Origin of the sequence: Pseudomonas sivasensis (assembly GCF_013778505.1) — a bacterium.
In the GTDB taxonomy this organism is placed as follows: domain Bacteria; phylum Pseudomonadota; class Gammaproteobacteria; order Pseudomonadales; family Pseudomonadaceae; genus Aquipseudomonas; species Aquipseudomonas sivasensis.
This window is the reverse complement of sequence record NZ_JAAOWU010000029.1, coordinates 1-41,617: the sequence shown is the minus strand read 5'-3', so window position 1 is coordinate 41,617 and position 41,617 is coordinate 1. Positions and strand designations below refer to the sequence as shown.

Below are 41,617 nucleotides of genomic sequence, written 5' to 3'. Positions count from 1 at the left end.
ATTCGCCAGTGTCGGGAACAGTTTTATCCACACTCCGGTTACCACCAGCGTACCGATTCCGCCCATGACCACGGCGGGCACGGTGCCGAACCAGTGCGCAGTGATACCGGACTCGAACTCGCCTAACTGGTTGGACGCGCCGATAAACAGCCCGTTGACCGCACTGACCCGGCCGCGCATTTCATCCGGCGTCTCCAACTGCACGAAGGAGGCGCGAATGACCATGCTGATCATGTCCGCCGCGCCCAGCACCACCAGCACTGCCAGGGAAAACCAGAACGAGGTGGACAGGCCGAAAGCAATGGTCGCCACGCCGAACACGCCGACAGCGGTGAACATTACCCTGCCAACTTTGCGGTCCACCGAAAAGCGCGCCAGCCACAACGACATCAACAGTGCGCCCACCGCCGGTGCCGAACGCAACAGGCCCAGGCCCCAGGCGCCGGTCAGCAGGATGTCCTTGGCGAACACCGGCAGCAACGCGGTGGCGCCGCCCAGCAGCACGGCGAACAGGTCCAGGGAAATAGCGCCGAGGATGTCCGGGCGGCTGCGGATAAAACGGATGCCGGCCAGCAGCGAATCCAGGGTGGCCTTGCCTTTGTTCAGCGGGGTCTGGCGGGCGGGCAGGTTGAGGGTCAGCACGCAGGCGATGATGTACAGCACCACCGTGGGGCCATACACCCAGACGCTGCCGAACGCATAAAGCAAACCGCCGAGCGCCGGGGCGACGATGGTGGCCAGTTGCTGGGCCGACTGTGAAGACGCCACCGCACGCGGGAACAGCGCACTGGGCACGATGCTCGGCAGCAGCGCCTGGGTGGTGGGCAATTCAAACGAGCGCGCGGCACCGAGCAGGAAGGCGAGGATAAAAATCATCTCGCGGGTCACGTTGCCGGTCAGGCCGCCGATGGCCAGGGACAGGGCAATCAGCGCCTGTACGGTCTGGCAGATGGCTGCGACTTTGCGCCGCTCGTAGCGGTCGGCCACGTGTCCGGTGTGCAGCATGAACAGCACCCGTGGCACGAACTCCACCAACCCGACCAGACCCAAGTCCAGCACATTGCCGGTCAGTTGGTACAGGTTCCAGCCGATGGCCACGGTGAGCATCTGGAAGCCGCTGGCAGTGAAAATCCGTGCCAGCCAGAACGCGATGAAAGGGCGGTGATGACGCAACAGCAACACGGGTTCACTAGGCATCGGGAATTCGGGTCGAGGCGAGAGGGAGCCGCGAGATTAGCATTAAGTTGTAACAGATAGTTGCTAGAGCTGGGCTGAGGCAGTCTGTCACGCGGCAAAAGACCACATAACTGGACACAGAAAATGGGACTACTCTTTCAGTAATGCTTGATCCAGATCAAAACCTCCGTGGGGATTGATCTGGCGGCCGCAAGGCCAGAATCCCTACGTGGCTGGTAAAAAAAGAAACGAATTGAAATTCGCCACACTCCATATCCGTGGGGGCAGTGGGTGCAGGCTTCCGCCAGCAGCCGGTATTACCTGACAGAGGAAGACTTATGTTCGGTTTGGAGGCGCTAGATCTCGCCCGAATTCAATTCGCGTTCACCATCTCGTTCCACATCCTGTTCCCGGCGATCACCATCGGCCTGGCCAGTTACCTCGCGGTGCTGGAAGGCTTGTGGCTCAAGACCCACAACGACACCTACCGCGACCTCTACCATTTCTGGTCGAAGATCTTTGCGGTCAACTTCGGCATGGGCGTGGTCTCGGGCCTGGTCATGGCGTATCAGTTCGGCACCAACTGGAGTCGCTTCTCGGACTTTGCCGGCGCCGTCACCGGGCCGCTTCTTACCTACGAAGTGCTCACCGCCTTCTTCCTTGAGGCCGGTTTCCTTGGGGTGATGTTGTTCGGCTGGAACAAGGTCGGGCGCAAGCTGCACTTCTTCTCCACCGTGATGGTGGCCGTGGGCACGTTGATCTCAACCTTCTGGATTCTGTCGTCCAACAGCTGGATGCAGACGCCACAAGGCTTTGAAATCATCGATGGCCGGGTGATTCCAACCGACTGGTTCGCCGTTGTCTTCAACCCATCGTTCCCTTACCGCTTGGCGCACATGGCCACAGCGGCCTTTGTTGCCACGGCCTTCTTTGTCGGTTCCTCGGCAGCGTGGCACTTGCTGCGCGGCAAGGACAACCCGGCGATCCGCACAATGCTCTCGATGGCGATGTGGATGGCGCTGATCGTGGCGCCTATCCAGGCGGTGATCGGTGACTTCCACGGCCTCAACACCCTGAAGCATCAGCCGGCAAAAATCGCGGCGATTGAGGGCCACTGGGAAAACAAAGGCAATGAGCCGACCCCGCTGATTCTGTTTGGCTGGCCCGACATGAAGGCCGAAAAAACCAAATACGCGGTGGAAATTCCTTACCTGGGCAGCCTGATCCTGACCCACTCCCTGGACAAACAAGTGCCAGCGCTCAAGGAGTTTCCGCCTGAAGACCGTCCCAATTCGACCATCGTGTTCTGGTCGTTCCGGGTCATGGTCGGCCTGGGTTTCCTGATGATCTTCACCGGTCTGTTCAGCCTGTGGCTGCGTCGCGGCGACAAGATGTACACGTCCAAGCCGTTCCTGTACCTGGCGCTGTGGATGGGCCCGTCCGGCCTGATCGCGATTCTTGCCGGTTGGTTCACCACCGAAATCGGCCGCCAGCCGTGGGTGGTCTACGGGTTGATGCGCACGGCGGATGCTTCATCCGGGCATAGCCTGGCGCAGATGACGATTACCCTGGTGTTGTTCGTGGTGGTGTACTTCGCGCTGTTCGGCGCCGGGTTGGGCTACATGATGCGCCTGGTACGCAAAGGCCCTGTGACCCACGAAAGTACTGAACCGACCCACGGTGGCCCTGGCCAGAAACGCACACCGGCCCGTCCGTTGTCGGCTGCCGATGACGGCAACGATGACGACCACGTCGACATCCAGCACAAGGGGCATTGAGATGGGTATTGATCTTCCGCTGATCTGGGCCGTGATCATCATCTTCGGCATCATGATGTACGTCGTGATGGACGGCTTCGACCTCGGCATTGGCATCCTCTTCCCGTTTATTCCGGGCAAAGTCGACCGCGACGTGATGATGAACACCGTCGCCCCGGTTTGGGACGGTAACGAGACCTGGCTGGTACTCGGTGGCGCAGCGTTGTTTGGCGCCTTCCCGCTGGCCTATTCGGTGGTGTTGTCGGCGCTGTACCTGCCGCTGATCCTGATGCTGATCGGGCTGATCTTCCGTGGCGTGGCCTTCGAGTTCCGTTTCAAGGCCAAGGACCACAAGCGCCACCTGTGGGACAAGGCGTTTATCGGCGGTTCGCTGACGGCCACGTTCTTCCAGGGCGTAGCGTTGGGGGCGTTTATCGACGGGATTCCGGTGGTGGACCGCCAGTTTGCCGGTGGCTCACTGGACTGGCTCACACCGTTCACGATGTTCTGCGGCGTGGCGCTGATCGTGGCCTATGCCTTGCTCGGCTGCACCTGGTTGATCATGAAAACCGAAGGCCCGTTGCAGGAGAAGATGCACAACCTGGCGCGGCCCTTGGCATTCGTTGTGTTGGCGGTGATTGGCATCGTCAGTATCTGGACGCCGCTGGCGCACCCGGAAATCGCGACGCGCTGGTTCACCCTGCCGAACCTGTTCTGGTTCCTGCCGGTGCCGATCCTGGTGCTGGTGACCATGTACGGGTTGATCCGCGCGGTCGCGCGTAATGCCCACTACACGCCGTTCCTGTTGACGCTGGTGTTGATTTTCCTCGGCTACAGCGGCCTTGGGATCAGCCTGTGGCCGAACATCATTCCGCCTTCCGTATCGATCTGGGACGCGGCCGCACCGCCGCAAAGCCAGGGTTTCATGCTGGTGGGTACGCTGTTCATCATCCCGTTCATCCTGGGCTACACCTTCTGGAGCTACTACGTGTTCCGCGGCAAGGTCACCCACGAAGACGGCTATCACTAGGAGGGTTGTGGCATGTCCGGCAAACCTACGTTGCACGAAATTGAAGAGGGCGAGAAACAGCCGTTGTGGCGGCGTCTGGGGTGGCTGGCGATGATCTGGACCGGCAGTGTGCTGGCGCTGTTCGTCGTGGCCAGCCTGATGCGCATGTTCATGAATGCGGCCGGCCTGACCACCCACTGACATCCCGATCCGGGCTTTGCGGCCCGGTTTTCAAGCCCTGCTTTTTCGTTTGGAGAGGCAGGGCTTTTTTTATTTGCGCGCTTTGAGGATGACGAATTTCGGCGTGGCGGCCACTTGCTCGACACCGCGGAACAGTCGCGCCAATTTGCTGTGATAACCCAGGTGGCGGTTTCCGACTATATAAAGCGCGCCGCCCACCACCAGCGCTTCCCGCGCTTGCTGGAACATGCGCCAGGCGAGGAAGTCGCCGACCACTTGTTGTTGGTGGAACGGTGGGTTGCACAGCACCACATCCAGAGAGTCCGAGGCCTGGCCGGCCAGGCCATCGGCAGCACGCACGGTCACCTCCCGTTCGCCGAGGGCGGCTTGCCAGTTCTCAAGGGCTGATTGCACGGCCATGTACGACTCGTCGAGCAAGGTGTAATGGGCGTCCGGGTTTTGCAGCGCGCTGGCAATCGCCAGCACGCCGTTGCCGCAGCCCAGGTCCGCGACGCGCGCACTGCCCAGGCCTTTGGGCAGGTGCGGCAGGAAGGCGCGGGTGCCGATGTCCAGGCCTTCACGGCAGAACACGTTGGCGTGGTTGAGCAGTTCGATAGCGGGTGTTTCAAGCTGATAGCGCGTTGGGTAGGGCGAGACTGCCGCGGGGCGATCTTCCAGAGTGGCAATCAGCAACCGTGCCTTCTTTACCGCAAGGGAGGCGTGCATCGGCCCGATGTAACGCTCCAGCAACTCACCGGCCGCACGGGGCAGGTGCTTGACCATCGCCCCGGCGATGACCTCTGCGCCCGGTGCCAGTTGGCCTTGCAGGCGGATCAGCTGTTCTTCCAGCAGTGCCAGGGTTTTGGGTACGCGGATCAGAACTCGGTCAAAGGGGCCGGTCGGCACTTGGTGGGCAGGCACGAAAGTCACGCCATCAAACGCCTTGCCATTGCGTACCAGGTTTTTCTCCAGGCCCTGGGCGGCGAGAAACGAGTCGCCGCTGGAGGTGACCTGCATCTGGCCTTCAAGACTGGCCGCCAAGGCACCGAAACTATCATTGAGTACCAGCACGCGTGTCGCTGCACTCGGCTGTTGTCCGGCCAGGTGGCTGAGCAGGTATTCGTCGGCCGCATCGAAGGCTTGCAGCGGATCGTTATGTTGCTCTGGCTGGCGGATCAGATCGAGCTGGGCGAAGGGGCTGTCGAGCAGGGGCATGGCGGGGGAGGCTCTGGGTAATCGATGGGCGGCGGCAGTGACCTGCGCAACCGTCTGAGTGAACTACAGGCGGGCCCCCAAGGGGCCCTGCACTCAGAATTGGGCGTAAATGTTACTTTTTTTCTACGGGGATTACATGCGGTGTTTCAAGGGCGGTTAAAACAGCCCTGCTTTCGAGGCACAGAGCACGGCGGCGATCTTGTTGTTGACCCCCAGCTTTTTGAAGCAACTGCAGATGTGAAAGCCCACGGTACGTTCGGAAAGGCACAGGATGGTGGCAATGTCTGCGGCAGTTTTGCCCATGGCTGACCATTTGAGGATTTCGGTCTCGCGCGAGGTCAATTTTTTCGCAGGGTTGATACTGGGGCTGGCCGCGTAAGTCTGCGCCACGGCCGCATGCATCGCATGGCAAAGCCACAGGACCTGGCCAGCTTTTTCGTAGAGCTCTTCCGGAGTCACGGCACCTTTACTGCGACCCAGGGTAAGCATGCTGAACACACCCTGGAAATCATGCACTGCTTGGGTCCAACCCAAATGCACACCAAACGACTGAGCCAAAGACCATAAGTTGGGTGAGTCTTTAAACGTTTTTTCCTCCCAGGCGATGGGTAATACAGAGCGTTTGCAATGTGTTACCACAGGATCCACTTCAAAGAAGTGCGCTTGGTTGTAAAGATTGTTCCACTCATCTGGATAGTTATTGAAGCGAACGGGCTTCGTTCGATTGTTGGGTAGGTGTGAACTCATCGTAAAGGAACAGTATTGAAAGCCGAGTGCGAAGGTGTGGTTGAGGGCTATCTCGAAAAGAGTGGTGGCCTCGCTTTCACCTTCCAGTTTGGGAAGACGTGTATTACGCCAGTTAACCATTGGTAACTCTCCATGTGGGGTCTGCATGACATGGGATACCTCCTGAACTCCCAAATGCACGGGAATGAGTGTAGGACATTACTTACGGTGCAAGAGGAAAATTTCGCTCTTGAACGCAGGGGGTTTAAGAAGATTTTTTAAGGACGGCAAAAGGTGTGTAACGGCGCTTAGTTGGTTTTTTTCGATTTTTTAGTGAGTTGAATGATCAACTTAGAGTGGGCTTGTAGCTAGAGCAGAGGGACTAATAGCCAATGGGTTGGACTGCCACTAAATTGCCACTAATTAGGGGCTGCGCGATGCCACTACAAACCACCGGTGTTTCCGTGCGCGACTTTGAGGGACACTAGGGCACCTGTAGAACGGAGCCCCCCATGACGGCCAGTGCTGAGAAATTTACCCGCCAGACCTTGCTCGATGTGCAATCGCTGACCCCCAGCCTGTTTACGCTGCGAACCACTCGCGACCCTGGGTTCCGTTTTACTGCGGGTCAGTTCGTGCGTCTGGGCGTGACCAAGGCGGACGGCACTACGGTGTGGCGCGCTTACTCGATAGTTTCCTCGCCGTTTGATGAGCACTTGGACTTCTTCTCGATTGTGGTCCCTGGAGGCGAGTTCACCAGCGAGCTGAGCCGCCTGCGCGTGGGCGATACCTTGATGGTGGAACGCCAGGCTACGGGGTTCCTGACCTTGAACCGGTTCGTCGATGGCCGTGACTTGTGGATGTTGGCGACAGGGACCGGAGTCGCGCCGTTTTTGTCGATCCTGCAGGACTTCGAAGTCTGGGAGAAATTCGAGCGGATCGTGCTGGTGTACAGCGCGCGGGAAGCCAAGGAACTGGCCTATCAGTCGCTGATCAAGGAACTGGGTGAGCGTGAGTACCTTGCCGAGTACGCGCACAAACTGACTTACATTCCACTCGTTACCCGCGAGCACCATCCAGGCGCATTGAGCGGGCGCATTACTACCTCGATTGAAAACGGTGAGCTGGAGCGCGCAGCGGGCGTAGAGCTGAGCCCGGAGCATTCCCGCGTGCTGATTTGCGGCAACCCGCAGATGGTTGATGACACCCGCCAGTTGCTCAAGCAGCGTGACATGCAACTGAGCCTGAGCCGCAGGCCTGGGCAGGTGGCGGTGGAAAACTACTGGTAATAAAAAAGGCGCCTCAAGCAGGCGCCTTTTTTTAAGCCGATCCGGGTTAAAGCGGCTTGTCGTTCTGTGCCTTGAGCAGATCGCGGATCTCCCCCAGCAGCAGTTCTTCCTTGGTCGGCGTCGGCGGCAGGCTAGGTGCTACGGCCTCTTCGCGCTTGAGGCGGTTGATGGCCTTCACGCCCATGAAGATCGCAAAGGCGACGATGACAAAATCGATCACGCTCTGGATGAACTTGCCGTAGGCCAGCACGACGGCGGGAACATCGCCTTGGGCCGCCTTGAGGGTGACCGCCAGGTCACCAAAGTCCACACCACCGATCAACAGACCAATGGGCGGCATCACCACGTCGCCGACAAACGAGGAAACAATTTTGCCGAAGGCTGCGCCGATGATGATACCGACGGCCATGTCGACCACATTACCTTTGACCGCGAAGGCCTTGAACTCACTGATCACGCTCATAGGTTATTCCTTGTTACAGATGAGAAGGGTGAAGCACAGTGTAAGTCAGTCGTATAGGGCTTGTGCGACACAACTGTTAATACTGTTAATTTTAATCGACACATTAAAACGCAAATAGTTTGCAAAGTGCCACCAATCGCGCGCGAAATACTCGCTGTTTCAGTGGGTTACCACATTAATTTCTTAATCGCCCTGGTGGGGTTTTTCTATTTATCTTCTGACTCCCAGGTCACTAGCCTCTGGCAAGCACAACTGAATGTGCACTAAAAAAACCAGAGGAAACCTCGATGAACAACCCAATGAGCCGCAGTCCAGTGCTGGCGCGACATGCGCTGTTGCTGGCGACTGCCAGTCTGCTTTCTCTTTCGGTGCAAGCCGCCAACCTGACGCGAGATAACGGCGCGGCCGTCGGCGACAACCAGAATTCGCAAACCGCAGGCGCCAATGGCCCGGTGCTGCTGCAAGACGTGCAGCTCATTCAGAAGTTGCAGCGCTTCGACCGCGAACGCATTCCGGAGCGCGTGGTGCACGCCCGGGGTACCGGCGCCCACGGCACGTTTACGGTGACAGATAACCTTAGCGACCTGACCAAGGCCAAAGTTTTCGCCGCTGGCGAAGCCACCCCGGTATTTGTGCGATTCTCGGCTGTCGTTCACGGCAACCACTCCCCGGAAACCCTGCGTGACCCGCGCGGTTTTGCCACCAAGTTCTACACCGCTGACGGTAACTGGGACTTGGTCGGCAATAACTTCCCAACTTTCTTTATTCGTGACGCCATCAAGTTCCCGGACATGGTGCATGCGTTCAAGCCGGATCCGCGCACGAACTTGGATGACGACTCCCGTCGCTTTGACTTCTTCTCACATGTACCCGAGGCCACGCGCACGCTGACCGAGTTGTATTCGGACTCTGGCACGCCCGCCAGTTATCGGGAAATGGACGGTAATGGCGTACATGCCTACAAATTGATTAATACCAAAGGCGAAGTCCATTACGTCAAGTTCCACTGGAAGAGCCTGCAAGGCATTAAGAACCTTGATCCAAAGCAAGTCACCGAAGTGCAAGGTCGTGATTACAGCCATATGACTAACGACTTGGTCACCCATATCAACAAAGGCGACTTCCCCAAGTGGGACTTGTATGTGCAAGTGCTCAAGCCCGAAGACTTGGCCAAGTTTGAGTTCGATCCGTTGGACGCCACCAAGATCTGGCCGAACGTGCCTGAGCGCAAAGTTGGGCAGATGGTGCTGAACCGCAATCCGGCGAACGTGTTCCAGGAAACCGAGCAAGTCGCCATGGCCCCGGCCAACCTTGTGCCCGGCATCGAGCCGTCGGAAGACCGCCTGCTGCAAGGCCGGGTGTTTTCCTACGCCGACACCCAAATGTACCGCCTGGGTGCCAATGCACTGCAACTGCCGATCAATGCCCCACGGGTCACCGTCAACAACGGTAACCAGGACGGCGCGATGAACTTCGGCAAGACCACCAGCGGCGTGAACTACCAGCCAAGCCGCCTGGAAAACCGCGAAGAGCCGCAAACCGCGCGCTACAGCCAGACGGCACTGTCTGGTAGCACCCAGCAGGCGAAGATTCAGCGCGAGCAGAACTTCAAGCAGGCCGGTGATCTGTATCGCTCATACACCAAAAAAGAGCAGCAGGACTTGATCGACAACTTCGGCGGCTCACTGGCCACCACGGATGACGAGAGCAAGCACATCATCCTCTCGTTCCTCTACAAAGCGGACCCGGCATACGGCACCGGCGTGGCCAAGGTCGCGAAGGGTGACCTGGCCCGCGTCAAGGCGCTGGCTGAAAAATTGACTGACTGACATTGGTGACGGTCGACGCGCCGGTTGGGGCGTCGACCCATGGCAGGAGAAACCCATGCGTATTTCTATCGGTTTGCTGATGGCCATGCTGGCCTTTGTCGCCCATGCCGAATCCCCCGAACCGGCAGCACTCAAGGCACAGTTGCAGGATTATTACTTCGACGCCGCCCGCCGTGGCGACCTCGATATGCTCAACACCTTTATTGAGTCTGGCTACAGCCTCAACACCCAGGACGAAAAGGGCTACACCGCGTTGATCCTCGCCGCCTATCACGGCCAGGGCCGGTTTGTGGAGCGTTTGCTCAGTGCCGGTGCCGACCCCTGTGTACAGGACAAACGTGGCAACACCGCGCTGATGGGCGCGATCTTCAAAGGCGAGCTGAACATTGCCCAGCGCCTGCTGGCCACCGATTGCAACCCCGACCAACGCAACGGCGCCGGGCAGACGGCCGCGATGTATGCAGGCCTGTTCAAGCGCGTCGAATTGCTTGATGAATTGAAAGCCAAAGGCGCTGACCTCAACGCCGAAGACCCGATCGGCAACAGTGCTTCGCGATTGGCCAGCGGTGAAATCCGGACCCCGGCGCCGCGCTGAGCTATCATCGCGGTTTTTCGGTTGGAGGTTCTCAAATGGCAAAGGCCAAGCGCATGTACGGCTGCATGGAGTGCGGCGCGACCTTTCCCAAGTGGGCCGGCCAGTGCGGCGAATGCGGTGCGTGGAACACCCTGACCGAAACCATGATCGAAAGCGGCGGCGCTGCGGCGCCCACGGGCCGCGCCGGCTGGACCGGGCAGCAGGCGCAGATCAAGACCCTGGCCGAAGTCAGCGTCGAAGAAATCCCGCGTTTCTCCACCGCCTCAGGTGAACTGGACCGTGTGCTGGGCGGCGGCCTGGTGGACGGCTCGGTGGTGCTGATCGGCGGCGACCCTGGCATCGGTAAATCGACCATCCTCCTGCAAACCCTGTGCAGCATCGCCAGCCGCATGCCGGCGTTATATGTGACCGGTGAAGAATCCCAGCAACAAGTGGCCATGCGCGCACGCCGTCTTGGCTTGCCTCAGGATCAGTTGCGGGTCATGACCGAGACTTGCATCGAAAGCATCATCGCCACGGCCCGTATCGAAAAGCCAAAGGTGATGGTGATCGACTCGATCCAGACGATTTTCACCGAGCAGTTGCAATCGGCGCCGGGTGGTGTGTCCCAGGTGCGCGAAAGTGCAGCGCTACTGGTGCGGTATGCCAAGCAGAGCGGCACGGCGATCTTCCTGGTCGGCCACGTGACCAAAGAAGGCGCGCTGGCCGGGCCGCGAGTGTTGGAGCATATGGTCGACACCGTGCTGTATTTCGAAGGCGAGTCCGATGGTCGACTGCGCTTGCTGCGGGCGGTGAAAAACCGTTTCGGCGCAGTGAACGAACTGGGTGTATTCGCCATGACTGACCGGGGACTGAAAGAAGTCTCCAACCCTTCGGCGATTTTTCTGACCCGTGCCCAGGAAGAAGTCCCAGGTAGTGTGGTGATGGCGACGTGGGAAGGCACCCGACCGATGTTGGTGGAAGTCCAGGCATTGGTGGATGACAGCCATTTGGCCAACCCGCGCCGGGTCACGCTGGGGCTGGATCAGAACCGCCTGGCGATGTTGCTGGCGGTGTTACACCGTCATGGCGGCATTCCGACCCACGATCAGGATGTGTTCCTCAACGTGGTGGGTGGGGTCAAGGTGCTGGAGACCGCATCCGACCTGGCCTTGATGGCGGCGGTGATGTCCAGCTTGCGTAACCGGCCTCTGCCGCACGACCTCTTGGTATTTGGGGAGGTCGGCCTGTCCGGCGAAGTGCGTCCGGTGCCGAGCGGTCAGGAGCGCTTGAAGGAAGCGGCCAAGCACGGCTTCAAACGCGCGATTGTGCCCAAGGGCAACGCGCCGAAGGAAATGCCGCCAGGATTGCAGGTGATTGGGGTCACGCGCCTGGAACAGGCACTGGATGCACTTTTCGAATAATTCAGGGATGGACGCGATGCAACGATCGAATCACTGGGGTGTAGTCGCCCTGTTTATCGCCTTGGCCAGCTTGCCCGCCATGGCCTGGGCGGAGCTGCCAACGGGCTATCGCCTGGCGCAAACGCTGGCGACGCCAGACGGCAGTGTGCTGCAGGTGCTCGAAGACCAGCGCATCAGCCCCCAACTGCACAAGGACAGTTGGGGCAGTGGGCTGGATGAAGACTCGTTCGACGAGCCCGGCGATTTGGTCGACAACCCGCTGCTCGAAGCCCAGGTGCGGTGGGTATCGGCCTCTGGCGAGGTGATAGCTCACGAAGACCTCGGCTACCCCTTGGCCGAGGTCAAGAAAGCCCCGCTCAAAGGGCTGCCCGAGCCTGTGTATTTTTTGACCATCGATCAGACCGCCCCCATGGGTAGCTACAGCGGGCCTGCCACGCAGTTGCTGCTGCCCGGCAAGCAGCAACTCAAGCCGTTGAGTTACCAGGGCGCGGACGGCAAAGTCCAGGCGCTGACCCTGGCTCATACCGGCAAGGCTGCGTGGATGATCGCAACGCCAGCCAACGGCGGCGCGGATGAACTGCTGCAGGTGTCATCATTTATGGACGGCGACGGTGAGGATGACTTTGCCACCCGTTATCAGACCTATCGGTTTGTCGACGGGCAGTGGCACGGGGCCTCAAGTCAGAAGAAAGGTTACTGGGACATGGAAAGTGATTTTCCCGCACGTAGTGCGTTCCCCTGAGCCATCACACTTCCAGCAGCGCGCCCAGCTCTCGCTCCAGCTCCTCCTGATCGCCCAGGTTCAACTCGATCAGCCGCCGCAAGTGGCTGATCGAGTCCAGGTCGATGTCTGTGCACACAAACCCCAGTTGACCCGCTGCTTCGTGGGTTAGCCGTACTTGCATCTTTATATGCGCCTTGGGATCCAGGCGTATGTCGACCGCGAACGGCAGCGCCTTATTTCCCTTCCACTCTTCAGGCCGTTGCACCAACAGGCCCTTAAGCGATAAATCCACCAATTGCACTGGCCATTCGTTGCCGTTTTGCCGAAGTTCGGTCTTGGCATCAAAGGCAATCCGGCGAAAACGGCGACGATCAGACGCTTGCTCGGTCATGGTGAAACCCTCTGTGGATAAAAGGATTGTAGCCCTGCGCCATCATTGGGCCGTTTTTTCTGGTTTTTTCTTCGTTGCAAGGCTCTAGACCAACGTAGGGGGGTGGCCTTTAAGGCCAACAGCGCTAAACTCCGAACGGCTGTCCTTTCTGTCCACCCTGGCTGGAATATAAAAATGAAAAATAATAATAGCCTGCTACGCCATCTACCCTGGCTGGTGCTGGCAATCGTAGGAGCGTGCGCCCTGGGCGTAGTGGCCTTGCGCCGAGGCGAGGCGATCAACGCCTTGTGGATTGTGGTCGCTGCAGTGGCCATCTACCTGGTTGCTTATCGCTACTACAGCCTGTTCATCGCTAACAACGTGATGCAACTCGATCCACGGCGGGCTACCCCCGCAGTGATCAACAACGACGGTCTGGACTATGTGCCGACCAACAAACACATCCTTTTCGGTCACCACTTTGCGGCCATTGCCGGTGCGGGCCCGCTGGTCGGTCCGGTACTGGCGGCGCAAATGGGCTACTTGCCCGGCACGCTCTGGCTGATTGCCGGCGTGGTGCTGGCCGGCGCGGTCCAGGACTTCATGGTTCTGTTCCTGTCGACCCGTCGCAACGGCCGTTCCCTGGGGGACATGGTTCGTGAAGAGATGGGCCGTATTCCGGGGACCATCGCGCTGTTCGGCTGCTTCCTGATCATGATCATCATCCTCGCGGTGCTGGCGCTGATCGTGGTCAAGGCCCTGGCCGAGAGCCCATGGGGCATCTTCACGGTGATGGCGACCATCCCGATCGCGATGTTCATGGGCATCTACATGCGCTACATCCGCCCGGGCCGCATTGGTGAAATTTCGATCATCGGCGTGTTGTTGCTGCTCGGCTCGATCTGGCTGGGCGGGCAAATTGCCGCTGATCCGGTCTGGGCCAAGGCTTTCACGTTCACTGGGATCCAGATCACCTGGATGCTGATCGGTTATGGTTTTGTCGCGGCGGTACTGCCGGTGTGGCTGATCCTGGCGCCGCGTGACTACCTCTCAACCTTCCTGAAAATCGGCACCATCATCGCCTTGGCAATCGGCATCCTGGTCACCATGCCAGACCTGAAAATGCCGGCCCTGACCCAGTTCATCGACGGCACCGGCCCAGTGTGGAAGGGCGGCCTGTTCCCGTTCCTGTTCATCACCATCGCCTGTGGCGCGGTCTCGGGTTTCCATGCGCTGATCTCCTCGGGCACCACGCCCAAGTTGCTGGCCAATGAAAGCCACGCCCGCTACATCGGTTACGGCGGCATGTTGATGGAGTCGTTCGTCGCCATCATGGCCATGGTTGCCGCTTCGGTGATCGAGCCTGGCGTCTACTTCGCTATGAACAGCCCAGCCGCCGTAGTCGGCAGCGATGTGGTTACCGTGGCACAAACCGTCAGCAGCTGGGGTTTTGCAATTACCCCTGAGGCACTGTCGGCCGTGGCCCATGACATCGGTGAAACCACCATCCTGGCCCGCGCCGGCGGTGCACCGACGTTGGCGGTAGGTATCGCGCAGATCCTGCACAGCGTACTGCCGGGTGAAAACACCATGGCGTTCTGGTACCACTTTGCGATCCTGTTCGAAGCGCTGTTCATTCTGACGGCTGTTGACGCAGGTACCCGAGCTGGTCGCTTCATGCTGCAAGACTTGCTTGGCTCCTTCGTGCCGGCGCTCAAACGCACCGAATCCTGGACCGCCAACCTGATCGCGACCGCCGGTTGCGTGGCGATGTGGGGTTATCTGCTGTACCAAGGCGTGATCGACCCACTGGGCGGTATCAACACCTTGTGGCCGCTGTTCGGTATCTCCAACCAGATGCTGGCCGGTATCGCGCTGATGCTCGCCACCGTCGTGCTGATCAAAATGAAACGCCAGCGCTACATCTGGGTGACCATGCTGCCGGCGGTATGGCTGCTGATCTGCACCACCACCGCAGGCTTCATCAAGCTGTTCGACGCCAACCCGGCGATTGGCTTCCTGTCGCTGGCCAAGAAGTACAGTGACGCGCTGGCTAACGGTCAGATCCTGGCCCCGGCCAAGAGCATCGACCAGATGCAGCACGTGATCTGGAACGCCTACACCAACGCAACGCTGACGGCGCTGTTTCTGTTCGTGGTGTTCAGCATCCTGTTCTATGCGCTCAAGGTTGGCGTCGCCGCCTGGGGCAACAAAGAGCGTACGGATAAAGAAGCCCCGTTCCAGGCAGTACCCGACGCATAACCGAGGATTGCAAACATGTTCAATGACATCAGTCGCCTCGGTAAATACCTCGGTCAGGCCGCGCGTTTGATGGTCGGCATGCCCGACTACGACACGTACGTCGAGCATATGCAAACCAAGCACCCAGACAAGCCGATGATGGACTACAAGGCGTTCTTCCGGGAACGTCAGGAGGCCCGATACGGCGGCAAGGGTGGGCCCAAGTGCTGCTGACCCGTTAGTTCGGGCTGGTGGTGATCTACTGTGGGAGGGGGCTTGCCCCCGATACTGGTGTGTCAGTGACAGATAAGTGCCTGACACACTGCTATCGGGGGCAAGCCCCCTCCCACATTTGTTTCAGTGTTCCTTCAAGGAGAATTTTTTGTCCTCTCCCATTCCAGTGACCGTACTCAGCGGCTTTCTGGGCGCCGGCAAGACCACCTTGCTGCGCCATCTGCTCAAGGCCGAACACGGCTTGAAAATCGCCGTGATCGAAAACGAATTCAGCGATGCCGGTATCGACACCCAGTTGTTGGGCGAAGAACCGGTGCAAGTCATGACCCTGTCCAACGGCTGCGTGTGCTGCACCATCCACACCGACCTCACCAAGGCTCTCTATCTGCTGCTTGAGCGCCTGGACAGCGGCGAGATCGCCTTCGATCGCCTGGTGATCGAGTGCACCGGCCTGGCCGATCCGGCGCCGGTGGCCCAAACCTTTTTCATCGATGAAGAACTGCGCGAGCGCTACATCCTCGACGGCATCATCACCCTGGTGGACGCGGCCCACGCCGAGCACCACCTGACCCAGACCATCGCCCAGGCCCAGATCGGTTTTGCCGATCGCCTGCTGGTGAGCAAGCGTGATCTGGTGGACGACGCCACCTTCGAGGCGCTGAGTGATCGCCTCACCCGCATCAACCGCCGCGCGCCGATTCGTGTGGTCGAGCACGGCAAGATTGATTTGGCTGAACTGCTCGATGTCCGCGGCTTCAACCTAAACGCCGGCATGAGCCTGCGCCCGGTGAGCAAGTCGCCGTCCATCGACCGTATTTCCAGCCTGGTGCTGCGCACCGACCAGCCGCTGGATATCGACCGCCTCAGCGAGTTTATGAATGAGCTGTTGGAAGACCACGGCAAGCAACTGCTGCGCTACAAGGGCGTGCTGAACATTGCCGGCGAAGACCGCCGCATGGTGTTTCAGGGCGTGCTGAAGCTCTACGGGTTCGATTGGGACACCGAATGGGCCGAGGGGGAAGCGCGGGAGAGTGTGATCGTGTTTATTGCCGATGAATTGCCGGAAGACAAAATCCGCGAAGGCTTTGCCAAAGTCTACCAACCCTGATGTGTAATGCAGTCAACTGTGGGAGGGGGCTTGCTCCCGATGACGGTGGATCAGTAAACCCATATGTGACCGATACACTGCCATCGGGAGCAAGCCCCCTCCCACACTTGATCTCATTTCAAGTTGGACACCAGGCATAAAAAAGCCCGGCTTAAGAGCCGGGCTTTTTATTCAAGCAACTGCAATCAAGCGCCGTATACCGGCAGTTTTTTGCAGATGGCCTTGACCTTCTCACGGACCGCGTCGATCACGGCTTCGTTGTTCAGGTCTGCCAGGATGTCGCAGATCCAGCCGGCCAGTTCCTTGCACTCTGCTTCTTTAAAGCCACGAGTGGTCACAGCCGGGGTGCCGAAGCGCAGGCCCGAGGTGACGAACGGAGAGCGTGGGTCGTTCGGTACCGAGTTCTTGTTCACGGTGATGAAGGCTTTGCCCAGGGCAGCGTCAGCATCTTTGCCGGAAATGTCCTGCTTGATCAGCGACAGCAGGAACAGGTGGTTTTCAGTACCGCCGGACACTACGTCAAAGCCGCGCTCGATAAACACGCTGGCCATGGTCTGGGCGTTCTTGACCACTTGTTGCTGGTAGGTCTTGAACTCAGGCTGCAGTGCTTCCTTGAAGCAGATCGCTTTGGCGGCGATCACGTGCTCCAGCGGGCCACCCTGGGCGCCTGGGAATACAGCGGAGTTCAGCTTCTTCTCGATCTCGGCGTTGGCGCGAGCCAGGATCAGGCCGCCACGTGGACCGCGCAGGGTCTTGTGGGTGGTGGTGGTTACCACATCAGCGAATGGAACCGGGTTCGGGTAGACGCCCGCGGCGACCAGACCGGCCACGTGAGCCATGTCCACGAACAGGTAGGCGCCAACCTTGTCGGCGATTTCACGGAAGCGTGGGAAGTCCAGGATCTGCGAGTAGGCAGAGAAACCGGCCACGATCATTTTTGGCTTGTGTTCAACCGCCAGGCGCTCAACTTCGTCGTAGTCGATCAGGCCGTTGGCATCGATACCGTATTGAACGGCGTTGTACAGCTTGCCGGAGGAGGAAACGCTGGCGCCGTGGGTCAGGTGACCGCCGTGTGCCAGGCTCATGCCCAGAATGGTGTCGCCGCCTTGCAGCAGGGCCAGGTACACGGCGCTGTTGGCTTGGGAGCCGGCGTGTGGCTGGACGTTGGCGTAATCGGCGCCGAACAGTTCTTTTGCACGGTCGATGGCCAGTTGCTCAACCACGTCGACGTACTCGCAACCGCCGTAGTAGCGCTTGCCTGGGTAGCCTTCGGCGTACTTGTTGGTCAGAACCGAACCTTGAGCCTCCATGACCGCAGGGCTGGTGTAGTTTTCCGAAGCGATCAGCTCGATGTGCTCTTCCTGGCGCACGGCTTCTTGCTCCATGGCGGCGAAGAGATCGGCGTCGTACTTGGCAATGGTCAAATCACGGCTGAACATGGCGGTCCTCAAGGATCGGGGGCAGAAAAGGAGGGCATTCTAACCCAATGGGTTTTAGATGGCATATGAAAGGACATCAAGTCGCGGACAAGTGGGATTCACTTAGGGATGAGCGGTGTCATTGCCGGCCTAATCGGGGGTAAGTCCCCCCACATTTGAAACGCATTCCCCTGTGGGAGGGGCTTGCCCCCGATGAGGCCAGTGGCTTCACCACAAACCATCAGTCGAACATGAAGAGGGCATCATTGCTGAACTGCGCCTCGAACCGATTCGCCGGCATCGGTCGTCCGAACAGATAACCCTGCACCTCATCGCAGCCATGCTCGCGCAGGAAATCCAACTGCTCATGGGTTTCCACGCCCTCGGCGATTACCGCCAGGTTGAGGCTGTGGGCCATGGCAATAATCGCCCGGGCGATCTGCGCGTCCTGTTCGCCGGACGGCAGGCCATCGACGAAGGTGCGGTCGATTTTCAACACATCGATGGGGAACTGCTTGAGGTAGTTGAGCGATGAATAGCCCGTGCCAAAATCGTCCACCGCAATGCTCAGGCCCAGGTTTTTCAGGCTGTCGAGGATGTGCAGGGCTTCGTTGACTTCGCGCATCAGGATACTTTCGGTCAGCTCCAGCTCCAGGCACGCCGGCGGCAGGCCTGTGTCTTTGAGGATGGTGGCAATGCGGGTGCCCAGTTGGCCGTCGGAGAACTGCCGCGCCGAGATGTTCACCGAGACTTTCGGCACGCGCACCTTGTTTTGATGCCAGGTCTTGAGCTGGCGGCAGGCTTCGCTGATCACCCAGTCGCCCACGTCCACCACCAGGCCCAACTCTTCCAGCACCGGAATAAAGTCCCCCGGCGGCACCAGCCCGCGACGCGGATGGCGCCAGCGCAGCAGGGCTTCGGCGCCGGTCAGGCGTTTGCCATCACCGCTGAACTGCGGCTGCTAATAAAGCACGAATTCGTTCTGCTCCAGGGCGTGGCGCAGGTCGCTTTCCAGCTCCAGGCGTTCCAGGGCGCTGGCGTTCATGTCGGCCTGGTAGAACTGGAAGTTGTTCTTGCCGCGTTCCTTGGCGTGATACATGGCGGTGTCGGCGTTTTTCATCAGTTGGCTCAGCTCGTTGCCGTCCTGAGGGCTTAGGGCGATGCCGATACTGGCGGTCACAAAGAACTCGCGGCCTTCCAGCACAAAGGGTTTCACCAGGCTGGCGAGGATCTGTTCGGCCACGTGAATCGCGCGGTTCAGCGCCATTTCACGGCTGACCCGTGGTTGCAGGAGCAAGGTGAATTCGTCACCGCCCATGCGCGCGACAGTGTCGTCTTCGGCCACGCAGCCGAGCAGGCGAGTGGCCATTTCCTTGAGCATGCGGTCGCCGGCGGCGTGGCCAAGGGAGTCGTTGATCGGCTTGAAGCGGTCAAGGTCGAGGAACATCAGCACCACCCACGACTTCTGCCGCTCGGCAGACTGCAACGCGGTGTGAAGGCGGTCTTGGAACAGTGTGCGGTTGGGCAGGTGGGTCAGGGCGTCGTAATACGCCAGGCGGTGAATACGCTGCTCGCTGGCCTTGCGCTCGCTGATATCACTGAAGAAGCATACGTAACTGGCGAGGTCGCCTTCGTCGTCGAACACGGCGGTGATGCCGACCCACGCCGGGTAGTGCTCGCCGTTGCGGCGCTTGAGCCACACTTCGCCTTCCCAGGTGCTGTGCTGGTGCAATTGCTTGAGTACGTAGCGCAGGTGGGCTTCCTGCTGTTCATCCACGGTCAGCATGTTCGGCAACTGGTCGAGTACGTCCGCCACTTCGTAGCCGCTGACTCGGCTGAATGCCTCGTTGGCCTGCACGATATAGCCCGCCGGGTCAGTGATCAGGATCGCCGAGGTGGAATGCTCAAATACCGTGGCCGCCATGCGCAGGTCTTTCTCGGCGCGGCGTTGTTGGCTGATATCGCGGCCGACGCCCAGAATGCCCTCGAAGGCGCCATGCTCGTCCCACACCAGTACTAGGCGCAGTTCGATCGGCACTTTACGCCCGTCGGCGCGGAGGCAGTCAAACAGGAACAGCTGGGTCTGCACTTCATCGCGCAGCTTATTGAGCGCATCGGTGTCGCCCAGCGCACGGCTGACCTGTTCCATCAGGCTGTAAATACCCGCCAATTGCGCTGGGTTGGCGATGATCGACTGCCAGCCATTCTTGAACACCCAGTCCACTTCATACCCCAGCACCGCACTGACCGACGGGCTGATGTAGTTGAGGGCCAGTTTGCTGTCGGTGGAGCAGATCACGTCACTGATGCTTTCGGCGAGCATGCGATAGCGCTGTTCGCTGTCGCGCAGGGATTCGCTGGCTTCGATCTGGTCGGTGATGTCCTTGGCGACGCCAATGATGCGGGTGACTTGGCTCGTTTTATCACGGGCCAGGGCCTGCTCACGAATATCAAAGCGCCGCCATTGGTTATTGCGATGGCGGAAGCGCAACTGGCAGTGCAACTGCGTCGCGTAGCCAGCCTGACGCTGTTGCTGGCGCAAATCGTGGTAATACTCGGCGTCTTCAGGGTGAAGCAGGATTTCCCAGAAGTACTCGCCCATTTGCTGCAGTTCGGCCTTTACGTAGCCGAGGGTTTGCCCCAAATGGTGGTTGCTGAAAATCATGCGCTGGCTGACCACGTCCTGCACATACAGGTGATCAGGCACGGTGCGCACCACGTCCGACCAGAAACTCTCACGCTCCACCAGCGACAGTTCGATCAGCTTGCGGCTGGTGATGTCGCTGATGCTGAGGATCACCGCCTTGAAATCGTCCTGCTGCTCCGGCAGGCGCATCACCAGCCACAGGTATTGCTCGTTGCCGAGCACATCCTTGAGCTGGATCTCCAGTTCAAGCTGGCTCTGCTGGGTCAGGACCGCTTCGAGTATTTGATGGCCGATGGACGTGCTGTTGCGTGGGCAATCATCGATCAGCCGCTCCCAAGCCTTCTCGCACGAGTCCACGTTGAGCAGGCGCACCGCCACTTGGTTGATCTCGGTGATGCGCAGCTCGGCGAGCAGTTGCCTGCATTCTTCAGGTTTGTTTTGCAGCCAGGCGTGAAGGTGTTCGCGGGTCTGCAAGTGCGCCTTGGCAAAAAACGCATTCAGGCCTGACAGGTCCAGGACGCACAGGGCGACGCCGGTACCTTCGAAAATATCCTGATAACGCCGCCGGCCTTCATGCACCTGGCGCTGGCGGCGACGCATATTCAGCAGCACGATTACGGGGATCAGCGAGAAGGCCAGGCCCAACAGGCATTTGCCGATAAACGCCGGCAGCAGTTGTTCCAGCACGGCTGCGCGGTCGAACATGCCGCGCAACTGCCAGTCGCTTTTGCTCAGGGGGGTGACCAGCACGCTTTTATTCAAGTCATCCGGGGTCAGGGCACTGGACCATTGCGCCGGCATGCCACTGTCACGGCTGACGACGCGGTGGTTCAGGCTGTTCTCGATGGCCCACATGGGGCGCTGGCCCTGACTGTCCTGGCGGGTCAGGTTGACCAAGTAGTTAGGTGCCAGGCGCAGCGCCCAGTACATTCTTGAGCCGCCGCTGGGCTGGTGCAGCAGCAGATAGATGATGGTGCCGTCTTCGTTATTGCTCAGGTAATACGGTTGGCCGTGGCTGCGCTGCACCAGTTCTTCCAGCCAGGCGCTGTCCTGGCTGTCGTTGGCGCTGTCACTGATCATCGCGCCGCTGGGCGCGAGCAGGGCGATACTGCGCAGTTCCGGCAGCGAGCGCTGCAGCGTGCGCGTCAGGGCCTGTTGCTGTTCAATGTCGCGCGGCGGCTCGACCATCGGTAGCAGGTTCAAGGCGATTTTTGCGCTCAGGGCCATGTTCAGGCTGATCTGCTCAGCCAGGTCGGCGCTGTAGTCGATGGTGTATTGCTGCTGGTTTTTCTGGTTTTGCTGCAGTTGGTCCAGCAGTTGCCAGAACAATAAGGCGAGCAGCATGAGGACGAGCGTCGCCAATGCGCCTTTGAGGGTGCCGTGCAGGGGAGCTCCCGGCGCTATATGAGCGGCGCGCAAGGGAGTTGGCGGCGTGACTTTGGACAAGCTGTGATCCTGCGGTTTGGCTGGACTGGCGCGCGACGTGCACTATAAGCCGGACGCCCGGAGGGCGGCTAGCATGCCTTGACTTGTGGCAAAGTGCCAGCCCTGCTTGGCTGGACTGACCAAGCGCATTGAGGTAGCTTTGCCGGTTACGCGGGGGCGTTCCAGCCCCAGATACTCAGGCTTTTTTCGCTCGCTGGCATTGATGATAGTCAACGGCCCGCGCGGCGCATGGCTTGGCACGGGCTTCGCCCGCTTAATTCATCAGTCACTGACGCTAGGTTCACCATGGCTCAATACGTCTTCACCATGCATCGGCTGGGAAAAGTTGTTCCGCCGAAGCGGGAAATCCTGAAAAATATTTCGCTGTCCTTCTTCCCCGGCGCCAAAATCGGCGTGCTCGGCCTCAACGGTTCGGGTAAGTCCACGCTGCTGAAAATCATGGCCGGCGTCGACACCGAGTTCGAGGGCGAAGCCCGCCCGATGCCGGAACTGAACATCGGTTACCTGCCGCAGGAACCAATCCTGGACCCAACCAAGACCGTGCGTGAAGTGGTTGAGGAAGCGGTCAGCGTGATCAAAAACGCCCAGGCGCGCCTGGACGAAGTCTACGCCGCCTACGCCGAGCCGGATGCCGACTTCGACAAGCTGGCCGCCGAACAGGCCAAGCTCGAAGCCATTCTGCAGGCCAGTGACGGTCATAACCTGGAACGCCAACTGGAAGTCGCCGCCGATGCGCTGCGCTTGCCGGCTTGGGATGCCAAGGTCGAATTCTTGTCCGGTGGTGAAAAGCGTCGTGTGGCCCTGTGCCGTCTGCTGCTGTCGGCCCCCGACATGCTGCTGCTCGACGAACCAACCAACCACTTGGACGCCGACTCCGTCGCCTGGCTGGAACATTTCCTTCACGATTTCCCGGGCACCGTGGTTGCGATCACGCACGACCGGTACTTCCTGGACAACGTGGCCGGCTGGATTCTTGAGCTCGACCGTGGCGCCGGTATCCCGTACGAGGGCAACTACTCCGGTTGGCTGGAAGCCAAGTCCGATCGTCTGGCCGCCGAATCCAAGCAGCAATCGGCCCATGAAAAAGCCATGAAGGAAGAACTGGAGTGGGTGCGCAAAGGCGCCAAGGCCCGCCAGTCCAAATCCAAGGCACGTCTGCAACGCTTCGAAGAAATGCAGTCCCAGGAATTCCAAAAGCGCAGCGAAACCAACGAGATCTATATCCCGGCCGGTCCGCGCCTGGGTGACAAGGTCATCGAATTCAAGAACGTTTCCAAAGGCTATGGCGACCGCGTGTTGATCGACAACCTGTCGTTCTCCATGCCAAAAGGCGCGATCGTCGGCGTTATCGGCGGTAACGGTGCGGGTAAATCCACCCTGTTCCGCATGCTGATGGGCAAGGAAACGCCGGATTCGGGCAGCATCGAGATCGGCGAAACCGTGCAACTGGCTTGTGTGGACCAGAGCCGTGATGACCTCGACGGCAGCAAGACCGTGTTCCAGCAAATCTCCGACGGCTCTGACCAGATTCGCATCGGCAACTATGAAATTCCGTCGCGCACCTATGTTGGCCGCTTCAACTTCAAGGGCGGCGATCAGCAGAAGTTCGTCAAGGACCTGTCCGGCGGTGAGCGCGGTCGCTTGCACCTGGCCCTGACCTTGAAAGAGGGCGGCAACGTGCTGCTGCTCGACGAACCGTCCAACGACCTCGACGTTGAAACCCTGCGTTCCCTGGAAGAAGCCCTGCTGGACTTCCCGGGCGCCGCTATTGTGATCTCTCACGATCGGTGGTTCCTTGACCGCGTCGCGACCCACATCCTGGCGTACGAAGACGACTCACAAGCGGTGTTCTTCGAAGGTAACTACACCGAGTACGAAGCGGACCGTAAAAAGCGTTTGGGCGAAGCTGCTGCCCAGCCGCACCGTGTACGGCACAAAAAACTGGCCTGATCCGGCTGGTTGAAAAAAGCGGGGCCCTCGGGCTCCGCTTTTTTTTGCGCTGGGGTTTTGCAGTGTTTTTGATGGCCCTATCGGGAGCAAGCCCCCTCCCACATTTGATTTGTGAACACATCCAAAATGTGGGAGGGGGCTTGCTCCCGATAGCTATTTCCCGACTGGTGCACAACCTGGTTTTGAGATCCCCTTTTAAGTGCGAAAAACCCCTGTTTCCTGTGTTTATTTATATCCAATGCACCATTTAAATTCACAAAAGCGACATTTTGCCCTGTCGCGGTGCGACATGAATTGATAAAGTCCGGCTCAATCTCCCTTAAAAACAATCAATTTGCCGAGACTTTTCATGATCGAATCCGTCGAATCCTTCCTTGCCCGCCTCAAAAAACGCGACCCAGACCAGCCAGAATTCCACCAGGCTGTAGAAGAAGTCCTACGCAGTCTGTGGCCGTTTCTTGAAGCCAATCCCCATTACCTGACCTCGGGTATTTTGGAGCGCATCTGCGAGCCGGAACGAGCGATAACGTTCCGGGTTTCGTGGGTCGATGATCACGGCAAGGTCCAGGTCAATCGCGGTTTCCGTATCCAGATGAACAGCGCCATCGGCCCCTACAAAGGTGGCCTGCGTTTCCACCCGTCGGTGAACCTGGGGGTGCTGAAATTCCTCGCCTTCGAACAGACCTTCAAGAATTCCCTGACTTCGTTGCCAATGGGCGGCGGCAAAGGCGGCTCGGACTTTGATCCAAAAGGTAAGAGCGACGCCGAAGTCATGCGTTTTTGCCAGGCATTCATGAGCGAGCTGTACCGCCATATCGGTGCGGATGTGGATGTGCCGGCTGGCGATATCGGCGTGGGTGCACGTGAGATCGGCTTCCTGTTTGGCCAGTACAAGCGCCTGAGCAACCAGTTCACCTCCGTGTTGACCGGCAAGGGCATGACCTACGGCGGCAGTCTGATCCGTCCGGAAGCGACCGGATTTGGTTGTGTGTACTTCGCCGAAGCGATGCTCAAGCGCGACGGTAAACGGGTCGAGGGCAAGCGTGTGGCGGTCTCCGGCTCAGGCAACGTCGCCCAATACGCGGCGCGCAAGGTGATGGACCTGGGCGGCAAGGTGATTTCCTTGTCTGACTCCGAAGGCACCCTGTACGCCGAAAGTGGTTTGACCGAGGAACAATGGTCGGCGCTGCTGGAGCTTAAAAACGTTCAGCGTGGGCGCATCAGCGAACTGGCCGAGCGTTTCGGCCTGGAGTTCCGCAAGGGGCAAACGCCGTGGGACCTGGCCTGCGATATCGCCCTGCCATGCGCCACCCAGAATGAACTCGGCGCCGACGCCGCCCGCACCTTGCTGCGCAACGGCTGTATTTGCGTGGCCGAAGGCGCCAACATGCCTACAACGCTTGAGGCTGTGGATATCTTTATCGAGGCGGGCATTCTGTTCGCACCGGGCAAGGCATCCAATGCCGGCGGCGTGGCGGTGAGTGGCCTGGAAATGTCGCAGAACGCCATGCGCTTGCTGTGGACCGCTGGTGAAGTGGACAGCAAGCTGCACAACATCATGCAGTCGATCCACCACGCTTGCGTGCACTACGGCGAAGAAAACGGCCGCATCAACTACGTGAAGGGCGCGAACATCGCAGGCTTCGTGAAAGTCGCCGACGCGATGCTGGCCCAAGGCATCGTCTAGGTCTCGGCTTCGATACGCAGCACCTCGATCAGTTGATCGCCAACGGGGCGCTTCCACAGCACCTCATCACCCACCTGGGCGCCCAGCAACGCGCGGCCCAGGGGTGAACCCCAGTTGATCAGGCCTGTGCTGGCGTCGGCCTGGTCTTCACCGACCAACTGGATGCGCTGTTGCTCGTCATGCTCATTGGCGAAGGTCACCCAGCTGCCGATCTGCACCTTGTCGGTGCCGGTGGCCAGCGCCACGACCTGGGCGCTCTGGACGCGTTGGTTGAAGTAGCGTAAATCCCGCTCAAGATCGGCCTGGCGCTGCTTATCGGCCTGCTCACCCTTGGCAGATTCGGCACTGTGCTCAGCCTTCAACTGCGCAACCTTGGCCTGTAACTGCGCCAGCCCTTGCGCGGTCAAGTGATTGGGTTGCTCACTGACCTGACGCTCCACTGGCTGATCAGCTTGGGCGGCGGCGTTATCCTCATTTACAAAAGCTCGGCTCATGACGTTCTCCCTCTATGGAGCTTGGGCCATGTTCGCTGCGCTTTAGTTTCGATGGATGTCTGAAAGCGACCTATTGCGAGCGATAGGCCCGAGCGGCATCGCGATCCTTCTCGTGCTGCCAGGCGCGCTCACGGTCGTCCCAGTGATTGTCCTTGTAGTCGCGCAGTTCTTCGTTTTCACGCACGGCCTTGCACTGGCGAAAGCCGTCCTCCCAGCCTTCGGCGTATGTCCGGTCTTTCAGGTAGCGCGGGACATTTTTGCGAAACTCACCGGAAATCACCCCGGCGGCCTGGCGACCGCTGCTGCAGCCATCGTCAAATCCATCGGCGAAGGCCGGTGGATAACCTCTGGCCAGCAATTCCTGATGAGTCGATTGACAACCCGCCAGCCACACCATCGCACACAGTATTACTGCATACCGCCACATTGCTTGCTCCCTGACCGTTTAACGGCTGATAGGGGAAGTCTAGATAGGGATTTGTCGGGGAGGTGTGAAAGGGGTGTGAGAAAGGTGTGGAGCACGATGAGATCGGTCGGTGAGTGCCGAACCGGTGATGAGGAAGCTGGGCTCCCTCACCACAAAAGACTATGTGGCCTGGCTGTTCGCCAAAGCCCTGTGTTCCGCCAATTCCTGCTCAATGAATGCCGCAATCATTGCGCGATAGACCTGCTCGGTTACCTCGGGGTTTGCGCCCACGGTCTCCGATAATTCCCGCACCTTGGTGATCACCTGCTCAACCCGCTGTGGGGCTTTGACGCCATCGGTGTCTTTTTTGAAGCGTGCTGCCTGTGATACGTAGCGGCCTCGTTCGGCCAGCAGGGTGACGATTTGCTGGTCGAGGCGGTCGATGTTGTTTCGAACGTCTTCAAGGGTGGTGCAGGTAACGGCCATGTCGAGTGAACTCCTGATTGTGCGTGCAATGCTAACAAAATATGGGAGGTGGCTTGCTCCCGATAGCAGAGTGTCAGTCAGTCAATACTTAACTGAAACACCACCATCGGGGGCAAGCCCGCTCCCACATTTTTGATTTTCTCCAGGCTTTGGTCAGTAGTGATACCACTTCACTTCAAGCATCACTTCATTCACTGGCGTCGACAGGTGGCTGTACTCGCGCTGTGCGCTCAGGCGCAGGCCCAGGTTACGGGACAGTTCCCACTGTTGGTTGAGGCTGATGCTGCGCCGCACTTCACCATTGGTGAAGAAATCGCCCTTGGCTTCCAGGCTCAAGTTGCCCAGCGGGTTTTTCCACAGCACGCCGGTGTTGAAGCCGGCTGCGGGAGAGATGGCTTCGTTGAAGTCGTTGTTGTGTTCCACGCGCACGGTGCCGAGGGCGAAGCCGAGCATGTCGTCGCGTAGTTGCCAGGTGCCGCCGGCACCGCCGTTGACGTGGGCGACCAGGGTTTCGTCGTCGTGTTTGCCCGGCACGCGTTCCAGGCCACCGGTGACTTGCCAGGACCAGGGTTGCAGCAGGGCGTTGCGTGGGGTCAGGGAGCGGATGGTAGCCAGGTCCAGTTGCTGCAATTGCCAGTGGTTACCTTCGTACTGGCGCAGTTTCATTTGCAGGATTTCAATCTGGGCGCCGAGGGGGAAGCCTTCGGCGTTGTCGTTGAGGTCGTGGTAGGCCATGCGCAGGCCGTATTCACCGAAGGCTTTGTCGCCCCGGGTGCCGATGCCAGCTTGCCAGGTACGCGACTCATGGCCGTTTTCCGGCAGGCCGGGAGGCGTGATCTTTAGATCGGGCGCGGGGTTCTGGTTGATCGCGCGCAGCAGTTCGAAGCTGCGTTGGGAGCGTGCGGTGTCCCGTTCAAGGCCATTGGCACGGTAGCGGCCCAGGCGATAGGCGGCGTCGATGATCAGGGCCTGACGCTCGCGGGGTAATGCTTTAAAAGCAGGCTCTTGTAGTTGCTGCTGGTCATCGCTGACCTTGAGTACCCATTGCTGCTCGTCGCTGTCCAGCGGCTTTGCGCGCTCCAGCAACTCGCGCTCGCGGGACGGTCGGTAGTCGATCTTCTCGACCAGGCCCGCGTCCTTCACTGCCTTGACGGTGTCGGTAGGAATGGCGGTCAGCGGGAATTGCTCGGTCAGGCGCAGGCCGGGGCGGGCCACTTGCAGCAGTTCCAGCAGGCGATAGGAGCAGTTTTCGTCGAAGAAGAAATAGTCGAACTGGATCTGCTTGAGCTCCCACACGTGCTCGACCATGCGCTCGGTCTCGACTTGGGTGAGGTTAAGGCGATATTCCCACAGGTCGCGGTTTTCGAGGCTGCGGTACTCGGAGAGTTTTTCCTGATAAGGCACCAGCGCGAACAGACCGGGGTAGCCGCCCATCAGGCCTTTCCAGGCGTAGAGAATGCTGTTGTCCGAGCCTTCTATATAGGCGCCGAAGTTGATCGCGTAGCTGAGCAGCGCGGTCTTGTTGCTCTGCACGTCGGCCTGGTCGATACGCAGCAGGGTGTGGCCGAACATCGAGGACGGGCTGTTGAGGTAGGCCGCCGGGAAAATCATCACCGCGCTATGGGGCGAGACGTCCTTGAACCATTGCTTGAATTCGGTGCAGTCCACGGCGGGCAGGTCAGTCAGGTGCAACTGATCCTTTAACCAGCGGGTACGTGCGGGGTAGACGCATTGGGCGTGTTTTTCACCCAGGCTGGCCGGAGCATAGAGTGCTTCAACGGTGGCCTTGAGTTCGGCATCCGGGTGATGGGCACCATCGGGGGCGAGGAAAAATTTCTGCTCGCTGACATAACTGCGCCAGCCACTGATTTTGCCGGCTTCGTAATGGCCCAGCGAAAGCCAGAACGGATCGTTGGCCAATTGCTGCAAACGTTGATCATCAAGGTGCGGTGCCGCGTACAGCGGGGCGCAGGCGAGGAGTGCCATCCAGGCAAAGCGTTTGAGCATAGGGGCAACTTAAGTCGGAAATTAGAGAGACCCAAAGGGGAAGCGGGTCCAAAAATAAAACCCGCGCCTGGGGAGGCGCGGGCAGGTCGAGCTTAAGCCTGGGTAGCGTATTTCGCCAGACGGGCATCGCCTTTCAGTACAGCCAGAGTGTTGTTGTGTACGTCTTCAGCGGTCACATCGGCCTTGCTGAAGATTTGCTGGAAGTGTTCGTGAGCCACTGCAGCGAAGTGTTCGCGATCTTCCGGAGCAACGCCCAGTACCACCGCGTAAGTGGTCAGTGCTTCGCCATTACCCTTGGCCATGTCTTCGGACAGCTCGTTCATCATGCCATTCATGGCAATCCAGGACTTGCCGCCGTAGGTCAGCGCGCTGTTGGTGCTGCAACCGTTGGTGCCCGAGGTCATGCCGAAGGTGGCGTTACCCGAAGTACCGTTGGTGGTGGAAGCCAGGAAGTGAGCCGGAGTGCCGCGCTGGCCTTCGAACAACATGTTGCCCCAACCGCAGTTTGGGCCACCTGGTGCTTCAGCCATTGCATTGAGGGAGACGACGGTGAAGAGAGTACCGAGAAGGATCCGTTTCATAGCTTTGTTCTCTTTGTGTGCAAACCAATGGACAAGGGTTCAGGCACTTCATAGCGCCCTAGGGATCGGTTATTAGTCCAACCCGCGCAGTTTGGAGTTTAGGCACGTTCCAAGGGTTCCGTGTGTTTTTATAAAACAATGAGAGATGTCGCGATTTTTTTGTAGGACTCATTCGGTGTCTACGCTTTCACAAAGGCTCGCCTTGCCAGAGCGCGCAACGGGGAGCCAGAATGCCGTCATCTGCCCCGCCTGATGTAAGGAAGCCCGATGCCTGATCCTGTTGCTGCCAGCCTGCGTCTAGCGCCCGAAGCGCTGACTCGTCCTTTTTCCGCTGAACAGTTCAGCTTCTCGACCACCAATGATTTGGAGCCCTTTCGCGGTGTGCTTGGCCAGGAACGCGCAGTTGAAGCGTTGCAGTTCGGTGTGGCCATGCCACGCCCCGGTTACAACGTGTTTGTCATGGGCGAGCCGGGCACCGGTCGCTTCTCGTTCGTCAAACGCTACCTGAAGGCCGAAGGCAAGCGCCTGCAGACCCCGGCGGACTGGGTCTATGTGAATAATTTCGATGAGCCCCGCGAACCACGCGCCCTGGAACTCCCAGGCGGTGCTGCGGCGGCGTTCATTGCCGATATCAACGGCTTGGTCGACAACCTGGTGGCCACCTTCCCGGCGGTCTTTGAGCACCCGACTTATCAACAGCGCAAAAGCGCCATCGACCGCGCGTTCAACCAGCGTTACGACAAGGCCCTCGATGTGATCGAACGCCTGGCTTTGGAAAAGGACGTGGCGCTATACCGCGACAGTTCCAACATCGCGTTCACGCCGATGCTCGACGGTAAGGCGCTGGACGAAGCCGAGTTTTCGCAACTGCCGGAAGTAGATCGCGAGCGTTTCCACACAGATATTTCCGAGCTGGAAGAGCGCCTCAACGAGGAGTTGGCCAGCCTGCCGCAGTGGAAGCGTGAGTCCAACAACCAACTGCGCCAGTTCAACGAAGAAACCATCACCTTGGCCCTGCAACCTTTGCTTGCGCCACTGTCGGAAAAATACGCCGAGAACGCAGCTGTCTGCGGTTACTTGCAGGCGATGCAGGTCTACCTGCTGAAAACTGTGGTCGAGCAATTGGTCGACGACGCCAAGACCGACGCCCAGGCCCGCAAGCTGCTCGAAGAGCAATACTGCCCGAGCCTGGTGGTTGGGCACCCGGTCAACGGCGGCGCCCCAGTGGTGTTTGAACCGCACCCGACGTACGACAACCTGTTTGGCCGTATCGAGTACAGCACCGACCAGGGCGCGCTCTACACCACCTATCGCCAACTGCGACCGGGTGCCTTGCACCGTGCCAATGGCGGGTTCCTGATCCTCGAAGCCGAAAAAATGCTCAGCGAGCCGTTCGTGTGGGACGCCCTCAAGCGCTCCCTGCAATCGCGCAAGTTGAAGATGGAATCGCCTCTGGGCGAGCTGGGCCGTCTGGCTACCGTGACCCTCAACCCGCAAATGATTCCGTTGCAGGTCAAGGTGATCATTATCGGTTCGCGCCAGCTTTACTACGCGTTGCAGGACGCCGATCCGGACTTCCAGGAGATGTTCCGGGTGCTGGTGGATTTCGACGAAGACATCCCGATGGTCGACGAAAGCCTGGAGCAGTTCGCCCAGTTGCTCAAAACCCGAACATCGGAAGAGGGCATGGCGCCGTTGACGTCGGACGCGGTGGCGCGGCTGGCGACTTACAGCGCGCGGCTGGCGGAGCATCAGGGCCGTTTGTCGGCGCGTATTGGTGACTTGTTTCAACTGGTGAGCGAGGCGGACTTTATCCGCCACCTGGCCGGCGATGAGATGACCGATGCCGGCCATATCGAGCGCGCCCTCAAAGCCAAGGCCACCCGTACTGGCCGCGTGTCGGCACGGATCCTCGACGACATGCTCGCCGGGGTGATCCTGATCGACACCGCCGGTGCGGCCGTGGGCAAGTGCAACGGGCTGACGGTGCTGGAAGTCGGTGACTCGGCATTCGGCGTACCGGCGCGGATTTCCGCCACGGTGTACCCGGGCGGCAGCGGCATTGTCGACATCGAGCGTGAGGTTAACCTAGGTCAGCCGATTCACTCCAAGGGCGTGATGATCCTCACGGGTTACCTGGGCAGCCGTTATGCCCAGGAATTCCCACTGGCGATTTCGGCGAGCATCGCGCTGGAGCAGTCCTACGGTTATGTGGATGGCGACAGTGCGTCCCTGGGCGAGGCGTGCACCTTGATCTCGGCCCTGTCGAAAACCCCGCTCAAGCAATGTTTTGCCATCACCGGTTCGATCAACCAGTTTGGTGAAGTGCAGGCGGTAGGTGGGGTCAACGAGAAGATCGAAGGCTTCTTCCGTCTCTGTGAAGCGCGCGGTTTGACCGGTGAGCAAGGGGCGATCATTCCTCAGGCCAACGTTGCTACGTTGATGCTTGATGAGAAGGTTTTGCAGGCTGTGCGCGCCGGGCAGTTCCATATCTACGCGGTGCGCCAGGCCGATGAGGCGTTGAGCCTGTTGGTGGGTGAAGACGCGGGTGAGCCTGACGCCGAGGGGCAGTTCCCGGAAGGGACCGTCAATGCGCGAGTGGTCGAGCGTTTGCGTGCGATTGCCGAGATGATCAGCGAGGAAGACTTGAAAGAGGCGGAGAAGGAGTTGGCGCAGCAGGCGCTGGCCGAAGCCAAGCCCACCTGAGTTCTGAGGCCAGGCCGGGTCAAACATGTGGGAGGGGGCTTGTTCCCGATTGCGATAGGTCAGTCATGTAGATGTCGACTGACACACTGCATCGGGAGCAAGCCCCCTTCCACATTTGGAACTGGTTGCGTCACTAAATTGACTTTCTTCTGAGGGGCTAATGTCCGTTGGTCCCTACGGCCTTGGTTTGTCGGGTTTTTCTTCTATTCTCTGCTTTAGGGATATTCACAGGAGTCGCTGGATAGAAACAGCCTTGCCCCAGGCCGGGCTGAACACCGATCTGCCGAGGGTCGCCGCCATGCCGCGCAACCTTTGTCTTACCCGCCAGTGCTTTGGCCTGGTCACCCGTATCGAATGCTCCATTCGCCCTCTCGCGGGGGATAACGGGATGTGGACCTTGTTATTTGCCGCCGGAATGTCCGGTGAACAGCCGTCCACCATCAAGTCCCAAGGCCCGTTTCATGGGCCTTTTGCGGCGCAAACCATCCTGGAATCGATTGTGGATAGCCTGACCATGCACGGCTATGAAGTGGCGGGCGACCCACAGATCTGGTGCCTGCATATGCAAGCCCATCTGCGGCAGCTCAATGGCAACCATGAGCCGCTTGCGCTCTAGTGGCGGTCACTTGCTGTCGGGCTTGTCCAGCTTGACCTCGAAGCCGTACTGCACGGTGTTCAGGTCGGTGCGCTGGTAGCTTTCCAGTGCGGTCGGTCGGCCGTAGAAATAATGCACGTCAAACATCGCCGTGCCGTATTCCTCGGCGCGGTGGCTCACCCCAAGGATTTCCTTGAGGTACTGGCCACTGGCGTCCTTGGCATAGAAGCGCCAGCTGTCGGCCGGGAATTCTTTCTGATCGACGATCAGCGCATTGTCCTTGAGCGACAAGCCCTTGGGCAGCTTGGCCACGTCTAACTCACCTTTCTCGATAGTCGCCAAAAACAGCGGGATTGAGCCCACCACAAACGCCGGGTTTTCCGGGAACAGGGTGAGGTCGTAGGTGAGAGTTCCACGGGCCGGATTCAGCTCGAACGCTTCGGTCGGCAGCTCGATGGGGTCGCCGCGCTCACCTTTTTCGTCCGCCGTAAAAAAGGTAATCGGCGATTCGCTGCTGTTGCGCTCTGCACCGACCAGGTCGTCATTAAAGGTGAACGGGTGGTCGAACACGATATGCGCGGCACTGGCGTCTTCGACAGACTGGCTGATGCTGACGCTGTTTTTCAGTTGTTCTTCGGTCATTGCCGAGTCTTTGAGCCAGCTGGCAGCGCTGTCGTCGTAGACGGTGACCGGCATCGGCAAGGCTTGTACGGTCTTTTCAAGGCTGTTTTTGTCGAAGCGCAACACCGGCAAGTCGAGGTCCTTGCGGGTAACGGACGCCGTGGAAAAGTCCATCACGTTCACCTGCAGGGTATCGATCAGGCCGTTGAAATACACCTTGGCGTAATGACTGCCCTGCTTATGCTCGAAAGCTTTCTGTTCATCCGTCAGTTGTTTTTCGAACCCCTCCGACCAGGCCTTCTGCTTTTGCATCTCGGCCAACTGTTTCTCGTAGAAGGCCACTTGCGCGGCACTTTCGTTGATCGAACCTGAGCGTGTGAGGAATTGCCCGGTAGTGTCGCGCGCCTGCACCAGCAGAGGGTTTGGCGACTCGTCGCCGACTTGCGGGGCCAGTGGCTCGCTGTTGGTCAGCTCGATTTCGGCGTAGTTCTTCTCCAGCAGCAGCAAATTGAGGGTGATATTGCCCTCAGTGCGTTTGTGATCCACGTCCTTTTTCGACAGGTCGAACGTCAGCACCTTGCCCGGCGCGATGACTTCGACCGCGCCTTTTAGGGTGACAGGCTGGGGTTGGCTCTTGTTTTCCGTCTCGATGCCGTCGATGAAGGGGTAGGTCACCGTCAGGTCATCGGGGTTGGTCAGGTTGGAGCTGCTGGGGCTTAACTGAATGCCGGGGTCTGTCTCCGACCATTCCGGCTGGAAGGGGATGACTTTGTTGTTGCTCAAGGTGACCGACTGCCATTCCAGGCCATGGGGGAAGGGGAATTGGTCGGGCATGTTGAAACTGAACGGGAAGACCGGCTGCAAATCCGTCAGGTAGTCGGAGTGTGAAGTCTTGCGCAGTACGAACAGGCCATTGATATAGGTATCCACCAGCGCCTGGGGGGTGGGGTAGTGCTTGAGCAGGGCCAGGTTGTCCTCGCCGTACTCGGCCTCGATGGGCTTGGTGGCCAGTTTGACCCGCGCCCGTTCCAGCAATAGCAGCGAACCGCCGAGGTCGGCGACGGCGTCACGCAGTTTGGGGTCTTGGATGCTGTCGAGGGACTGTTCGAATTTGGCGGTTTTCTCTTCGAGGGTCGTCTGCTTCTGCTCGTCGCTGGGGGAGCAGCCGCTGGCCAGCAGCAATGCCGCGCACAGGCCAATGCTGGCCAAAGGGGATCGCACATCCATCATCTGAGTTTTTCCTGTCCGACGTCATCGAGCCGAGTTGAGATGGGCTCGACACTAGCAGAAAAATTCTCTTACAGATGCCGCCTGGGTCAGTTTTCTCGCGCTTACAGGTGTCTTGTAGCGGCTGGTATACTCGCCGCCATTTTTAGCCAAGCTGTGTGAGACCCCATGGAACGCTTTATCGAAAACACTATGTACGCTTCACGCTGGCTGCTGGCGCCGATCTACCTGGGGTTATCCCTGGGTTTATTGATCCTGGCGCTGAAATTCTTCCAGGAAATCATTCACGTGATTCCCAACATTTTCACCATGCTGGAAGCGGAAGTGATCCTGCTGCTGCTGTCGTTGATCGACATGGCGCTGGTGGGTGGCTTGCTGGTGATGGTGATGATTTCCGGCTACGAGAACTTCGTGTCGCAGCTGGATATCGATGAAAACAAGGAAAAGCTCAACTGGCTGGGCACCATGGACTCTTCGTCGCTGAAGATGAAAGTGGCGGCGTCCATCGTGGCGATTTCCTCGATCCACCTGCTGCGCATCTTCATGGACGCCAAGAACGTCGATCCCCAGCACCTGATGTGGTACGTGATCATCCACATGACCTTCGTGGTCTCGGCCTTTGCCATGGGCTACTTGGACAAGCTCACCAAGCACTGATGCCCTGGGTGCGCTGGCCTTACTGCTCGATGAAGTAGTAAGGCTGGCGACCGATCTTCATCTCCTTGATCACGGTGATCTTCCCGCTCAGTTGGCGGATGTTGTCCAGCAATGCAACGTTGCCGGGTTTGGCCGTGAGAAAACTGTGTAATTCAGCTTCGGTCTGCAGGATCGGCAAGTAGGCCTGCAGATAGAACACGCTCGCCCCGGCGATGCGCTCATTGGGCTGGAACATCACCACGTTCTTACCTTCAGTTTGAAACGCCCTGGCCTGACTGATCACGGGTACGAAAGACTCGCGCTTGTCTGCTTTGGGTGCGAACCAGAACGCAGCCGTCAGGTAGCTGACCATTGCCAGGCTGAACACGCCGATGATCACCCCCCGGTGGTAGCGGTACAGCGCCGGCTTGCGCACCTTGAGCCATTCCAACAGCACGCCTGCATATTCTGCTGCGAGCACGGCGGCGGCTGGCGTGAGTGCCATCAGGTAAACGGTGCGCTTGCTGGACGCCAGAGTCAGCAGAGTGAACTGCGCCACCAGCCAGACACTGAAAAACAGGCGGTAGCGATCGCGCACCAGGCTTTTTCGAAAGTGCCACAGGCCCAGGTACACGAGGATATTCCAGGGCAGGAACGCTTGCGGCAGCTTCGCGAAGTAGTAGTAAAACGGCTCGTAATGCCCAGCCTCGACGAACGACCCGCTGAACCGCCCGACGCTGTTGGTCCACAGCACTTCGCCCACGGCCTGCATCCCGCCGCGCTGGAACAGGAAGCCCAGCCAGATCATTAACGGCACCAACGCCAGCACGGTGAACACGCCCGGTTTGAGCCACTCGCCGATACGCAGGCGCTTGTCCATCAGGCTGATGCTGGTCAGGTACACAAAGATCACGATGCCCGGCAACGCGAGGCCCAGCACGCCTTTGCTCAGGGTGGCGATCACCATGCCGGCGGTAAACAGCATCCATGCCCACGCGCTGGAACCCTCACGTCCGGGTCGCACGGCTTGGTAGAACGCCAGCAGCGCGGTGGTCACGCCCAGGCTGAGCAGTGAATCTTCACCCACGCCGCGCACATTGCCCCAGTAACTGGCCATGGTCGCGAGGATCAGCGCTGCGCAAAACGCCAGTGTCTTTGGGCGTCCGAACCTGTGCAGCATTCCATAGAGCAGCATCACGCTGAACAGACCAGCAAATGCCGAAGCGAGCCGTACCGCCCCAGGTGTGCCGCCAAACAGGCGAATCGCTCCGGCGTCCAGCCACAGGCTCAGGGGCGGCTTTTCCAGGAAGGGCTCACGAAACAGTTGCGGTACGACCCAGTCATTGTCCAAGTGCATGGCCATGGCAATGCCCGAGACACGGGCCTCGGTGGAGCCTTGCAGTTCATGGTTACCCAGGGCCAAGAAGAACAGCAGACCAGCAAGCAGGAGCAGCAGAGGAGCGGGACGCGTCATGGAGTCTGGCTACCGAGAGAAGGGGGATCGTTTGAGGGAACGGCTCACAATCGATGAGTATAGGGAGGTGATTCTTAATATTTCATGAATGGGCGTGGGTTATGTCGCTGGGCCAGGAGGTTGACGACCCCCTGGCTTCGCGTGAGGCATTACGAGGCTTTGACTTTGAAGCGACTCAGGCCCTGTTGCATGGAGTTGGCCCGTTCCGACAGGTTCTTGGCCGCCACTGCGCATTGCTGGGAGTTTGCCTGGTTCTGCTGGGTGACTTCGTCGATCTGCTCCAGGCCGATGCTCGCCTGTTGCAGGCCGGAAGCCTGTTCGCTGGAGGCTTGGTAGATCAACGACACCAGGCTGGAAACCGTGCTGGTGCCGGTGACGATATTTCTCAACGAGTCGGCGGTGCGGCCGGCGATGATCATGCCGCGTTGCGTTTTGGTCGAGGAGTCGGCAATCAGCGCGGCGGTTTGCTGGGCGGCTTCGGCGCTGCGGGCGGCGAGGCTTCTGACTTCGTCGGCGACCACCGCAAAACCACGCCCCAGTTCGCCGGCACGTGCGGCCTCGATAGCTGCGTTCAACGCCAGCAGGTTGGTTTGAGCGGCGATGTTGTCGATGGTGGTGATAATCGCGGTGATGTCTTTGCCCGAATTGTCGATTTCCGCCATGGCCGCGATCAATTCACTCATCAGTTTGTCACTTTCCCCGGCGTCGGCGCGCGAGGCTTGGGATTGCTCGTCTGCCTTCTTCGCGTTGGCGGCGTTGTCGGTAGTCTGCGCTGCCATCTGGGTCATAACGGCACTGATTTCGGTGATGGACGATGCAGAATTGGACGCGCCGTCGGACAGCGACTGGCTCAACTCTGTGACCTGCGCGGAACTGCCGGTGATTTGCGTGGCGCTGGCCTGCACTTGGGAAATGAGGGTGTTCAGGTTACCGACCATTTTTTCCAACGATTTGCCGAGGGTGTCGTTGGGCGAGGACAGGCGTACTTCCAAATCCAGGTCCCCTTCGGAAATACGCTCGGCCACACGCACCTGGCGTTGCAGGCTTTCCGACATATCGTTCAAGGCAAAGGACAATTGGCCGACTTCGTCATCAGATTTCTGCACCAGCCGGCGAGAGAAATCACCCAGGCTGATATTCGCGGCCAGAGCGGCAGCTTCACGAATCGGGCCGACGATTTTCGCTGTGGCAAACCACAGCGCCAGCAATGCCAGCAAGGAGACACCTACGCCGACCGAGACCTGCCAGATGCTGCTCTTGACGCCGCGTGACTGCAGTTCCTGCTCCAGGGCCAAGGCCTGGCTCATGACCACCGCCTTGGGCAGGTGGATCAAGATCGCCCACGGCTTGCCGGTGCGCCCCAGATTGATCGGCATCTGTACTTCGATTTCCTGGGAGTCCTGATTGAGCCGGCTGTCTCCCTGGCCTTTTTGCACATTCGCCAACACCTTTTCCCAAGTGCCTGGCAACAAGCCTTTCAGTGACTGGCCAATGAATTCCGGGCGTTTACTGTCAGCCACCACGAGCCCTTGATTGCTCAGGATCGACACGGAGCCTTTGCCGCCATACAGGTCTGCGGACATTTGCTCGCTCAGTTTCTGGATAAACGAGATATCGAAGTCAGCCCCGACCACGCCGTAGAACTTGCCATTGGCAGTGATAGGTACCGATAGCGTGGTCAGCCACACATTTTTGCCTTGCACCACGTAGGGAAGTGGGTCCAGCACGCTTTCTTTCTGGGTGTCCCGTGGGCCTGAGTACCAGCCGCCCTTCAACACGCCATTGGGGTGGCGGGCATCGGAGTCGTACTCAACCAGCGGTTGCACGGCGATATGGCCATCTGAACTGCGTGTCCAGTAGGGGGTGAAGCGACCGGTCAATTGGTTGTTACCGCCCTCATTGATACGAAAGGCTTGGTCCTGGCCGTCCAGCGCATCCGGTTCCCAGCATGAATACGTGCCGTTGAAGTCGGGGTTGTCCTTGAGCACGCTGAGCAGCATCGTATTGATCTGCTCACGGCTGAGGGTCAGTGGGCTCTGCGCACTTTTACTCGCTCCCAGCGTATTGGCCATTGTGCGTGCCGAATCCAAGGCGTTCTGCAGTTTTGCCTGGATGGCATTGGCACGCGACTCAGCCAGGTTTTGCACTTCGCGGATAGTGGCGCTTTCAATCAGGGCTGAAACTTCAGTGCCGACATACGCTTGATTGGCGCTTGAAGAATAAAGGCCATATGAGACCAGGCTCGCACACGAGATAAACAGGCAGAGTCCGGCGGTGAAGCAAATTCGAGTCTGCAATGAGTTGAATTTCATGATATTTCCTGCCCATGCTAATAGTCGCCAACATCATCGAATGTCGACATTTCGGTACTTCTTTTGCACAAGGCACGGTGTTTTATCATTGGCTGCTTAGGCATGGCATGCTGTACAGCGCTTGGAGTTACTTAATGCTCTTTGGGCATCTCTTCGTCGAGCCATAAACGTTCGGTGTTTTTAAAACCGTAACGCTGGGGCGGTACCCGCGCGACAATTCGGTCGGGTTGTTCTGGATCACTCAGGTCTATTATTTTCGGCGTTACATAAATATTTAGAACGGGCAGAAAGAACACTTTGATTTTTGGTGTCAGTAACGACTCGGGATGTTGTTCTATCACTACACCGATACTGCCACTTTTCAATTGAACGATAGAACCGACCGGGTAAATACCCACGGACTTTAAAAACGCGCGGAATACCTCGTCATCAAAATGCCCTTCCCATGTGGACATTTGCTGGATGGCGACGGCGGGGTCCCAGCCCTGGTTGTAGGAGCGGTCCGAGGTGATTGCGTCGTAGACATCGCACACCGCAGCCATTCGAGCCACCAGACTGATCTGGTCCCCTACCAACTGATGGGGGTAGCCGGTGCCGTCGACTTTTTCGTGGTGATGCAGGCACACATCCACGACCATTTCGCACATCTGCGAGGTCGCTTGCAGGGTTTTTTCCCCTTCCAGTGGATGGGTACGCACCAACTGCAATTCGTCAGTGCTCAACCGGCCAGGCTTGTTGAGAATGGCGCCCGGTATGGCCATTTTGCCGATGTCGTGCAACAGCCCGGCCATGCCGACGCGACGAATCAGTGCGGTAGAGAGGCCCAATTGATTGCCGAGGGCAATCATCAACGCACACACGGCGACTGAATGCATGTAGGTGTAGTCGTCGATGCTTTTCAGGCGTGCCAGGCTGATAAAGGCATTAGGGTGGCGGGCGATAGAGCTCGAAATGTCGTCCACCAATGCACTGATGTGCTCAAGCTCCAGTGCCCGGCCCATGCGGGCATGGCCGAACATCTCGACAACGGCGGTTTTAGCGCGACTACAGATTTCCTGTGCGGCGACTAATTCGTTTTGCATCGATGTGGGGATGGCTGGGACTGCTGGCGCAGCCGCTGGGGCCGTAGCGACCGGTTTAGCGCCGCAGCCCAAGGCGCACGGCGCCTGCGACGGCTCACCGCCCCGCCAGAATGGCTTTGCCTCGCCATCAGGCGCCTGAAGATCGAGTTCATTGCACTTCAACATGGTATGCCCTCTGTTGATGGTCTTTTTATACGTTGTTCATCAGCCTCCTTGGCTTGAGCAGTGTCGTTTTGCCTTTCAGGTAGGACTCACGGCCTTGATTCGTGCGACTACGCGACCTGCCAGGTCATCCGGGCGAAACTTCGCGAGGAAGTCATCGGCCCCGACTTTCTTGACCATGGCCTGGTTGAAACCGCCCGATAGGGACGTGTGCAGCACGATATGCAACTTGGCCATGCGTGGGTCGCTGCGGATTTCGGCGGTCAGCGTGTAACCGTCCATTTCCGGCATTTCGATATCTGAAATCATCATCAGAAACTCCTCATCCGGGTTGCGCCCCTCGTCAAGCATGGCCCGAAGGTAATCCAGCGCCTGGCGACCATCGTTCAAGGCGACGACCTCGACACCCACTGTCTCCAGGCAGCGGGTCACCTGTTTACGCGCAACCATCGAGTCATCCACGGTCAGCACTCGCAGGTGTCGAGCCTGTTGATTGACCGCGTCATCCACCACACCAATCGAAATTTCCTCGGACGAGGGCGAGATTTCCGTCAGCACCTTTTCTACATCGATGATTTCAACCAGACGATCATCGGTACGGGTAACCGCCGTCAGGTAATTGTTGTCACCGCTGCCCTTGGGAGGCGGATGAATGTCTTCCCAGTTCAAGTTAACGATGTGTTCAACTGCATACACCAAGAAACCTTGAACTCGGTTGTTGTACTCCGTAAGTATGATAAAGGCGCTTTCTTTATCTGTGATGCCGGGCAGCCCGGTAGCCATTGCAAGGTCTAGAATGGGGATGCAAGCACCACGGATATTCGCAACGCCACAAATGTTGTTATTAGACTTTGGTAGTAGAGATAGCTTGGGGCAGCGAATAACTTCTCTGACTTTAAAGACGTTAATGCCATACAGCTGTTGGTCGTTAAAGCGGAATAGCAATAATTCCAGTCTGTTCTGACCGACCAGTTGTGTACGGCTGTTAACGGATGCCATTACACCTGCCATACACACCCCTTTGATTCTGGTTGGAACAGCGTTGATGTCGTAATGACATTATCATATGTAGGGGAATGTAAAATATATGTGAAAGCGAAATACTTTTTAGGTTAATCGTTAAAGCGATAGCCAAGCGGGTGATGAGCTATTCAAGTGGATGTTTGAAATTAGTTAGTTGGCTAACTTGCTATTCTAAGTGTTGAGAATGATTAAGATTGGAAGCGGGGATGCGGCAAAGTTACGGCGCCTTATGTGTTCCACGTCCAGCTTTCGGCTAGCGGCGTGTGGCGGTAAGTACTGTCGAGTTCGAAGGGCTGGCTGGTGGTCATGGTGTTTAGTGAGGGGAGGGGGGAATGGGG

The 41,617-nt window shown here is 58.8% G+C and carries 32 protein-coding genes and 2 pseudogenes; 16 read left to right on the top strand and 18 right to left on the bottom strand.

The window, feature by feature from the left end:
* On the bottom strand, nt 1–1,197 hold a 1,197-nt coding region (locus tag G9Q84_RS27970; RefSeq protein ID WP_181644446.1), incomplete at its 3' end, for an MFS transporter.
* Nucleotides 1,198–1,514: 317 nt separating this feature from the next.
* Between G9Q84_RS27970 and G9Q84_RS27965 the strand changes: the two genes are divergently transcribed.
* Genes G9Q84_RS27965 through G9Q84_RS27955 form a run of 3 tightly spaced genes read left to right on the top strand, consistent with a single transcriptional unit; the run spans nt 1,515 to nt 4,143 of the window.
* Complete coding sequence (locus tag G9Q84_RS27965) at nt 1,515–2,954, top strand: cytochrome ubiquinol oxidase subunit I (RefSeq protein ID WP_032884659.1); 1,440 nt, start codon at nt 1,515–1,517, stop codon at nt 2,952–2,954.
* Nucleotide 2,955: 1 nt separating this feature from the next.
* On the top strand, nt 2,956–3,963 hold the full coding sequence (cydB, locus tag G9Q84_RS27960) for a cytochrome d ubiquinol oxidase subunit II (protein ID WP_032884660.1): 1,008 nt from the start codon (nt 2,956–2,958) through the stop codon (nt 3,961–3,963).
* A 12-nt stretch (nt 3,964–3,975) separates the two neighbouring features.
* On the top strand, nt 3,976–4,143 hold the full coding sequence (locus tag G9Q84_RS27955) for a DUF2474 domain-containing protein (protein ID WP_081797589.1): 168 nt from the start codon (nt 3,976–3,978) through the stop codon (nt 4,141–4,143).
* A gap of 69 nt (nt 4,144–4,212) precedes the next feature.
* Here G9Q84_RS27955 and G9Q84_RS27950 read toward each other — a convergent pair whose 3' ends face one another.
* Both G9Q84_RS27950 and G9Q84_RS27945 read right to left on the bottom strand, forming a co-directional pair.
* Entirely contained in the window at nt 4,213–5,337 is a 1,125-nt protein-coding gene (locus G9Q84_RS27950; RefSeq protein WP_032884661.1) for a methyltransferase, read from the bottom strand.
* Nucleotides 5,338–5,493: 156 nt separating this feature from the next.
* Nucleotides 5,494–6,204 (bottom strand): helix-turn-helix transcriptional regulator, encoded by a 711-nt coding sequence (locus G9Q84_RS27945; RefSeq protein WP_181644445.1) that lies wholly within the window; start codon nt 6,202–6,204, stop codon nt 5,494–5,496.
* 371 nt (nt 6,205–6,575) lie between these two features.
* On the opposite strand from G9Q84_RS27945, the gene G9Q84_RS27940 reads away from it, so the two are divergent.
* The gene (locus G9Q84_RS27940) at nt 6,576–7,352 is read left to right on the top strand and encodes a ferredoxin--NADP reductase (protein WP_095186240.1); all 777 of its coding nucleotides are present in this window, start codon (nt 6,576–6,578) and stop codon (nt 7,350–7,352) included.
* A gap of 46 nt (nt 7,353–7,398) precedes the next feature.
* Here the strand turns inward: G9Q84_RS27940 and mscL are convergent, their stop codons facing one another.
* Entirely contained in the window at nt 7,399–7,815 is a 417-nt protein-coding gene (gene mscL, locus G9Q84_RS27935) for a large-conductance mechanosensitive channel protein MscL (RefSeq protein WP_032884664.1), read from the bottom strand.
* Nucleotides 7,816–8,102: 287 nt separating this feature from the next.
* On the opposite strand from mscL, the gene katB reads away from it, so the two are divergent.
* The 4 genes from katB to G9Q84_RS27915 are packed head-to-tail and all read left to right on the top strand — an operon-like array spanning nt 8,103 to nt 12,384.
* Complete coding sequence (katB, locus tag G9Q84_RS27930; RefSeq protein WP_032884665.1) at nt 8,103–9,644, top strand: catalase KatB; 1,542 nt, start codon at nt 8,103–8,105, stop codon at nt 9,642–9,644.
* A 55-nt stretch (nt 9,645–9,699) separates the two neighbouring features.
* Nucleotides 9,700–10,239 carry an ankyrin repeat domain-containing protein gene (locus G9Q84_RS27925; RefSeq protein WP_122755981.1) on the top strand — a complete coding sequence of 180 codons (540 nt, stop codon included), beginning with the start codon at nt 9,700–9,702 and terminating at the stop codon, nt 10,237–10,239.
* A 35-nt stretch (nt 10,240–10,274) separates the two neighbouring features.
* On the top strand, nt 10,275–11,642 hold the full coding sequence (radA, locus tag G9Q84_RS27920) for a DNA repair protein RadA (protein WP_181644444.1): 1,368 nt from the start codon (nt 10,275–10,277) through the stop codon (nt 11,640–11,642).
* 16 nt (nt 11,643–11,658) lie between these two features.
* A complete protein-coding gene (locus G9Q84_RS27915) occupies nt 11,659–12,384 on the top strand; it encodes a hypothetical protein (RefSeq protein WP_181644443.1) in 726 nt (241 codons plus the stop codon).
* A gap of 4 nt (nt 12,385–12,388) precedes the next feature.
* Here the strand turns inward: G9Q84_RS27915 and G9Q84_RS27910 are convergent, their stop codons facing one another.
* Entirely contained in the window at nt 12,389–12,757 is a 369-nt protein-coding gene (locus G9Q84_RS27910; RefSeq protein ID WP_095186241.1) for a PilZ domain-containing protein, read from the bottom strand.
* A gap of 174 nt (nt 12,758–12,931) precedes the next feature.
* Between G9Q84_RS27910 and G9Q84_RS27905 the strand changes: the two genes are divergently transcribed.
* The 3 genes from G9Q84_RS27905 (at nt 12,932) to yjiA (ending at nt 16,319) form a co-directional block, all read left to right on the top strand.
* Complete coding sequence (locus tag G9Q84_RS27905) at nt 12,932–14,998, top strand: carbon starvation CstA family protein (RefSeq protein ID WP_032884672.1); 2,067 nt, start codon at nt 12,932–12,934, stop codon at nt 14,996–14,998.
* Nucleotides 14,999–15,013: 15 nt separating this feature from the next.
* On the top strand, nt 15,014–15,211 hold the full coding sequence (locus G9Q84_RS27900) for a YbdD/YjiX family protein (RefSeq protein ID WP_003176208.1): 198 nt from the start codon (nt 15,014–15,016) through the stop codon (nt 15,209–15,211).
* A gap of 148 nt (nt 15,212–15,359) precedes the next feature.
* Nucleotides 15,360–16,319 (top strand): GTPase, encoded by a 960-nt coding sequence (gene yjiA, locus G9Q84_RS27895; RefSeq protein WP_181644442.1) that lies wholly within the window; start codon nt 15,360–15,362, stop codon nt 16,317–16,319.
* Nucleotides 16,320–16,504: 185 nt separating this feature from the next.
* On the opposite strand, the gene glyA is transcribed toward yjiA, so the two are convergent.
* Together glyA and G9Q84_RS27885 are read right to left on the bottom strand one after the other, a co-directional pair.
* On the bottom strand, nt 16,505–17,758 hold the full coding sequence (glyA, locus tag G9Q84_RS27890; RefSeq protein ID WP_032884674.1) for a serine hydroxymethyltransferase: 1,254 nt from the start codon (nt 17,756–17,758) through the stop codon (nt 16,505–16,507).
* 220 nt (nt 17,759–17,978) lie between these two features.
* Nucleotides 17,979–21,830, bottom strand: a pseudogene (locus tag G9Q84_RS27885) (sensor domain-containing protein).
* A gap of 285 nt (nt 21,831–22,115) precedes the next feature.
* Between G9Q84_RS27885 and ettA the strand changes: the two are divergent.
* Nucleotides 22,116–23,780, top strand: a complete 1,665-nt coding sequence (ettA, locus tag G9Q84_RS27880; protein WP_032884676.1) for an energy-dependent translational throttle protein EttA — start codon at nt 22,116–22,118, stop codon at nt 23,778–23,780.
* 349 nt (nt 23,781–24,129) lie between these two features.
* Nucleotides 24,130–25,467, top strand: a complete 1,338-nt coding sequence (gene gdhA, locus G9Q84_RS27875; RefSeq protein ID WP_122681726.1) for an NADP-specific glutamate dehydrogenase — start codon at nt 24,130–24,132, stop codon at nt 25,465–25,467.
* On the opposite strand, the gene G9Q84_RS27870 is transcribed toward gdhA, so the two are convergent.
* The 5 genes from G9Q84_RS27870 to G9Q84_RS27850 all read right to left on the bottom strand — a co-directional run bounded on the left by G9Q84_RS27870 (nt 25,464) and on the right by G9Q84_RS27850 (nt 29,441).
* Complete coding sequence (locus G9Q84_RS27870) at nt 25,464–25,961, bottom strand: GreA/GreB family elongation factor (RefSeq protein WP_032884678.1); 498 nt, start codon at nt 25,959–25,961, stop codon at nt 25,464–25,466. The genes gdhA and G9Q84_RS27870 overlap by 4 nt on opposite strands.
* A gap of 70 nt (nt 25,962–26,031) precedes the next feature.
* Nucleotides 26,032–26,388 (bottom strand): hypothetical protein, encoded by a 357-nt coding sequence (locus G9Q84_RS27865; protein WP_122755979.1) that lies wholly within the window; start codon nt 26,386–26,388, stop codon nt 26,032–26,034.
* 159 nt (nt 26,389–26,547) lie between these two features.
* Complete coding sequence (locus tag G9Q84_RS27860; protein ID WP_032884681.1) at nt 26,548–26,853, bottom strand: chorismate mutase; 306 nt, start codon at nt 26,851–26,853, stop codon at nt 26,548–26,550.
* A gap of 153 nt (nt 26,854–27,006) precedes the next feature.
* Nucleotides 27,007–28,860 (bottom strand): Lnb N-terminal periplasmic domain-containing protein, encoded by a 1,854-nt coding sequence (locus G9Q84_RS27855; protein ID WP_095186245.1) that lies wholly within the window; start codon nt 28,858–28,860, stop codon nt 27,007–27,009.
* A 92-nt stretch (nt 28,861–28,952) separates the two neighbouring features.
* Nucleotides 28,953–29,441, bottom strand: coding sequence for a DUF3015 domain-containing protein (locus G9Q84_RS27850; protein ID WP_027605327.1), 489 nt, complete (start codon nt 29,439–29,441; stop codon nt 28,953–28,955).
* A gap of 267 nt (nt 29,442–29,708) precedes the next feature.
* Between G9Q84_RS27850 and G9Q84_RS27845 the strand changes: the two genes are divergently transcribed.
* On the top strand, nt 29,709–32,147 hold the full coding sequence (locus G9Q84_RS27845) for a Lon protease family protein (protein WP_032884683.1): 2,439 nt from the start codon (nt 29,709–29,711) through the stop codon (nt 32,145–32,147).
* A 298-nt stretch (nt 32,148–32,445) separates the two neighbouring features.
* Nucleotides 32,446–32,763, top strand: coding sequence for a PA4575 family protein (locus G9Q84_RS27840; protein ID WP_032884774.1), 318 nt, complete (start codon nt 32,446–32,448; stop codon nt 32,761–32,763).
* 6 nt (nt 32,764–32,769) lie between these two features.
* On the opposite strand, the gene G9Q84_RS27835 is transcribed toward G9Q84_RS27840, so the two are convergent.
* Nucleotides 32,770–34,593: a hypothetical protein gene (locus tag G9Q84_RS27835; protein WP_122755978.1), complete on the bottom strand. Its 1,824-nt coding sequence runs from the start codon at nt 34,591–34,593 to the stop codon at nt 32,770–32,772.
* Nucleotides 34,594–34,758: 165 nt separating this feature from the next.
* Here G9Q84_RS27835 and G9Q84_RS27830 point away from each other — a divergent pair, with 165 nt between their 5' ends.
* Complete coding sequence (locus G9Q84_RS27830) at nt 34,759–35,247, top strand: TIGR00645 family protein (RefSeq protein WP_005791582.1); 489 nt, start codon at nt 34,759–34,761, stop codon at nt 35,245–35,247.
* Between the two features lie 19 nt (nt 35,248–35,266).
* Here G9Q84_RS27830 and G9Q84_RS27825 read toward each other — a convergent pair whose 3' ends face one another.
* The 5 genes and pseudogenes from G9Q84_RS27825 to G9Q84_RS27810 form a co-directional block, all read right to left on the bottom strand.
* Nucleotides 35,267–36,700, bottom strand: a complete 1,434-nt coding sequence (locus tag G9Q84_RS27825) for an ArnT family glycosyltransferase (RefSeq protein WP_181644441.1) — start codon at nt 36,698–36,700, stop codon at nt 35,267–35,269.
* Nucleotides 36,701–36,849: 149 nt separating this feature from the next.
* Entirely contained in the window at nt 36,850–37,638 is a 789-nt protein-coding gene (locus G9Q84_RS30045; protein ID WP_375803696.1) for a methyl-accepting chemotaxis protein, read from the bottom strand.
* Between the two features lie 111 nt (nt 37,639–37,749).
* Nucleotides 37,750–38,700: pseudogene (locus tag G9Q84_RS30040) on the bottom strand (PDC sensor domain-containing protein); the annotation flags it as partial.
* A 443-nt stretch (nt 38,701–39,143) separates the two neighbouring features.
* Nucleotides 39,144–40,259, bottom strand: a complete 1,116-nt coding sequence (locus tag G9Q84_RS27815) for a cyclic di-GMP phosphodiesterase (RefSeq protein ID WP_122755975.1) — start codon at nt 40,257–40,259, stop codon at nt 39,144–39,146.
* A 75-nt stretch (nt 40,260–40,334) separates the two neighbouring features.
* The gene (locus G9Q84_RS27810) at nt 40,335–41,267 is read right to left on the bottom strand and encodes a chemotaxis protein CheV (protein WP_032884688.1); all 933 of its coding nucleotides are present in this window, start codon (nt 41,265–41,267) and stop codon (nt 40,335–40,337) included.
* Between the last annotated feature and the right edge of the window lie 350 nt (nt 41,268–41,617).

Excerpts from the sequence above, each read along its gene's own strand:
- G9Q84_RS27965 (WP_032884659.1), top strand. The coding sequence starts at position 1,515 with ATGTTCGGTTTGGAGGCGCTAGATCTCGCCCGAATTCAATTCGCGTTC.
- cydB (WP_032884660.1), top strand. The coding sequence starts at position 2,956 with ATGGGTATTGATCTTCCGCTGATCTGGGCCGTGATCATCATCTTCGGC.
- G9Q84_RS27955 (WP_081797589.1), top strand. The coding sequence starts at position 3,976 with ATGTCCGGCAAACCTACGTTGCACGAAATTGAAGAGGGCGAGAAACAG.
- G9Q84_RS27950 (WP_032884661.1), bottom strand. The coding sequence starts at position 5,337 with ATGCCCCTGCTCGACAGCCCCTTCGCCCAGCTCGATCTGATCCGCCAG.
- G9Q84_RS27945 (WP_181644445.1), bottom strand. The coding sequence starts at position 6,204 with ATGGTTAACTGGCGTAATACACGTCTTCCCAAACTGGAAGGTGAAAGC.
- G9Q84_RS27940 (WP_095186240.1), top strand. The coding sequence starts at position 6,576 with ATGACGGCCAGTGCTGAGAAATTTACCCGCCAGACCTTGCTCGATGTG.
- mscL (WP_032884664.1), bottom strand. The coding sequence starts at position 7,815 with ATGAGCGTGATCAGTGAGTTCAAGGCCTTCGCGGTCAAAGGTAATGTG.
- katB (WP_032884665.1), top strand. The coding sequence starts at position 8,103 with ATGAACAACCCAATGAGCCGCAGTCCAGTGCTGGCGCGACATGCGCTG.
- G9Q84_RS27925 (WP_122755981.1), top strand. The coding sequence starts at position 9,700 with ATGCGTATTTCTATCGGTTTGCTGATGGCCATGCTGGCCTTTGTCGCC.
- radA (WP_181644444.1), top strand. The coding sequence starts at position 10,275 with ATGGCAAAGGCCAAGCGCATGTACGGCTGCATGGAGTGCGGCGCGACC.
- G9Q84_RS27915 (WP_181644443.1), top strand. The coding sequence starts at position 11,659 with ATGCAACGATCGAATCACTGGGGTGTAGTCGCCCTGTTTATCGCCTTG.
- G9Q84_RS27910 (WP_095186241.1), bottom strand. The coding sequence starts at position 12,757 with ATGACCGAGCAAGCGTCTGATCGTCGCCGTTTTCGCCGGATTGCCTTT.
- G9Q84_RS27905 (WP_032884672.1), top strand. The coding sequence starts at position 12,932 with ATGAAAAATAATAATAGCCTGCTACGCCATCTACCCTGGCTGGTGCTG.
- G9Q84_RS27900 (WP_003176208.1), top strand. The coding sequence starts at position 15,014 with ATGTTCAATGACATCAGTCGCCTCGGTAAATACCTCGGTCAGGCCGCG.
- glyA (WP_032884674.1), bottom strand. The coding sequence starts at position 17,758 with ATGTTCAGCCGTGATTTGACCATTGCCAAGTACGACGCCGATCTCTTC.
- ettA (WP_032884676.1), top strand. The coding sequence starts at position 22,116 with ATGGCTCAATACGTCTTCACCATGCATCGGCTGGGAAAAGTTGTTCCG.
- gdhA (WP_122681726.1), top strand. The coding sequence starts at position 24,130 with ATGATCGAATCCGTCGAATCCTTCCTTGCCCGCCTCAAAAAACGCGAC.
- G9Q84_RS27870 (WP_032884678.1), bottom strand. The coding sequence starts at position 25,961 with ATGAGCCGAGCTTTTGTAAATGAGGATAACGCCGCCGCCCAAGCTGAT.
- G9Q84_RS27865 (WP_122755979.1), bottom strand. The coding sequence starts at position 26,388 with ATGTGGCGGTATGCAGTAATACTGTGTGCGATGGTGTGGCTGGCGGGT.
- G9Q84_RS27860 (WP_032884681.1), bottom strand. The coding sequence starts at position 26,853 with ATGGCCGTTACCTGCACCACCCTTGAAGACGTTCGAAACAACATCGAC.
- G9Q84_RS27855 (WP_095186245.1), bottom strand. The coding sequence starts at position 28,860 with ATGCTCAAACGCTTTGCCTGGATGGCACTCCTCGCCTGCGCCCCGCTG.
- G9Q84_RS27850 (WP_027605327.1), bottom strand. The coding sequence starts at position 29,441 with ATGAAACGGATCCTTCTCGGTACTCTCTTCACCGTCGTCTCCCTCAAT.
- G9Q84_RS27845 (WP_032884683.1), top strand. The coding sequence starts at position 29,709 with ATGCCTGATCCTGTTGCTGCCAGCCTGCGTCTAGCGCCCGAAGCGCTG.
- G9Q84_RS27840 (WP_032884774.1), top strand. The coding sequence starts at position 32,446 with ATGCCGCGCAACCTTTGTCTTACCCGCCAGTGCTTTGGCCTGGTCACC.
- G9Q84_RS27835 (WP_122755978.1), bottom strand. The coding sequence starts at position 34,593 with ATGATGGATGTGCGATCCCCTTTGGCCAGCATTGGCCTGTGCGCGGCA.
- G9Q84_RS27830 (WP_005791582.1), top strand. The coding sequence starts at position 34,759 with ATGGAACGCTTTATCGAAAACACTATGTACGCTTCACGCTGGCTGCTG.
- G9Q84_RS27825 (WP_181644441.1), bottom strand. The coding sequence starts at position 36,700 with ATGACGCGTCCCGCTCCTCTGCTGCTCCTGCTTGCTGGTCTGCTGTTC.
- G9Q84_RS30045 (WP_375803696.1), bottom strand. The coding sequence starts at position 37,638 with ATGGTCGGTAACCTGAACACCCTCATTTCCCAAGTGCAGGCCAGCGCC.
- G9Q84_RS27815 (WP_122755975.1), bottom strand. The coding sequence starts at position 40,259 with ATGTTGAAGTGCAATGAACTCGATCTTCAGGCGCCTGATGGCGAGGCA.
- G9Q84_RS27810 (WP_032884688.1), bottom strand. The coding sequence starts at position 41,267 with ATGGCAGGTGTAATGGCATCCGTTAACAGCCGTACACAACTGGTCGGT.